The sequence below is a fragment of the Streptomyces sp. NPDC052701 genome, assembly GCF_040678355.1.
Classification (GTDB): Bacteria; Actinomycetota; Actinomycetes; order Streptomycetales; family Streptomycetaceae; genus Streptomyces.
On sequence record NZ_JBFATO010000023.1, the window covers coordinates 57672 to 99924 of the forward strand.

Sequence of the window (42253 nt, forward strand, 5' to 3'; positions counted from 1 at the left end):
GAGAGTTCCGAAAGAAGCTCCCACCGGTCGAACGAGGCAGACCAGAGACGAGGAATCAAGCCGTGAGCGACGTCCGTAACGTGATCATCATCGGCTCCGGGCCCGCCGGCTACACGGCGGCGCTCTACACCGCGCGCGCGTCGCTGAAGCCACTCGTGTTCGAGGGCGCCGTCACCGCCGGCGGTGCGCTGATGAACACCACCGAGGTGGAGAACTTCCCGGGCTTCCAGGACGGCATCATGGGCCCCGAGCTCATGGACAACATGCGCGCGCAGGCGGAGCGCTTCGGGGCCGAGCTGGTCCCCGACGACATCGTCGCCGTCGACCTGACCGGTGAGATCAAGACCGTCACCGACACCGCAGGGACAGTCCACCGGGCGAAGGCCGTCATCGTCGCCACCGGTTCGCAGCACCGCAAGCTCGGGCTGCCGAACGAGGACGCCCTCTCCGGGCGTGGTGTCTCCTGGTGCGCCACCTGCGACGGCTTCTTCTTCAAGGACCAGGACATCGCCGTCATCGGCGGCGGCGACACCGCGATGGAGGAGGCCACCTTCCTCTCCCGCTTCGCCAAGTCCGTGACGATCGTCCACCGCCGCGACACCCTGCGCGCCTCCAAGGCGATGCAGGAGCGTGCCTTCGCCGACCCGAAGATCACCTTCGTCTGGGACAGCGAGATCGCCGAGATCCAGGGCGAGCAGAAGCTCTCGGGTCTGAAGCTGCGCAACGTCAAGACCGGTGAGCTCTCCGACCTTCCGGTGACCGGCCTGTTCATCGCGATCGGCCACGACCCGCGCACCGAGCTCTTCAAGGGCCAGCTGGAGCTGGACGAGGAGGGCTACCTGAAGGTCGACGCACCTTCGACGCGGACGAACCTGACCGGTGTCTTCGGCGCCGGTGACGTGGTCGACCACACCTACCGCCAGGCGATCACCGCTGCCGGCACCGGGTGTGCCGCCGCCCTCGACGCCGAGCGTTTCCTCGCCGCCCTCGCGGACGAGGACAAGGCCGAGCCCGAGAAGACCGCTGTCTGACCCCCATCCACCCCACGCACAATCAGTTAAGGAGCCCGCCGTGGCCGGCACCCTGAAGAACGTGACCGACGACTCCTTCGAGCAGGACGTCCTCAAGAGCGACAAGCCCGTCCTGGTGGACTTCTGGGCCGCCTGGTGCGGTCCGTGCCGCCAGATCGCTCCGTCCCTCGAGGCGATCGCCGCCGAGTACGGTGACAAGATCGAGGTCGTCAAGCTGAACATCGACGAGAACCCGGGTACGGCCGCCAAGTACGGCGTGATGTCCATTCCGACCCTGAACGTCTACCAGCGTGGCGAGGTCGCCAAGACCATCGTCGGCGCCAAGCCGAAGGCCGCGATCGTGCGCGACCTCGAAGAGTTCATCGCTGAGTAAGACGTCTGAGGCGAGTCGCCGACGGCGCACGTTTCACGTGAAACACGAATGGGCCAACCCTCTGGGGTTGGCCCATTCTTCGTACCGGCACCTCATAGGGGCCGGAGCGCCGGTTCCTTCTGCACGGCGCCCAGCAGCCGGTCCAACGCCATCTCCACGTCTTCCTTCCAGGAGAGGGTCGTCCTCAGCTCCAGCCTCAGCCGGGGATAGGCGGGGTGCTGCCGGACCGTCTTGAAGCCCACGGCCAGGAGGTGGTCGGCGGGCAGCACGCAGGCAGGCTCTTTCCAGCGGGCGTCCCCGAAGGCCTCGATCGCCTTGAAGCCGCGCCTCAGCAGATCCTTGGCGACCGTCTGGACCATCACACGGCCCAGCCCCTGACCCTGGTAGCCCGGCATGATGAAGGCAGTCATCAGCTGTACCGCGTCGGGTGAGACAGGGCTGGTGGGAAATGCCGTGGAGCGGGGGACATAGGCGGGAGGGGCGTAGAGGACGAAGCCCACCGGCACGTCGTCGACATAGACCACCCGCCCGCAGGAGCCCCAGTCCAGCAGGACCGCGGAGATCCAGGCCTCTTTCTCCAGCGCCGACGTGCCTGCCTTTACCGCGGCCTCGCCACTGACTGGATCGAGTTCCCAGAAGACACACGTGCGACAGCGCTGGGGAAGGTCCTGAAGGTTGTCCAGCGTGAGCGGTACGAGCCGACGCCCCATGAAGGCTGTTCCTCGCTTCCTTCGCCCGCCGCATCACGGGCGGCTGTCAGAGCACTCCGTTCCCTGAGCAGGCTGCCGATGAACCCACCGAGCGCGCCCAATACCAAGCCCGCGCCCACCAATCGGGTGCGGCTCATCGTTCGCATGGGCCCCTGCCTCCCTCTCCGAGGTCCTGCCAGGTGAATGCGCCATACCCGAACGCATCGTATCCATGAAGCGATTCCATCGATACCGCCAGAAAGCAAAGGGCGGGCCGTGTTCCGGTACACACCGGACACGCCCCGCCCTCCTGATCACGCGGTCTTACCGCATGCCGATGGCTCAGGACTCCGTCTCCTCTGGGCCGCCCTCCTGAAGGCTCTTCTGCAGAACCGGTCCTTCGCCGGGGGCGAGGGTGCTCAGGATCCGCTCCAGGTCCTCCATGGAGGCGAACTCGACGGTGATCTTGCCCTTCTTCTGGCCCAGGTCCACCTTCACCCGGGTCTCGAAGCGGTCCGAGAGCCGCGTGGCGAGATCGGTCAGCGCCGGCGAGACACGAGCACCGGCCCGTGGCCCCTTGGGGCGCTGCGCCTTCTGCGGCCGCGACCCCATCAGGGTCACGATCTCCTCCACGGCCCGCACCGACAGGCCCTCGGCCACAATCCGGTGAGCCAGCCGGTCCTGCTCCTCCGAGTCCTCGACGGACAGCAGAGCTCGCGCATGTCCGGCGCTGAGCACCCCTGCGGCCACCCGGCGCTGCACCGCCGGCGAGAGCTTCAGCAGACGCAAGGTGTTGGAGACCTGCGGGCGGGACCGACCGATCCGGTCCGCCAGCTGGTCATGCGTGCAGTTGAAGTCCTTCAGTAGCTGGTCATAGGCGGCTGCCTCTTCGAGCGGATTCAGCTGAGCCCTGTGCAGGTTCTCCAGGAGCGCATCCAGGAGGAGCTTCTCGTCCTCCGTGGCCCGCACGATTGCCGGAATCGCCTCCAGGCCCGCCTCGCGGCAGGCCCGCCAACGGCGCTCACCCATGATGAGCTCGTAGCGCGCGGGACCCACCTGCCGCACGACGACCGGCTGGAGGAGGCCGACCTCCTTGATGGAGGTGACGAGTTCCTGAAGCGCGTCCTCATCGAAGACATCACGCGGCTGACGCGGGTTCGGCGTGATGGAATCGAGCGGGATCTCGGCGAAGTGGGCTCCGATGGGGGGCGCGGGCAGGGTCGGAGTGCCGTGCCCGGGCTGCTCCTCCGTTTCACGTGAAACAGGAGGCAGCGTGGCCACCTTCGCCGCGGCCACCCCACGGTCGGTCGTCAGCACCGGAACCGCGGTGGGAGATGCAGCGGCATTCCCCGTCGCGGCCGAAGCCACCGTCTTCTCTGTCGGAGCAGCAGGGATCAGTGCGCCGAGACCACGGCCCAACCCCCTCCGTCGCTCGCTCACTGAATGCCCTCCACCATGCTCGGGTCTTTCTGTTGTGCGCCGATGTGGGCGTGCGTCGCGTCGTAGCTGACGCCGACGCCCTTCAGCGCGATCTCGCGTGCCGCCTCCAGATAGGAGAGCGCACCGCTCGATCCTGGATCGTAGGTCAGCACCGTCTGTCCATAGCTGGGTGCCTCGGAGATGCGGACGGAGCGGGGAATGCTCGTCCGCAGCACTTCGTCGCCGAAGTGGGTGCGCACCTCTTCCGCCACCTGGGACGCAAGGCGCGTCCGGCCGTCGTACATGGTGAGCAGGATGGTCGACACATGCAGGGTGGGGTTGAGGTGCCCCCGCACCAGGTCGACGTTGCGCAGCAGCTGGCCCAGGCCCTCCAGCGCGTAGTACTCGCACTGGATCGGGATGAGGACCTCCTGACCCGCCACCAGCGCGTTGACGGTCAGCAGACCGAGCGAGGGCGGGCAGTCGATGAGGATGTAGTCGAGCGGCTGCTCGTACGCCTGGATCGCCCGCTGCAGCCGGCTCTCACGCGCCACCAGGGACACCAGCTCGATCTCCGCGCCGGCGAGGTCGATCGTGGCGGGGGCGCAGAAGAGACCCTCGACATCGGGGACCGGCTGGACGACCTCCGCGAGCGGCCTGCTCTCCACCAGTACGTCGTAGATCGAGGGGACTTCGGCGTGATGGTCGATACCCAGCGCGGTGGACGCATTGCCCTGCGGGTCGAGGTCGATCACCAGGACGCGGCCGCCGTGCAGAGCGAGCGATGCGGCCAGATTGACCGTGGTCGTCGTCTTGCCGACCCCGCCCTTCTGGTTGGCGACCACGATGATTCGGGTCTGTTCGGGCCGTGGCAGGCCCTCACCGGCGCGGCCAAGAGCCTCCACCGCCAGTTGGGCAGTACGACCGATGGGAGTGTCGTCCATCGGAGGCGGTGTTTCACGTGAAACATCCGCCCCCATCGACTCGGTACGGGGACCGGGGACCGGATCGGTCATCGGCCCCGCGATGTTGGCGTCGGACCGCAAGGATTCACTCTCCTCGACTTCAGGCTCGCAATGAACAGAGCCTCCCATGCCTTCGGGGTCATGAACCAGTGAGGCCTGGCGTTCTGTGGAGAAATCCACCTCTGTGGACAACTCCGTGCCCCTGGGGGCGTACGGAGTGTCATCGAGAACCGGACCTTCTCCCAGGGCGCCGAGGGGTTTGCGGTCGCGGGGTTCGGCCGCAGCGCGGCCGCGATGGATGATGCCGTGCAGCAGTGAGCGACGTTTCACGTGAAACACGATGCACAGCAGCCGCGACCGAACTGTCACGACACTCCGGCATGCGTAGGTTTGGCAGCTTGTGTGGAGTACGTCTCGTCGTCAGGACGGGTCCCCCGTACTGCCGCTCCAGGCCCTTCTGGTCATCCACGGCGGCGACGCGCCCGCCCGGTACGCGCCGCCTTCGCCCGCTTGGCCGCGAAGCGCACACCTCCAGGACTTTCCCCGACCTCGACCCGGACGACCGTGGACATCGGGTCCACGATCCCCTCACCGACATGCAGGATCGACGTCTCCACGGCGCCCAGCTTGCTCAGCGCCGTGGCCGCGCTCTTCAGCTCCTCCTCGGCGGCGTCGCCCTTGAGCGCGAGCATTTCGCCGTACGGCCGCAGCAGCGGAATGCCCCAGGTGGCGAGACGATCGAGCGGGGCGACGGCGCGCGCGGTCACCACGTGAACCGGCTGGATCTTCCCCATGACCTCCTCGGCCCGGCCGCGCACGACCGTCACATGGTCGAGACCCAGCAGTTCCACGACCTCCGTCAGGAAGTTGGTGCGCCGCAGCAGCGGCTCCAGCAAGGTGATCTTCAGGTCCTCCCGGACCAGGGCCAGGGGGATTCCGGGCAAGCCGGCACCCGAGCCGACGTCGCAGACCGTCACCCCCTCGGGCACGACTTCCGAGAGGACCGCGCAGTTCAGCAGGTGCCGCTCCCACAGCCGGGGCACCTCGCGCGGGCCGATCAGGCCTCGCTGCACGCCCGCCTCGGCGAGCAGCTCGGCGTAGCGGACCGCATCGGCGAACCGATCGCCGAACACCTCGCGTGCCTGCTCGGGCGCGGGGGGAAGCTCCGCTGCCTCCGTCACGGGGGACCGTCCTTCCGTACACCGGCGCACCGGGCGCCGACACCAGAACCACCAGAACTATCAGGCTGACAAAGTTCGGCCCCGTCTGCTCAACAGACGGGGCCGGGGAAACGTGGGGGCCGATCAGGCGGGAAGCACAACGACGAAGCGCTGCGGCTCCTCGCCCTCCGACTCGCTGCGCAGGCCCGCGGCCTTGACCGCGTCGTGCACGACCTTGCGCTCGAACGGCGTCATCGGCTCCAGACGCACGGGCTCGCCGCTGCTCCTGACCTCGGCGGCGGCCTTGGCGCCCAGCTCGAAGAGCTCGGCGCGCTTGCGGGCGCGGTAGCCCGCGATGTCCAGCATCAGGCGGCTGCGGTCCCCGGTCTCCCGGTGCACGGCCAGGCGCGTGAGCTCCTGGAGGGCTTCCAGCACCTCACCGTCACGGCCGACCAGCTTCTGCAGGTCGCGGCTGCCGGTGTCGCTGATGATCGACACGGAGGCGCGGTCCGCCTCGACGTCCATATCGATGTCGCCGTCGAGGTCGGCGATGTCGAGCAGACCCTCCAGGTAGTCCGCCGCGATCTCGCCCTCCTGCTCCAGGCGGGTCAGGGTGTCTGCACCCTCGGCAGCGGCGGAGGTGGTGCCTTCCGTCACGGGATGGACTCCTTCTTACTTCTTCGACGGGGACTTGGGCCGCTGCGGCCCCTTGCGCTGGCCGGACTGGGCCTTGCTGCGGGTGCCGGAGCCGGACTTGGCGGTGCCCCTCTGGGCGGCGCCGGCGGGCTTGGCGTCCTCGGGCTCGTCGGATTTGGTCAGCGATGTCTTCGGCTCCGGCTCACCGGCCGCCTTCAGGGCGGCCTGGCGCTGGGCCTTGGTCTGCCGCTTGGGCTGCTGGCGCCTGGGGGCGGCGGTCGTGGTCGGCGTACCGTCCTCGGTCTGGGTGGCGGCCGCTGCCTCGCCCTTGATCACGGTGCCGTCGGACTGGGCGGCCAGGCCGGCCTTGTTCAGACCGTTGATGAACTTGCGCTCGTACTCGTTGCGGTCACGGCCCTTGGCGACGATGGCCTTGATGATGACCTTGTCCCGGCGCCGGCTGACCTTGCCGCGGTGCGTGATGTGCTTGTGCAGGCGCTCCAGGTAGGCGGCCTGAGCCTTGGAACCCGGGGTCGGGTTGTTGTGGATGACGTACATCTGCTGGCCCATGGTCCACACGTTGGTGGTCAGCCAGTAGACGAGGACACCGACCGGGAAGTTGATGCCGAAGACGGCGAAGATGACGGGGAAGACGTACATCAGCATCTTCTGCTGCTGCATGAACGGCGTCTTCACCGTCGTGTCGACGTTCTTCGTCATCAGCTGGCGCTGTGTGTAGAACTGCGACAGCGACATCAGGACGATCATGATCGCGGTGACGATCCGCACGTCGGTCAGCGAGGACTGCAGGGCCTCGACCTTGGACGCGCTGTCCGTGAACTTCGCCGCGAGCGGGGCGCCGAAGATGTGCGCCTTCTGCGCGCTCTCCAGCAGGCTCTTGTTGATCACGCCGATGGTGTCGTTCGACGCGATGCTGTTGAGCACGTGGTACAGGGCGAAGAAGAACGGGGACTGCGCCAGGATGGGAAGGCACGAGGAGAGCGGGTTGGTACCCGTCTCCTTGTACAGCTTCATCATCTCTTCCGACTGGCGCTGCCGGTCGTTCTTGTAGCGCTCCTGGATCTTCTTCATCTCGGGCTGGAGCGTCTGCATGGCCCGGGTCGCCTTGATCTGCTTCACGAAGAGCGGGATCAGGCAGATGCGGATCAGGATCACCAGGGACACGATGGACAGGCCCCAGGCCCACCCGGTGTCAGGGCCGAAGACGGCGCCGTACACCTTGTGGAACTGGACGATGACCCAGGAGACAGGTGTTGTGATGAAGCTGAAGAGGCTGGCAATCGTGTCCACTAATCATGCTCCTTGGGCATGGGACGAGGTCTCTGCGGCCGGGCTCGAAGGACTCGACGGACTTGTGGGAGAAGCCTGTCCCTCGATGGCCGGTTCGCCGGCGGAGGGCCCGCCCTTGCGTGCACGCCAGGCGTCACGCAGCATTTCGTGCCACCGCGGACGCTTGCGCGGGGGTACATGGTCCACACCGCCCGGCGACCACGGATTGCACCGCAGGAGGCGCCAGGCCGTGAGTGCCGTGCCCTTGATCGCACCGTGTCGGTCGATGGCCGTGTAGCCGTAGCGGGAGCACGACGGGTAGTACTTGCATACCGGCCCGAGCAGCGGACTGATCGTCCACTGGTACAGCTTGATCAGAGCCAGCAGCGGGTACTTCATCGCGCACCCCCTCCCAGGAGACGCCGGAGGGCGGCGTCCAGGTCTTGGGCCAGCTGTGCGTGGTCGGCGTCACCCGCTCCGGGCAGCGCTCGTACGACTACCAGGCTACCGGGGGGAAACAGGTCGACTCGGTCGCGCATGAGATGGCGCAGTCTGCGCTTCACCTTGTTGCGCACGACCGCGCCGCCCACGGCTTTGCTCACGACGAAACCCGCACGCGTCGGGGGAGCGCTCTCCCCAGGCGCGTGCGGGTCCGTGGCACCGCTGCGAAGGTGGACGACGAGGTTCGGGCGGCCTGCCCTGCGACCCCGTCGCACCGCGGTCGCGAAATCCTCGCGCCGCCTCAGCCGGTTCTCGGTGGGCAGCACGACGTCATGACCTGACCGGGATCAGGCGGACAGACGGGCGCGACCCTTGCTACGGCGGGACGCGAGAATCGCGCGGCCGGCACGGGTGCGCATACGCAGCCGGAAGCCGTGGGTCTTCGCGCGACGACGGTTGTTCGGCTGGAAGGTGCGCTTGCTCACTCGAGGGCTCCAGAAAGAAATCGGGGTTGGCGGGGTGCCGTCCTGGCTGTCACCGTGCGCCCACGAGTAGCTCGCGTTACGCCCGAGTGCACCGCTTTCCGATCACCTTGACGCGATCTGTGCCCATCGGAGGCAGGCGGCAGCAGCCATCGACAACTCGACCTGGTTACGGTACGCGGGGCTGCGCCATTCGGTCAAACCGGGGACTCAGGGGAGACACTTGTCCACAGCCTGGGGACAAAAACTTGAACCGCACCCGTCGCCCTGACTACCGTGACTGAACTCCGATTCGTTCCCTTGTCCCCTCACCAGCCGATTAGTTCCCGACTCGACCACCCCGAGTCGCATCCCGACCCGTCCCCGAACCACACGTTCGAGGGACCTGCGAGAGAGCGTGCCCTGTGGCTGACGTACCTGCCGATCTTGCCGCAGTGTGGCCACGCGTACTGGAGCAGCTTCTCGGTGAGGGCCGTGGCCAGGGTGTGGAGGCGAAGGACGAGCACTGGATCCGGCGCTGCCAGCCGCTCGCGCTGGTCGCCGACACCGCTCTGCTCGCCGTTCCCAACGAGTTCGCGAAGGGCGTGCTCGAGGGCCGCCTCGCGCCGATCGTCAGCGAGACGCTGAGCCGGGAGTGCGGCCGTCCGATCCGCATCGCGATCACGGTCGACGACTCCGCCGGCGACCCCCCGGCCCCGCAGGCGCCCTCCATGCGCCCCCAGCCGCGCTACGAGGAGCCCGAGCCGTCCGCCGGCCAGGGCAGGGACGGCTACGACCAGGGCCGGGAGAGCTACGAGCACGGCCGCGACGGATACGAGGGATACGGTCGCCACCGTGCCGACCAGCTGTCCGGCGGGGAGCAGCTGCCGCCCTCCCGCGCGGACCAGCTCCCGACCGCCCGGCCCGCCTACCCCTCGGAGTACCAGCGCCCCGAGCCCGGTTCCTGGCCGCGCCCGTCGCAGGACGAGTACGGCTGGCAGCAGCAGCGGCTCGGCTTCCCGGAGCGGGACCCGTACGCCTCGCCGTCCCAGGACGCGTACGGCTCCCAGGACGGCTACGGCGCACAGGACAAGTACGGCTCGCCGTCCCAGGACGGCTACGGCCCCCAGGACTCGTACGGCTCGCAGGACTACCGCGCGCAGCCGATGGAGCGCCCGTCGTACGACCAGGCGCGCCCCGACTACGACGCGTCACGCCCCGACTACGACCAGCGCGACCCGGTCCGCCGCGAGCTGCCGGACCCGCCGGCCGGCTCCGGTCACGTGCACCGCGGCGGCCCGGTCGGGCCGAACCTGCCCACCACCGGCGCGCCCGGCCCGCTGGCCGCGCAGCCCGCGCCGGCCACCGGCCCCGGCGAGCCCACCGCACGGCTGAATCCGAAGTACCTCTTCGACACGTTCGTGATCGGCGCGTCGAACCGGTTCGCGCACGCGGCCGCCGTCGCCGTCGCCGAGGCGCCCGCGAAGGCGTACAACCCGCTCTTCATCTACGGGGAGTCCGGGCTGGGCAAGACGCACCTGCTGCACGCGATCGGGCACTACGCGCGCAGCCTCTACCCGGGCACGCGCGTGCGGTACGTGAGCTCGGAGGAGTTCACCAACGAGTTCATCAACTCCATCCGCGACGGCAAGGGCGACAGCTTCCGCAAGCGGTACCGCGAGATGGACATCCTGCTCGTCGACGACATCCAGTTCCTGGCGGACAAGGAGTCGACGCAGGAGGAGTTCTTCCACACCTTCAACACGCTGCACAACGCCAACAAGCAGATCGTGCTGTCCAGCGACCGGCCGCCCAAGCAGCTGGTCACGCTGGAGGACCGGCTGAGGAACCGTTTCGAGTGGGGCCTCATCACCGACGTCCAGCCGCCCGAACTGGAGACGCGCATCGCGATCCTGCGCAAGAAGGCGGTGCAGGAGCAGCTCAACGCCCCGCCGGAGGTGCTGGAGTTCATCGCCTCGCGGATCTCGCGCAACATCCGTGAGCTGGAGGGCGCGCTGATCCGTGTGACGGCGTTCGCGTCGCTCAATCGGCAGCCGGTGGATCTGGGCCTGACGGAGATCGTCCTCAAGGACCTGATCCCCGGCGGCGACGACTCGGCGCCGGAGATCACCTCGACGGCCATCATGAGCGCGACCGCGGACTACTTCGGGCTGACGGTCGAGGACCTGTGCGGCACCTCGCGCGGCCGCGCGCTGGTGACCGCGCGGCAGATCGCCATGTACCTGTGCCGGGAGCTGACGGACCTGTCGCTGCCGAAGATCGGCGCGCTGTTCGGCGGCCGCGACCACACGACGGTCATGCACGCCGACCGCAAGATCCGCAATCTGATGGCCGAGCGGCGCTCCATCTACAACCAGGTCACCGAGCTGACCAACCGCATCAAGAACGGCTGACAGCCGCAGGCGTGCGTCTCGTGGGGCGTCCGGGGACCGGTTTCCCGGGCGCCCCACGTCCCGTTCCCGGGCTCCCCGCGCCGTGTGCGGCCTCCCACGCGCGCGCGCCGCTGTTCGAATACCTGCCGGGTCACGGGTGCTCTCCACAGATTCGACGACTTTTTCCCGTCCACATCCTGGGGACCGGGAAGTTGTCCCGATCTTGTCCACAGCGGCAGTTGGTGCGGACCCATCAGGCCAGGTCAACCGCTTGTGGATCCGTGGAGGAACGATCTCCACAGGCTGTGGACAACAATGCGGTCCACAGCCTGTGGACCGAGTTTTCCACCGGCGGCCCACAGGCTGGGGGCGGTTGTCCCCAGTGATCCCCAGCTTCTCCACACGGCTGTCCACTGTTCGGCAACCCGGCGCGCGCCCTCACCGCATCGAGTGAAAGGCGTCACATCGGGGCATCGGATTGGGCTGTGGGAAACGTGGGTAAAGCTGGGGACGGCCCTGGGGAGAACTCGCCTGGCCCTGTGCACGGGGTGTGCAGAACTTTCCGTTCTCCACAGAGACCCCTGGTTGTCCACCGCCGCCGCCCACAGGACCCGTGGACAAAATCACCGTGCTGAGCTGGGCAAACAGGGTTATCCACGGTATCCACAGGCCCTACTACTACGTCCGACTAGAGAGAGCGCGGAATTCGTTTCGAAGCGGGTCCTGTGCACAACTCGCGCTCTCGTGCCCGGCCGCCCCCGTCGCGACTTGACCCCGAGGGGCACCTACTGTCAGTGCCGTGCGTCAGACTGGTTCCCGGTGTCCTTCCCTCCACAGGGGCCGACGACACCGAGTCAGACGACGAAGGCGAAGCAGGGCGAGAACGCCGGCAACAGCAGGAGGCGGCTTACGGTGAAGATCCGGGTGGAACGCGACGTACTCGCGGAGGCAGTGGCCTGGGCGGCGCGCAGCCTCCCGGCCCGTCCGCCGGCGCCGGTCCTCGCCGGCCTGCTGCTGAAGGCCGAGGAGGGCCAGCTGAGCCTGTCCAGCTTCGACTACGAGGTCTCCGCGCGCGTGTCCGTGGAGGCCGAGGTCGAGGAGGAGGGCACGGTCCTGGTCTCCGGCCGTCTCCTCGCCGACATCTCCCGAGCCCTCCCCAACCGGCCGGTGGAGATTTCCACAGACGGTGTACGGGCGACGGTGGTCTGCGGCTCCTCGCGGTTCACCCTCCACACCCTGCCTGTGGAGGAGTACCCGGCGCTGCCGCAGATGCCGAACGCGACGGGCACGGTCCCGGGCGAGGTCTTCTCCTCGGCCGTGCAGCAGGTCGCCATCGCCGCGGGCCGCGACGACACGCTCCCGGTGCTGACCGGTGTCCGCATCGAGATCGAGGGCGACACGGTCACGCTGGCCTCCACCGACCGCTACCGCTTCGCGGTCCGCGAGTTCCTGTGGAAGCCGGAGAACCCGGACGCCTCCGCGGTCGCCCTGGTGCCCGCCAAGACGCTCCTGGACACCGCCAAGTCGCTCGGCGCCGGTGACACCGTGACGCTGGCGCTGTCCGGCTCCGGCGCGGGCGAGGGCCTGATCGGTTTCGAGGGCGCCGGCCGCCGTACGACGACCCGTCTGCTGGAGGGCGACCTCCCGAAGTACCGCACGCTGTTCCCGACGGAGTTCAACAGCATCGCCGTCATCGAGACCGCCCCCTTCGTGGAGGCCGTCAAGCGTGTGTCCCTGGTCGCCGAGCGGAACACCCCGGTGCGGCTCAGCTTCGAGCAGGGCGTGCTGATCCTGGAGGCGGGCTCCAGCGACGATGCACAGGCTGTGGAAAGGGTCGACGCCCAGCTGGACGGCGACGACATCTCCATCGCCTTCAACCCGACCTTCCTGCTGGACGGCCTGAGCGCGATCGACTCCCCGGTGGCCCAGCTGTCCTTCACGACGTCGACGAAGCCGGCGCTGCTGAGCGGCAGGCCGGCGGTGGACGCCGAGGCGGACGAGGCTTACAAGTACCTGATCATGCCTGTCCGCCTGAGTGGCTGAGTGGCTGAGCCCGCGCACCGGCCCGCGGCGTGAGGCCTGTGGAAGCTGTGCGGCCCTCATTTCCGGGACCGCGGTGCGCCGGCGCGGCCCGGTGGCCGGGTACCGCCGGCGGTTGTCCACAGGGTGGGGACGAAGGCGCAGGTGAGGGCGTACGAGTGAGCGCGTATGCCCACAGCTGTGCATGAGCGTCCGGGTTTAGGCTCGGACGGAGTACGTCGTGTCCCGGTGCGCAGGTGCCGGGCACGGACGTCCCGCCACGCCACGTCGCACACCTAAGGAACACAACTGATGGAGCTCGGTCTCGTCGGCCTCGGCAAGATGGGCGGCAACATGCGCGAGCGGATCCGCCGCGCGGGCCACACCGTCATCGGATACGACCGCAACCCGGACCTCGCCGACGTCCACAGCCTGGAAGAGCTCGTGGGCAAGCTGAAGGGTCCGCGCGTCATATGGGTGATGGTCCCGGCAGGCGCCCCCACCCAGTCCACGATCGACGAGCTCGCCGAGCTGCTGGAGCCCGGTGACGTCGTCGTGGACGGCGGCAACAGCCGCTGGACCGACGACGAGAAGCACGCCGAGGAGCTGGCCGCCAAGGGCATCGGCTTCGTCGACTGCGGCGTCTCCGGCGGCGTGTGGGGCCTGGAGAACGGCTACGCGCTGATGTACGGCGGTGACGCCGAGAACGTCGCCAAGGTGCAGCCGATCTTCGACGCCCTCAAGCCGGAGGGCGAGTTCGGCTCGGTGCACGCCGGCAAGGTCGGCGCGGGCCACTTCGCGAAGATGGTCCACAACGGCATCGAGTACGCGATGATGCAGGCCTACGCCGAGGGCTGGGAGCTGCTGGAGAAGGTCGACTCCGTGGAGAACGTCCGCGAGGTCTTCCGCTCCTGGCAGGAGGGCACGGTCATCCGCTCCTGGCTGCTCGACCTCGCGGTGAACGCCCTCGACGAGGACGAGCACCTGGACGGGCTCCGGGGTTATGCGCAGGACTCCGGTGAGGGACGCTGGACCGTGGAGGCCGCGATCGACAACGCGGTGCCGCTGCCGGCGATCACCGCGTCGCTGTTCGCGCGGTTCGCCTCCCGCCAGGAGGACTCCCCGCAGATGAAGATGATCGCGGCGCTGCGCAACCAGTTCGGCGGCCACGCGGTCGAGAAGAAGTAGGCAACACCCGAAGGTCTGGAGGTCGGCGAAACGACCATGCACGTCACGCATCTGTCGCTGGCCGACTTCCGCTCCTATCCCCGGGTCGAGGTCCCGCTCGACCCGGGGGTGACGGCCTTCGTCGGCCCCAACGGGCAGGGCAAGACGAACCTGGTCGAGGCGGTCGGCTACCTCGCCACCCTCGGCAGTCACCGGGTCTCCTCCGACGCCCCCCTGGTCCGCATGGGCGCCGACCGCGCGATCGTCCGGGCGCAGGTCCGCCAGGGCGAGAGGCAGCAGCTGGTCGAGCTGGAGCTGAACCCGGGCCGCGCCAACCGCGCCCGCATCAACAGGTCCTCGCAGGTCAGGCCCCGCGACATCCTCGGCATCGTCCGCACGGTCCTCTTCGCGCCCGAGGACCTCGCCCTGGTCAAGGGCGACCCCGGCGAGCGGCGGCGCTTCCTCGACGAGCTGATCACCGCCCGCTCCCCGCGCATGGCCGGGGTCCGTTCCGACTACGACCGGGTCCTCAAGCAGCGCAACACCCTGCTGAAGTCGGCCGCGCTGGCCCGCCGGCACGGCGGACGGGGCATGGACCTGTCCACCCTGGACGTGTGGGACCAGCACCTCGCGCGCGCGGGCGCCGAGCTGCTCGCCCAGCGCCTGGACCTGATCGCGGCGATCCAGCCGCTGGCCGACAAGGCCTACGAGCAGCTGGCCCCCGGCGGCGGCCCGGTCTCCCTGGAGTACAGGCCGTCGGCGCCGGGCGAGGCGCACACCCGCGAGGACCTCTACGAGCAGCTGACGGCCGCGCTCGCCGACGCCCGCAAGCAGGAGATCGAGCGGGGCGTCACCCTCGTGGGGCCCCACCGGGACGACCTCCTGCTCAAGCTCGGCCAGCTGCCCGCCAAGGGCTACGCCTCGCACGGCGAGTCCTGGTCCTACGCGCTGGCGCTGCGCCTGGCCTCGTACGACCTGCTGAGCGCCGAGGGCAACGAGCCGGTGCTCGTCCTCGACGACGTCTTCGCCGAGCTGGACACCCGTCGCCGTGAGCGGCTGGCCGAGCTGGTCGCACCCGGTGAGCAGGTCCTGGTGACCGCCGCGGTCGACGACGACGTACCGCACGTGCTGTCGGGGGCGCGGTTCGCGGTGTCCGGGGGGACGGTGGAGCGCGTATGAGCGAGAACGCGCCCGAGCGGGGGCCCGCGACCCCGCCACGGACCGCCCCGGACGACCGGAGCGCACCGGGCGCCCCCCGGAGGACCACCGAGCCCTCCGGCGTGGACCTCGCGCGCGTGGCGCTGCGCGCGGCGAAGGAGGCGGCACGCGCGCGGGGTGACGCGGCGCGGCAGAAGAAGCAGGCGCGGCGTGGCGGCCTGCGCTCCGGCGCGCGCGCCGACGGCCGCGACCCCATGGCGCTCGGTGCCGCCATCAACCGGCTCATCACCGAACGCGGCTGGGAGGCCCCGGCCGCGGTGGGCGGCGTCATGGGCCGCTGGCCGCAGATCGTCGGCGAGGACGTGGCCAAGCACTGCGTGCCGGAGAAGTACGACGAGGACGAGCGGGTCCTGAGCGTGCGCTGCGACTCCACGGCCTGGGCGACGAACCTGCGCCTGCTCGCGCCCACGCTGGTGGCCCGCCTCAACGAGGACCTCGGGCACGGCACGGTCCGGCTGATCAAGGTCAACGGCCCGGGCGGTCCCGTCCGCCGCTACGGCCCGCTGCGCGCCCCGGGCAGCACGGGGCCCGGCGACACCTACGGGTGAGGCGCGCCGGGCCCGTGCCGGAGCCTCGTCCCCACCCGTGGACAAAGGGTGAGCGACATCACATCGGCGGGCGTCGGCGGTTCTTCCGGACCGCCGGCGCCCGCCTTGTCGTACACCCGCACACGGTTGCGAATCGGGACCCTGCTGCCAAGTAGCAAAGGGTTGACACCCGAAAGCGCTGGGTGCCGCTGTGAGCCTCTTGGGGCCCCCATCCGTATATCGGGAGTCGGCCGAGGACGGTTGAGGGCGGCACATGCGGACTCAGGTACCGGCAAACCCCCATCACTGTCGGCGCTACCGGTAGACTGGAAGACAATCCCGCCCCGACCGTGGGGACCGTCCGGGAAAAGCTGAGCAACGCTGATCAAGGCTTACCAACGCAACATGCCGCAGCCGCTCCGGCAACCCGCCGACGAGCCCGGCTCGTGCTGTGCCAGAAAGGGCGCTTCGTGGCCGATTCCGGCAACCCCAACGAGAACATCCCGTCCACCGACGCCGGCGAGAACGGCGCGGTGACCTCGTCGAACGGCGAGGTCACCGCCTCGTACGACGCCAGTGCCATCACCGTCCTCGAGGGTCTGGACGCGGTCCGCAAGCGACCCGGCATGTACATCGGCTCGACCGGTGAGCGAGGACTGCACCACCTCGTGTACGAGGTCGTCGACAACTCCGTCGACGAGGCGCTTGCCGGCCACGCGGACACCATCGACGTGACGATCCTCGCCGACGGCGGCGTGCGCGTCGTCGACAACGGCCGCGGCATCCCCGTGGGCATCGTGCCCTCCGAGGGCAAGCCGGCCGTCGAGGTCGTGCTGACCGTGCTGCACGCGGGCGGCAAGTTCGGCGGCGGCGGTTACGCGGTCTCCGGCGGTCTGCACGGCGTGGGCGTGTCCGTCGTGAACGCCCTGTCCAGCAAGGTGTCCGTCGAGGTCAAGACCGACGGTCACCGCTGGACGCAGGACTACAAGATGGGCGTGCCGACGGCGCCGCTGGCCAAGCACGAGGCCACCGAGGAGACCGGCACCTCGGTCACCTTCTGGGCCGACGCGGACATCTTCGAGACGACGGAGTACTCCTTCGAGACGCTGTCGCGGCGTTTCCAGGAGATGGCGTTCCTCAACAAGGGCCTGACGATCAGGCTCACCGACGAGCGCGAGTCGGCGAAGGCCACGGCCGGGGCGGACGAGGCGGGCGCCGACGAGAAGGACGAGGCGAAGTCCGTCACCTACCACTACGAGGGCGGCATCGTCGACTTCGTGAAGTACCTCAACACCCGCAAGGGCGAGGTCGTCCACCCCACGATCATCGACCTGGAGGCCGAGGACAAGGACAAGAGCCTGTCCCTCGAGGTCGCGATGCAGTGGAACAGCGGCTACAGCGAGGGCGTGTACTCCTTCGCGAACATCATCCACACCCACGAGGGCGGCACGCACGAAGAGGGCTTCCGCGCCGCGCTGACGTCCCTGATCAACAAGTACGCGCGCGACAAGAAGCTGCTGCGCGAGAAGGACGACAACCTCACGGGCGACGACATCCGCGAGGGCCTGACCGCGATCATCTCGGTCAAGCTCAGCGAGCCGCAGTTCGAGGGCCAGACCAAGACCAAGCTGGGCAACACCGAGGCGAAGACCTTCGTGCAGAAGGCCGTCTACGAGCACCTGGCCGACTGGCTGGACCGCAACCCGAACGAGGCCGCGGACATCGTCCGCAAGGGCATCGCGGCGGCCACCGCGCGCGTGGCGGCCCGCAAGGCCCGCGATCTGACCCGCCGCAAGGGCCTGCTGGAGACCGCGTCCCTGCCGGGCAAGCTGGCCGACTGCCAGTCCAACGACCCGGCCAAGTGCGAGATCTTCATCGTCGAGGGCGACTCCGCCGGCGGCTCGGCCAAGTCCGGCCGCAACCCGCAGTACCAGGCGATCCTCCCGATCCGCGGCAAGATCCTCAACGTCGAGAAGGCGCGCATCGACCGCATCCTGCAGAACCAGGAGATCCAGGCGATGATCTCCGCGTTCGGCACGGGCGTGCACGAGGACTTCGACATCTCCAAGCTCCGCTATCACAAGATCATCCTGATGGCGGACGCCGACGTCGACGGCCAGCACATCAACACCCTGCTGCTGACCTTCCTGTTCCGCTTCATGCGGCCGCTGGTCGAGGCCGGGCACGTGTACCTCTCCCGTCCGCCGCTCTACAAGATCAAGTGGGGCAAGGACGACTTCGAGTACGCGTACTCCGACCGCGAGCGCGACGCCCTGATCGAGATGGGCCGCCAGGCCGGCAAGCGCATCCGGGAGGACTCGGTCCAGCGCTTCAAGGGTCTCGGCGAGATGAACGCCGAGGAGCTGCGCATCACGACCATGGACCAGGAGCACCGCGTCCTCGGCCAGGTCACCCTCGACGACGCCGCCCAGGCCGACGACCTGTTCTCGGTCCTGATGGGCGAGGACGTCGAGGCCCGCCGCGCGTTCATCCAGCGCAACGCCAAGGACGTCCGCTTCCTCGACATCTGAGTCGGTCTCAGCTGACCGCACCAGGAAGGACCTTCACCAGCAATGACCGACGAGAACACTCCCGTCACGCCTGACGAGGGACAGACCCTGCGCGTCGAGCCCGTCGGGCTCGAGACGGAGATGCAGCGCTCGTACCTCGACTACGCGATGTCCGTCATCGTCTCGCGTGCGCTGCCCGACGTCCGCGACGGCCTCAAGCCCGTCCACCGCCGCGTGCTGTACGCGATGTACGACGGCGGCTACCGCCCCGAGCGCGGCTTCTACAAGTGCGCCCGCGTCGTCGGCGACGTCATGGGCAACTACCACCCGCACGGCGACTCCTCCATCTACGACGCCCTGGTCCGCCTCGCCCAGCCCTGGTCGATGCGCATGCCGCTCGTCGACTCCAACGGCAACTTCGGTTCCCCGGGCAACGACCCGGCCGCGGCCATGCGGTACACCGAGTGCAAGATGGCGCCGCTGTCGATGGAGATGGTCCGCGACATCGACGAGGAGACCGTCGACTTCACGGACAACTACGACGGCCGCTCCCAGGAGCCGACCGTCCTGCCCGCCCGCTTCCCGAACCTGCTGATCAACGGGTCGGCCGGCATCGCGGTCGGCATGGCGACCAACATCCCGCCGCACAACCTGCGCGAGGTCGCCGAGGGCGCCCAGTGGTACCTGCAGAACCCCGAGGCCTCGCACGAGGAGCTGCTCGACGCCCTCATCGAGCGCATCAAGGGCCCCGACTTCCCGACCGGCGCGCTGGTCGTCGGCCGCAAGGGCATCGAGGAGGCGTACCGCACCGGCCGCGGCTCCATCACCATGCGCGCGGTCGTCGAGGTCGAGGAGATCCAGAACCGCCAGTGCCTGGTGGTCACGGAGCTCCCCTACCAGGTCAACCCGGACAACCTCGCGCAGAAGATCGCCGACCTGGTGAAGGACGGCAAGATCGGCGGCATCGCGGACGTCCGCGACGAGACGTCCTCGCGCACCGGCCAGCGCCTGGTCATCGTCCTGAAGCGGGACGCGGTCGCCAAGGTGGTGCTGAACAACCTCTACAAGCACACCGACCTGCAGACGAACTTCGGCGCCAACATGCTGGCGCTGGTCGACGGTGTGCCCCGGACCCTCTCCCTGGACGCGTTCATCCGCCACTGGGTGACGCACCAGATCGAGGTCATCGTCCGCCGGACCCGCTTCCGCCTGCGCAAGGCCGAGGAGCGCGCCCACATCCTGCGCGGCCTGCTCAAGGCCCTGGACGCCATCGACGAGGTCATCGCGCTGATCCGGCGCAGTGACACGGCGGAGATCGCGCGCGGGGGCCTGATGAGCCTCCTGGAGATCGACGAGATCCAGGCCAACGCCATCCTGGAGATGCAGCTGCGCCGCCTGGCCGCCCTGGAGCGCCAGAAGATCGTCCAGGAGCACGACGAGCTCCAGGCGAAGATCAACGAGTACAACGAGATCCTCGCCTCGCCCGCCCGCCAGCGCGGCATCGTCAGCGACGAGCTGGCCGCGCTCGTCGAGAAGTACGGCGACGACCGCAAGACCAAGCTGATCCCGTACGAGGGCGACATGTCCATCGAGGACCTGATCGCCGAAGAGGACATCGTCGTCACGGTCACCCGCGGCGGTTACATCAAGCGCACCAAGACCGACGACTACCGGGCGCAGAAGCGCGGCGGCAAGGGCGTGCGCGGCGCGAAGCTGAAGGAAGACGACATCGTCGACCACTTCTTCGTGTCCACCACCCACCACTGGCTGCTGTTCTTCACCAACAAGGGCCGCGTCTACCGGGTGAAGGCGTACGAGCTCCCGGACGCCGGCCGGGACGCGCGCGGCCAGCACGTCGCCAACCTGCTCGCCTTCCAGCCGGACGAGGCGATCGCCGAGATCCTCGCGATCCGCGACTACGACGCGGCTCCGTACCTGGTCCTGGCCACCAAGGCGGGCCTGGTGAAGAAGACGCCTCTGAAGGATTACGATTCGCCGCGCTCCGGCGGTGTCATCGCGATCAACCTGCGTGAGACGGCGGACGGCGCCGACGATGAACTGATCGGGGCCGAACTCGTCTCGTCCGACGACGATCTGCTGCTGATCAGCAAGAAGGCGCAATCGATCCGGTTCACCGCCTCGGACGAAACCCTGCGTCCCATGGGCCGCGCGACCTCGGGCGTCAAGGGCATGAGTTTCCGCGAGGGCGACGAGCTCCTCTCGATGAATGTCGTCCGACCCGGTACGTTCGTGTTCACTGCCACCGACGGCGGGTACGCGAAGCGGACCGCGGTCGACGAGTACCGCGTCCAGGGTCGCGGCGGCCTCGGTATCAAGGCCGCCAAGATCGTCGAGGACCGCGGTTCGCTCGTCGGCGCGCTGGTGGTCGAGGAGACCGACGAGATCCTCGCCATCACGCTGTCCGGCGGTGTGATCCGTACGCGGGTCAACGAGATCAGGGAGACGGGCCGTGACACCATGGGCGTCCAACTGATCAATCTGGGCAAGCGCGATGCCGTGGTCGGCATCGCACGCAACGCCGAGGCGGGACGCGAGGCGGAGGAGGTCGACGGTGACGTGGCCGTCGACGAGACCGCCGAGGACGTCGCGGCCACCGGCACGGACGAGGGTGAGGCGCCCTCGACCGAGTAGCACGAGGAGTGAGTCAGCGTGAGCGGAGCCACGGGCGCCGGATCGACCGGTACCTCCACGGGTGCGGAGGCGGGCGGCGGCGGCCGTGGCTCCGCCGCGCATGCGAGCGATCCGCACACGACCAATCTGCAGGCGATCAGGTCGCCCGCGAAGGACTCGTCCTCTTCCGAGACCCGTGGCCCCCAGGGGGGAACTGTGACGGACACCCGAGGCCCGCAGACGCAGCCGTCGGCGGCCGGAGCGGGCCCGGGCACCCCGCAGGTGCCCCAGGAAGCGGCCGCGCAGCCGGCCTCGCCGCTGCCGGGTGAGCGCCGGTCGCAGCAGCCCTCCGGTCCGTACCACCCGCCGCAGGCCTACCCGGCGCAGGGCGCCGCGGCCGGCGCCGTACGCCGGCCGCGCACGGGCGCGCGCACCGCGCCCCGCGTCCGCAAGGCCCGCCTGCGCGTCGCCAAGGCCGACCCGTGGTCGGTGATGAAGGTCAGCTTCCTGCTCTCCATCGCGCTGGGCATCTGCACGATCGTGGCATCGGCGGTGCTGTGGATGGTCATGGACGCGATGGGCGTCTTCTCCACGGTCGGCGGCACGATCTCCGAGGCCACCGGCTCGAACGAATCGAACGGCTTCGACCTGCAGGCCTTCCTGTCGCTCCCCAACGTCCTGCTCTTCGCGACGATCATCGCGGTCATCGACGTCGTCCTGGCGACGGCCCTCGCGACGCTCGGCGCGTTCATCTACAACCTGTCGGCCGGCTTCGTCGGGGGCGTGGAGCTGACGCTGGCGGAGGACGAGTGAGGGGGTCCGTTCCGGAGCCCTCGGTTCCCGAGGGCTCCCGGCTCCCCCGACCGGCCTGCGACAACCGATTTTGGGACTGCCCGCCTCGTGCGCTAATCTTCAGGAGTCAGCGCGCGGGACACACACCGCAGAGCGCGGCGGGGCTATAGCTCAGTTGGTTAGAGCGCATCCCTGATAAGGATGAGGCCACAGGTTCAAATCCTGTTAGCCCCACCAGCGTAAAGACCCCCAGTCGATATCGGCTGGGGGTCTTTGACATCCATGGCTGACATCAACCGATGAGTGGATCTTCCAGAAGCTCAGCGAGCATGCCCACCGCTTCGCGCTCGCTGTCGCCGACCACGTGCGTGTAGACGTCCATGGTCATGCTGATCTGACTGTGCCGGAGAATCGCCTGGGCGACCTTGGGGTGCACCTTCAGGAAGGCGAGCAGGGTCCCGCAGGTGTGCCGGGCGAGGCGGACTGTGATCCGGCGCACACCGGCCCGTTTGGCGAGCCGATCGAAGGTACGGGAGAAGCCCACCGGGTCGATCATGCCGCCGTGCTCGGAGGAGAAGATCAGGTCATGGTCCGGCTCCTGCGCCCAGTGCTCACCGGCGATCTTCCGCTCCAGCTCCTGGAGCTCCCGGCGCTCCTCGAGGACCCGAGCGCAGAACTCCGGGAGCGGGAGCACGGCCTGTGAGGACTCCGTCTTGAGGTCCTTGAGGACCAGGCCCACGCCCTTGACCCGCTGCACCTGCTTGACCGGGGTGAATTGGCCGGCCTCGAAGTCGATGTCCTGCCAGCGCAGCCCGAGCACCTCGCTGCGGCGGAGGCCGAGGACCAGGACGAGGACGCAGGCCGCGTAGAGCCGGTGGGCACGCACCGAGCGCAGGAAGGCGATGGCTTCCCGAGCGTTCCACGCCGTGCCCCTGTCCCTGCTGACCTTGGGCATGTCGACCAGCAGGGCGACGTTCCGAGTGACCAGCTCCTCGCGCATGGCCCGGTTGAGGGCGTTGCGGAGCACGCGCAGGACCTCGAAGCGGGCCGAGGCGCCGACCTTCTCCCGCGCCAGCGTGGCCATGAAGGCCCGGATCTGCGCCGGGGTGAGCTTGACCAGCGGCTTCTTGCCGAGATGCGGCAGCAGGTACAGCCGCACCTTGGACTCGTACTTCACATACGTGTTGTGCTCGCGCTCCGGAGCGACGATGTGCTCCAGCCAGTAAGCCAGCCATTCCCCGAGCGTCCAGGACCGGGACGGCACGGGGACGCCGTTGCGCTCCTGGTCCTGGAGCTTGCCCAGCTTCTCGTTGGCTTCGTCCCACGTTCGGCCGTAGACGTACTTGCGCACTCGGTTGCCGTCCGTGTCGGTCACATAGGCGGCGCCCTGGTAGCGACCATCGGACCGCTTGGTGATCGTGCCACCGCCGTTGGGCCGACGCTTCGCCATCACGCAGCCTCCCCGATCTGGCCGGCGATGAAGTCGCGGACCGCGTGATCCGGGATACGGCGGCATCCGTCGACCTTGATGGACACGAGGCGGCGCGTACGGATCAGGTCGTAGACCTTGGTTCGGCCCACCTTCAGCCGCGCCATGACCTCGGGCACGGTCAGCAGCTCCGGGGTGGCGGTGGTCATGTTGCGGCTCCTTCCAGGTCGAGCAGGGCGGGTAGTTCCTCGCGGGCGACCTCACGGTTGTGCCGGATGTCGCGGCGGATGTTGGCGGCGAGCCAGGATTCGCCGGGGGTGTGGCCGTGGCCGGCGTAGGTCCAGTGGGCGAGGGTGAGCGTGGTTGCTTCCTCGTCGTCGGGGTCGGGCAGGCCGAGGGCGGCGCGTTGCTGGGCGGCGCGGTAGTCGGCGCGGACCTGGCGGAGAGCGCCGAGAGTGGTGGAGTAGTGGCGGGACTTGGTGGAGAAGTGACCGCGGAAGCCGAGCATGTGTGCCCAGTCGCGCAGCTTCCGGTCCGGGTAGAGCACGTGCAGGTCGAGGCATGCGGCGATGAGCCGGGCCGGGTGGTCGGGGACGCCGAGCAGGACGGGAGCTTCCTTGTTGCCGATGCGGCGGTCGACGGTGCCGGTGGTCTCAGCCGCTTTGGTGGCGTACTTGGCGACGTAGGAGGCGACGGCCTGTTCGGTGATTTCCTCGCCGTCGCCGAAGGCCCGGATGGTGTGGACGTCGAGCTGGGTGCCCCAACGCAGGACGCGGGCCGGTTGGTCGCCGGCGGCGGGCACGTCGACTTCCACGCGGGTGGCGGCGGCCCGGATCGCGTCGGTGAGCAGGTCGACGGTGGCCCAGGCCGGCGGCGGGTCGTCAGGCCCGCCGGGGCCGTCGAAGCGGATCACGGCATGGAAGTGGACGACGCCGCGCTTCTGGTACTCGGCGACCTTGCCGAAGGACACGCGGGAGGCTTCCCGGGCAGCCTTCTGCGTGAGCCCGACCCGCTTGGCGATCTCGCGGCGCAGGTAGATCGTGAAGTAGCGCCACAGCTCTGAGGCGTGGTTGTTCCACAGCACCGCGCCCGCGTAGTCGTACGTCTCCGGGGCGAGCGGGGTGCCCAGCTCGGGGGCGTCCTCGCAGTGACGGACGCCGCAGCGGCAGGGCCGGTTACCGGGCCGGTTGTGGACCGGGCCGAACGAGGGCGCGGTGAGGGTGGCGAACACCCGCGGGTGATCCCGGATGGTCTCCGGGGTGCCTTTGACCGGGTCGCCGACGAGGCCGGCGCGGATGAGGTGGTAGGTGTCGCCCGCGTAGGTCCAGGCGCAGGCGGGGCAGCGGGAGGCCCGCCGGTTGCCACAGGCCACACGGAGGACGCCGCCGGGTTCGGTGTCGGTGGAGTACCGGTGCAGGACGTGGCGGGTTTCCTTGTCCCGGACGACGACGGAGCCTTGCAGGCGGATCGGGTCGGTGCAGCCGCCGGTACGGCGGATCTGGTCCTGGATGCGGTCGAAGCCGGTGGACCCGGCCAGCCTCAGCACGTCGGCGAGGGTGGCCGGGGCCAGGCCCGCCACGGTGGCGGCGTCGGTCACGCGGTCACCTTCCGATCCGGACGACGCTGGCGGGAGCGGTGTGGCCGGTGCCCTTGCAGGTGGGGCAGGTGACGTGGAGGGTGGCGCGGGTGCCGTCGCGGTGGCGGGTGCCGGTGGTGATGGCGACGACGGGGAAGCCGTCGCAGGCGCGGCAGACGCGCGGGGTCCGGGCGTGCTGGGGCATCATGAGGTTTCCCTTTCGGGTCCGTTGGATCTGGAATGGGTGCAGGCGCCCGGAGCGGCGGAAGTTTGGCGACCGAGGCCGCTCCGGGGGCCGTTCAGTTGTGGACGTTGCGCCTTCCGTGGCCCTTGGCCGCGTACATGCCGGCGTCGGCGTGGGACAGGGCGTCGGTGAGTGCGGCGACCGGCAGGTCGGTGCGGTGGCAGAAGCCGACGGAGGCGGAGACCGGCAGCAGGCGCCCGTCATGGGCCACGGGCCGGGCGAGGGCCGTTTGCAGCGCGGTCGTGCCGGGGGTGTGGGCGGGGTCGGTGACGATGGCGGCGAACTCGTCTCCGCCGAGGCGGGCGGCGATGCCGTGGCGTCCGCACCAGTCGCGCAGTCGGCGGGCGGTCGCGGCGAGGACGGCGTCACCGGCTGCGTGGCCGTGCGTGTCGTTGGTGGCCTTGAAGTCGTCCAGGTCGATCAGGACGACCAGCGCGGCCGGGTGCCGGGTGAGCAGGTGTTCGGCGCGGGCGGTCCATCCGGCGCGGGTGTGCAGTCCGGTCAGCGGGTCGCGGCGGGCGGTGGCCAGACGGCGCAGGAGCAGTCCGCCGTGGACGGCCCAGCCGAGGGCCGGTAATGCGGCAGCGATCACGGTTTCCATGGCTCACCGTCCCTTGTGCAGGTCGTTGACGAGCAGGCGCAGGACGACGGCGACCAGGGCGATGGACACGCCGGTGATGGCGACCGCGAGGAGCATGGAGACCAGGACCGCGCCGACGACCAGGACCACGGCGCCACCGCCGGCGGCGAGGGCGAGTGCGCTGCCGGGGGTGAGCTGAACCGTGGGCCGGGCCGAGACCGGGGCCGGGGCGACAGGTGCCGGCGGCGGGGCCGGGGTGCCCGGGGTGATGATGGTCGGCTCGACGGCGACCGCGGGCGGGGTGGCCCTGCCGGTGGGCTGGGGCATGGACGGGAGCTTGGGCCGGAACATGAGCAGGTCTCCTTACTTGACGACGGTGGTGAGGGCGGGGGCCAGGATGCTGTCGGCGAGGAGGTAGCCGCCCAGGAGGAGCACGGCCACGAGCCACCACGGCGGGCGGATGAGCTTGACTCCGAGGAAGCCGACGGCGAGCAGGGCGAGCCAGAGCGGAACGTCCATGACGCGGGGTCCTCCTATGCCTTGCAGCGGTGGGTACGGGCGGCGAGTTCGGCGCCGGCGCGGTCTCGGTAGTCGGCGGAGAAGCCGCAGCCGGGGGCGGTGCAGGCGGCGGTGTGCCGGTCACGGCCCCGGCCGTCGTAGTACGTGGCGACCTGCACGGGGCCGATGCGGACGCGGTCGCGGAAGCGGCGGTAGACGGCCATGGGGTCAGCCCTCCTGTCGGAGGCTGGGGCCGGGGAACTCAGCGAGGATGCGGGCGGCGGTGTCGGCATCCGGGGTGCGGTCGGCGGCTTCCTCGGCGAGCAGCCGGGCCAGGGCGGGGCGGCCGGTGACGGCCATCTCACGGGCGGCGCCGATGAAGTCGGCGGGGCGGTCGAAAGACCGGGACATGAGGCGAACTCCTTTCCGATCAGGTGAGTTGGAGTTGTGCGGCGATGGCGTCGACCATCGGGGCGGGCAGACCGAGCCGGGCCGACAGGGCGTCAGCGGGCATCGGTGTGCCGGTCGAGGCACGGTGTGCGTCGGCGATCTTCCGGGCGTGGTCGAGCAGCGCAGCCGGGACGACCGGCGCGGGGGTTGGGACGGGCGGCGGTGGGGCTGGTGCGAGTTCCGGCGCGGATGGCGCGGGCGAGGCGGGGTCGGGGTCGTCGGTGCGGTGCATCTCGACTTCCGGCGCGGCCGGTTCGTCGTCCACGGGCTGTACGGGGGTGGCCGGTTCGGCGGGGGTGTGGACCAGGAGGGTTCCGCCGAGGAAGGCCAGCGCGGGCCAGCCGGCGACGAGGATGCGCAGCCAGGCGGGCACCTGGTCGAGGTCGAGGAGCCCGGCGGTCGCGACGTTCGCGCCGAGCGAGGCAGCCAGGGCGATGACGAACCAAGTCCAGGCCGAGCGGTCCCGCCGGGCGGTGCGCAGTCGGCGCCAGGCGGCGACCAGGAGCAGGTCGACCGAGACCGGGTAGGCCCAGGCTTTCCAGCCGGTCTGTCCGGCGGCGGCGGCGAGGTCGTGCAGGTGGGCGAAGGACAGCGCACCGGCGATGACGGCTTGAACGAGTACGGCGTCCAGGCGGATCGAGCGGAGCATGGGGCACCTCCCTTCGAGGGGGTGTCGGGCCGGGGGGCGGGCGGGAAGCAGGTGTCCGGTCGCCCGCCCCGGGCGGTGTCAGTCGGTGACCGGGCGGGGCTTGACCAGCGACGGACCGGTCTCCGGCGCCTCGGCGGGCACGTAAGGGCGGAACGGTTCGAGGGCGGGAAGGTCTGGGACCAGGTGGGCGAACTTCCGGCAGACCGCGACGACATCCGCGCGGGAGGTGTTCGGGGTGCGGATCTTCGACCAGCCGCCCGTGGAGTCCGCCGCTACAGCCGTGCCGGGGCGTTCCATCGGGATCAGGCTCGCGACCGGCACCGCGTCCGGGGCGACGTCGGCCAGGCCCATTTCCGCGGTCTGCTTGTCGTTGACGCGGTGCACCACGCGACCGGTGAGCTGAGCGCGGAGCATGGTGGCGCCTTTGCCTAGGTCGGAGCCGAAGCGCTGCCCGCAGATCTCCAGGTAGACCCCGACCGCGCGGGCCATCTGCGCCAGCCGGATCAACGCGGTCACGATCTTCTCGCGGCGTTCCTCATCCTTCTTCGAGGAGATCAGGAACAGTTCCGCCACCTCGTCCACCAGGACCACGACCGGCACCGGCCGCACATCCTCGGGCAGCTCCCAGACGTCGGAAGCACCGTGGTTGCTGAGCAGGTCGAAGCGGTCTTCCATCTCCGCGACCAGCACCGCCAGCAGCGAGGCCGCGTCGTCTGGGGTGGTGACCAGCGCCGACAGCCGGGGCGCGAACGCCCGCTGTTCAACACCGCGCTTGCAGTCGATGCCGACCAGCGCCACCGGCAGTTGCGCCAGTCCTTTGATCAGGTTGCGCAGGTACATCGACTTGCCGGAGTGGTTCGCGCCCAGGGTGAGCGCCATGGGGGCCTTGCGGTAGTCCCGCTCGAAGGCGGTCCCGTCCTCACGCAGCGCCACCGGCACCACCAGGTCATGCGGGGCAGCCTTGCGCGGCATGCGCACCCGGCGCAGCACGTCATAGCCGGTCATGCGCAGTTCCACGAACCCGGGCTTGGTCTCCACCACGGTCACGGAGTGCACGCCCCAGGCATGCCGCAGCCGCTCCGAGGAGGCGACCACGTCGGCGGGCTCCAACCCGGCCGGCAGCCGCAGCGTGACCCGCAGGCCGGTCGAGGTGGGACGCACCCGGCGGATCTTCGGTGGGACCGGCTGCACCTCACGGCGAGCGACATTGCGGGTCATGAACGCCCGCAGGCCGGACGGCTGCACCGTCAACCCGCACACGTCCATCGTGGACCGGTAGGAGAAGGTGAACCGGCTCCAGGCGAGCGGCATCCCGACCAGCGACCAGTACACCCGCGGAGCCCGCACCTTGGCGTAACCGAGACCGCCAACACCCGCTAACGCCCCCGTGGCCTCCAGCCACATCGTCAGGTCGGCCATGGTCAGGCCGCCGCCGTGATCGCGACCGCGCGGAACGAGATCCCGTGCCGCTTCTGGCCGTTGAACTCGTTCTCCCAGTCCCGCGCCTTCAGCCCGACGACCCGGACCGGCATGCCCGGCATCAGGCCCTCCGGGATACCCGTCTCGGGGACGGTCACCTGGTAGAGGTTGCCCTCACCCTCGTCCGAGACCAGCAGGCCCACGGTCGACAGGCCTGCACCGGTCTCCCGGTCCAAGGCCCGCTCCCCGGTCTTCTTGTTCGCCATCTTCGGTTCCGGCGCCGTCGCCACGAACACCACGGCGGTCGAGAGGTCGATCTTGAAGGACGGCATCAGTACTCCCAGCGTTGATGTCGGAGCAGCCCGATAGGGCCGCGTAATGCCCGCTGTCCTAGGACTGCGAATCGCTGAGAGAGATAGTGCACCGCAGTCCTAGGACTGTCAACAGTCCTAGGACTATGTTTCACTGGACCTTGTCGAGAGGGGTTCGAGATGGCGCCCAAGTGGCGGGAGCTGGCAGACAAGCTGGCCGAGCAGATCAGAAGGGGTGATTACGCCCCCGGCCAGCGACTGCCGCACATCAGAGAGCTTGTCGAGGCAGGCGAAGGCTCCAAGGCCACCGTGCATGCCGCCTACAAGGCGCTGGAAGCCGAAGGTCTGGTCACCTCGTCGCGCGGCCACGGCACGGTCGTGCGCCAGCAAGTCCCCCTCAAGCGCTTGGGCATCGCCCGGTACGACAAGGCCAAGTGGCGGGACGGCGACGAGGTCGCCTTCATCGCGGACCGCGTGGCTTCGGGGCGGGGGTACCGCCGGAACGAGCAGACCCAGACGGTCAGTCGCGTCGTGGCGCCACCGGAGGCGGCAGCCGCACACGGGCTACCGGAAGGCGCCGAGGTCTACGCCCGCGCGCGACTAGTCAAGGAAGGGGACCAGCCGACCCACACGCTGACCAGCTACTACCGGCCCGAGCACGTGGAAGGTACGCGACTGGTGGACCCCACGCCGGGGCCCGCCGGCCGCGGCGGTGGATTTCGCGTGCTGTACGACGCGGGTTACGAGATCGATCACATGAAGGAGCGACTGTTCGCCCGTGCCGCCACACCGGACGAGGTGAAGCAGCTCCAGCTGCCGCCGGGCGAACCGGTCGTCGAGCTGCATCGGACGACCTACACGGCCGACGGCACCGTCGTGGAGTTCGCCATCGGGGTACACGCGGCATCGCGCTTCGCATGGGAGTACGACTTCAAGGTGCCCGACTCGGCGAAGGACAGGGAAGGTCAGCAGTGATCTCGACGCAGGATTGGGCAGACGCCCGGCGCGTGTGGGAGTACCACCAGATGGGCCACTCACCTCGGCCGTGCTCGGTTGCCATCGGACTCGGCAGCCACGACCTGGGCGTGGCCGACACGGCAGTGGACCTGTACAAGCGCGGCATGGCCCCGCTGCTCCTGTTCACCGGTGCCACCAGCCCTACGACGCGGGAGCGCATGCCCCGCGGTGAAGCCGTCCACTACCGGGAACGGGCACTGGAGCTCGGCGTCCCCAGTACGGCCGTTCTCGTGGAGCCGCGAGCCCGCAACACGGGCGAGAACATCCGCTTCTCGCGAGAGCTGTTGGAAGAGAGGGGGATCGAGGTGTCCTCGGTACTCCTGATCAGCAAGCCGTATGAGGAGCGGCGGGCGTATGCCACCGCGCGCAAGCTCTGGCCCGAAGTCGAGGTCGTCAGCGCTTCCACTCCTATGACGCTCGACCAGTACGTCGACTCCATCGGTGACGCCCGTCTGGTGATCGACATGCTGGTCGGTGCGCTTCAACGACTGATGATCTACCCCGAGCAGGGATTCATGATCAGCCAACCGGTACCCGCCGACGTGCGCGAGGCATACGAGCGCCTGCGCCAAGCCGGATTCACGAGCCGACTCCTGACCACCGACGCGCCTTCGGCTTGACCCGGGCAAGAGCAAGAGCTGTTACAGGTTTCTCTACCTCATCAAGCCCCGGCTGCGCTCCGCTCCGCCGGGCGCGCTCCCGGCTCCGCTGCGCGCTGCGCTCCTGCCTTCGGCCCGCTCCGCGCACGCTGCGCCAACGCGCGCCCACGTGTGGGTAGGGCCGGTGGCCATGAGTCGATCACCGCAGAGTGCGGCTACGGTCAAGACAGTGCCTCCGGCGGGGGATCGGCCGGCACCGGGATGGAGGGGGCGCCGCTTCCGGCTGCGGGTCCGTTGTGGCGTGCGCGGGGGCTCCCATCCCGTCCACCGTCGACCCAGGCGAAGCCGAGCAGACGCGGCCCATGGCGTCCAGGTCGTTCGTACAGTGGCGCGCTCCACCTGGACGCCATGGACCACGCCTGCTCCACGGTGTGTGGGTCGACGGCGGACGGGATGGGAGCTGGGGAGAGTGGTGGGTTGAGGTCTGCGCGGAGGTGACGGGCAAAACTCCTGGTGAGCGCGGGACACACTCCGAACAATGAGGGCATGACGTTGACGATTTGGGTCGATGACTGGCAGATCCAGTGCTGCGGGGAGAGCTTCGCGCCGGGAGATGTCGTCTCGTGGCACCTGCTGGAGGTCGACCCCGAGGACTACGCCGACCTTGTTGGTAGCGATCGTGCTGCAGAGATCGACTTTTGTGAGGAGCATCATGGCCGGGAAGGTGAGCACGCTCCGACCCGGTTGAGGGTGCTGACTATCGCAGAAGTGCACTGCCGGTACGAAGTCCCCTCAGGCAGCACGTCGAACGTGCGGCATCCGGTGCCAGGCACAGCGGAAGTGGTGCCGGTCCAAGAAGCTGACGGATGGGCTGCGACTCGCCCGCACGTCGAGTTCGCTGGATACCTGGTGACGGCCGAGCGGACCGAACTGTCAAGGGCGCCTAGGTCGTCTGACATCAGCGGCTGACACCAACACGGGCGTACGTCGCCGATCAACGCCGAACCCTAGCGGCAGCAGGACCAGGGTTGAGGGATGCTCATCAGGGTCGAGAGGTCCACTCGATCGACCTGATAAGGATGAGGCCACAGGTTCAAATCCTGTTAGCCCCACCAGCACGAAGACCCCCGGTCGATCAGGACCGGGGGTCTTCGGCGTTCACGGCCGGCATCAGCCGTCCGGGACCGTACCGGCGCGGTCGGCGGGGCCGAGGGGGAGCCGGAGGCTCAAGCCGGGACGGGGCACCGCCGGGCGCCTCTCCCGGGCCGGCTGCGGGAACCGGGGGCCCAGGAGCGGGGAACGGGCTTCACGACGCCCCCGGCGGGGATCGGCCGACCCCGACGTGTCCGGGACCGGCCCCAGGGGCCGGGACGGCGAGCGCGCCGGCGGGGCGTCCGGCACGGCGAAGGCCCGGCGGCTCTGTCGAGCGGCCGGGCCTTCGGGGTCTGTGGGCGGTGCTGTACGCAAGTTCGCCGTGACGAGGTGATGACGGGGGAGAAGGGGCGAAGGGGTGAAGGGGCCGCGCGCTGTCGGCGCCCCCCGCCGTCAGCGCTGCAGGGGTGCGGCGTGCGTGGGGGAGCCGGACGTGTCCGACGCGTCCGACGGGCCGGACGGGGGTGCCGCGGGGTCGCACGGGGCGGTGTCCGGGGCGGCGGCCTCGGTCACGTCCGCCGGGGAGCGGTGGCGGCAGCTGGGGGAGGTGCCGTGGGCCTCGGCGTGGATGCGCTGTTTCATCGTGGGGGGCAGGGCCCTGGCACGTGACCAGGACCAGAGGGGCGTCGCCGGAGCCGTCATGCGCGGGGTGCTGTCGCTGTTGCGGGCCGTCCCGGTCTGCGGTACGGCCGCGGAGGCCGACGTGGTGATCAGTCCGAGCGCGGTGCACAGCGCGAGGAAGGCGGTGACGATGGCGGTCCACAGCTTCATGACCTTGGTGCGGGCCATGGCCCCTCACTTTCGGGTTGGGCGATTTGCGTACTTTCCTCATGATGTGTATGGAGGGCGGGAAGTGGTGGACCGACGCCCATGGCGCGTCGATGTTCAGATGAACACCACTCGGATGGGTGTAAACCGGAAGAAAAGTGATGAGGCGGGAGGAGGAGGGTCATAGTCGCCCTCCGTCGCGAGGTGATCACCCTCCGGTCGGGGCGGCACGTTCCGTTCCCGCCGCGGTCCGCCGGACGGGAGGTGAGGGCCGACGCAGGTCACCGATCGATATCGGTCGGTGTGTATAGTCGGGCGCCAGAGGTCCCCTACGTCAAGGAAAGACGAGGTCGCGCGGTGAAGAAGCTTCTCCTGGTCGCACTGGCCGCCATCGGCGGACTCCTCGTGTACCGCCAGATCCAGGCGGATCGCGCCGAGCAGGATCTGTGGACGGAGGCGACCGACTCCGTGCCCACGGGTTCGTGAGTAACCAGATCCGATTCTGAGCAGACCCCGGCCGCGTCGCGGTCGGGGTTTCGTGTGTCACGGGGCAGAAGGCGCGGGCCGTACGGGCACGGCGCGTCCGGGCGGGGGACGGTCCGGGCGTGTCGGGCGGTCGCACGGATCACGGCGATGACGGGGACGGGGCGGCCTCCGGCGGGGCAGGATGGGCCACGGTTCGACGGTCCGGACGGCGGCGAGGGGTGGCGCGTGGGAGGACGGCGGTGTACGGCGTGGTGGCGCGTGGGGACATGGCGCGGCCGTGCGCCGGTGGCCGTGCGTCTGGGGGCCGTGGCCGCGCTGCTGGGCGCGGTCGCCGGACTGCCCGCGCAGGGTGCCCGGGCCGCCGGAGCGGCCGTGGCGTCGGCGGCGCCGGCCTCCTACGCCTTCGCCGAGGACGCCGAGCGGATCGACGGCGCGGACAGCACCGCGGGTGCCGTGCGGCTGGAGCCCGGCACGGTCTACCGAAGCTCCCTCCCGAGGAGCGGCAAGGCCTTCTACCGCCTCGAACTCGACGGCACCACCAACGCGTACGTCTCCGCCACCGCCGTCCCGCCCCCCGGCAGCGCGGTCTCCGCCATCGACGGCATCAGGGTGTCCGTACGGAACGACGACGGCCGTTCCTGCTCCCCCCTCGCGACCGAGCGGTTCGGCGCCGACGGCAGTCCGCGCCCGGTCACGGCGTGGGGTGCGCGGGAGATCTCGCCCGCCAGGAGCCTGTGCCAGCGGGCCGGTACGTACTACGTGTCCGTCGAGCGCGTCGGACGCGCCGGTGAGGGTCCCGCGCCGCAGGCCTGGGACCTGGAACTCGCCGCCGTGACCGAGCCGCGCCTGGAGAGGGCCGGCGCGTCCGCCGCACCCGAGGCGTGGAACTCCGCCTCGCCCCGGCCCTTGAGCGGCGAGGCGGGACGCCGCCGGGGCGGCGCGGGCTTCTCCCGGGCGACCCCCCTCGGCCAGGGGATCTGGCAGGACGACATCCGCCCCGGCCGGACGCTCTTCTACAAGGTGCCGGTCGACTGGGGCCAGCAGCTGTACGTCACCGCCGAGTTGAGCGGCCCGGGGCCGGACGCCACCGGGTTCGTCGCCGGCGCCCTGGACCTCTCCCTCCACAACCCCGCACGCGGGCGTGTCGAGGACGTGGACATCGGCTACGACGGCAGGCAGAAGTCGGGCAGCCTCCCTCCCCTGCCGCCGGCCGGGTACGCCAACCGTTACGCCGCCGCCGGCAAGGTCCGCGCGATGCGGTTCGCCGGCTCCTACTACCTCGTCGCCCACCTCGCGCAGAAGGTGGCCGGCACCTTCGGGGACGGGCCGCTCGAGCTGACGCTGCGCGTGCGGGTGAGCGGCACGCCGCAGGCCGGGCCCGGATACGCGGGGGAGTCCGTGCCGCGGGACGTCTTCGAGGTCACCGGACGGGACCGGGAGGCGGCGGCCGAGGGCGCGTCCGCCGGGAGCGACACCGCGATGAGGGCGCTCGCCTTCGGCGGCATCGGCACCGGGAGCGTGCTGCTCGTGGGGCTCGGGGTGTGGACGGCGGTGGCCCGGCGCGGGGCCTCGTCGTGAGGTCCGCTGCCGCGCGGGGCCGGCGTCCGGTGGTTCCGGTGCCGGCGGCTCCGGTGCCGGCGGTTCAGAGACGGGTCAGCGCCCAGAAGCCCACGGCGTAGCAGGCCAGGGCCAGCAGCAGCACCGGGACCGCCACCCTGGCCGGCGGGCCGGGGCGGCGCCGGCGCCGGTCCGCGCGGTGCCGCGCGACCGCCTGCGCGGGGGGCGGCACCCGCGGAACCTGGGCGGTGTACGAAGCGGTGGAGGCGTCGGCGCGCCGCTGCGGCGCCGGGTACGGGGCCTGGCCGGGGTGGGCCGGCGGATACGGATGCCGGTGCGGTTCGGGGGAGCGCAGGTGATGGGTGGGGTCGAAGGGGGAGGCGGGGGCGGGGTGGTGCTCCGCGTTTCGCGAGGGCTGGGGCTGGGACGGGGGCGGGGGTTGCGAGGGGGCCTGGTGTGCCGGTGGCGGCGGCAGGTGGAAGCTGCCGGTGTCCGACATGGCGGACGGCGGGGGCACGGGGACGGGCGGTGTGGCCGACGGGCCGGTGCCGGAGGCGGGGCCCTGCGCGGACACCGGCGCGTCCGCCCCCGCCGACGGCCCCGAGTCCTTTGCGCCCGTGCTGGACGGGGACGGCACGGGCTCCTCGCCGACCCGGGAGGGTATGTCCTCGGCCGGGCTTTTCGGGGGCGGGGAGGACACGGAGACGTCGGACACCTGCGAACCGTCGGATGCCGACGAGGCACCGGACACCTGCGAACCGTCGGATGCCGACGAGGCACCGGACACCTGTGGGACCGCGGAGGCAGCCGATGCCCGCGTAGCCCCGGAACCGGTTCCGGCTCCGGCGGAAGCCGCTCTCGGGTCCAGTCCCCGCGCCGGCTTCAGCGGGCCCTCGGGGCCGAACCCCGGTGGAAGCGGTCCGAGTTGGTCGAAGATCTCGATCAGCTCGTCGTCGGGGCCGGGCTCCGGCAGGAGTTCCGCGGCCGCGGCGAGCGCCTTGCGCGCCCCCGTCGCCGTGCGGAACCGCGCCTGCGGGTCCGGCTGCAGCAGCGAGGCCACGACCTGCCACAGCGGCTCGGGAACGCCCTTGGGCGCCCCTGGTGTCCCGTGCTCGGCGAAGTGCTGGACGAGTGCCTTGCTGTCCGGCTTGGCGCCCTCCAGCAGGTACAGCGCGACCAGCCCCACGGCGAACAGGTCGGCGGGGAAGTCCGGCTCCGCGCCCATCATCTGCTCGGGCGCGAGGTAGCCCGGTGTCCCCACCACGAGGTTGGTCTCCGTCAGGCGGGGCTCGCCCAGCCGCATCGCGATGCCGAAGTCGGACAGCCGCAGCCGCGGCCGGCCCGTACCGGTGGCCTCCAGCAGCACGTTGGCGGGCTTGACGTCGCGGTGCACGACGCCCTCCGCGTGCACCGCGGCCAGCCCCGACAGGAGCTGGTCGAGCAGGGTGCAGACGAAGGCCGGCGGCAGGGGGCCGTAGTCCCCCACCAGGTGCACCAGCGAGCCGCCTCTGACCAGGTCCATGGTGAACAGGACCTTGTCGTCGTCGGCGGCCCAGCTGGTGGGGGCGAGCACATGGGGGTGGTCGATGCGCAGGGCCTGTTCGCGGACGAAGCGCAGCAGCGAGTGGGCGTCGCTCTGCAGCAGGACCTTGGCGGCCACGTAGCGGCGGCGGCGGTGGTCCCAGGTGCGCCAGACGGCGCCGACGCCTCCGCGTCCGATCGGGTCGACCAGTTCGTACCGGCCGGCGAAGACCTCACCCATGGCTGTGCGTCGCTCCTCCCCCTGCGGTCCCCCCGTTGCTTCCCCCGGACGAGCGGGACGACTCCCCTCGCGCCTCCCCGACGCCGATCCGTCCCGGGTGCCGGACGCCTCCCCCGGCGTCGGTCCGCCCCGGTGCCCGGGTACTCCCCCTCGTGTCCGCCCCCGGACGGCGGCGCGGTTCCCGCACGTCACGTCCGCACCCGGCGGCCGGGCCCCCTCCGGCGACCGGGTGGTGCGATCAGTTCTGGTGGGACTGGTAGTGCGCGACGGCGTCCGAGGTGCGGCCGGCGCCGTACACCCGGAGGAACTCCGCCAGTTCGGGGTGGGTGGGGGCGAGGGTGTCCGCGGCCTCGATGATGTCGCCCGCGGCCGCCACCGAGCGCAGCAGCGACTGGATCTCGCGGACCACCCGCTTGACGGTGGGGGCGCCCGAACTGCTCGTCGTGTGCGTGGTGTTGCTGAGCACCGAGCCCCCCTGCGACTTCTTGATCTCCTCCATGCGCTCGGTCGCCTCGGCGGCGCTGACGCTGCCGTCCGCGACCTGCGCGGCCAGGTCCTGCAGCAGCTGCACCCGCTGCACCACGGCCGGATTGCCGATCTTCGCCCGCTGGCCGCTCATCAGCTGCGACAGCATCGGTGCGGACAGCCCCAGCACCCCCGCGAGACGAGCCTGGTTGAGACCGAGGTCGTCTATGAGCTTACGGAACAGCGCCCCCAACGGCTCCCCGTACCAGTTCCGCTGCAGTTCCCGCGCTCTTGCGGTGGCTTCCTGCTGTGCGGCGTCCATTGCGTCTCCCCATCGCTTCCCCGAGTACGGTGGTTCGCTGTAGCGAACCACGCGGAGCATCTTACGGAGAGTGGTCGGTGACCGGGACCCCCAATCTTTTTGCGGAATCCCGGGGGTGACCCGGTACTCTGTTCTCCGGCGCCCGCCGGGATGCGGCTCTTCCGGGCGGACGTTCCTCTCCCGGGGCCTTAGCTCAGTTGGTAGAGCGCTGTCTTTGCATGGCAGATGTCAGGGGTTCGACTCCCCTAGGCTCCACCCAATGTGACCCCTTCACCTGCGGAAACGTGGCTGGAGGGGTCTTTTGCGCCGCTGTCCGCACCGGTCACGCAAAGGTGCCGGGGCCCCCGATGCCGCGCTCCAGATCCGCGACGAGGCGGCTGATGCGTTCCTCGTCGCGGCGGTAGTGGGTCCACTTGCCGACGCGGGTGGAGCGGACCAGGCCCGCGCGTTCGAGCGTGGCCATGTAGGCGGAGACGGTGGACTGGGCGAGGCCCGTCTTGGCCTGGATGTGGCTGACGCAGACGCCCACGGCACGCGGGTCGGTGACGGCCGCGTCGACGGGGAAGTGGAGCTCGGGCTCGCGCAGCCACTGGAGCACCTGGAGCCGTACGGGGTTGGCGAGTGCCTTGAGGGGGTCGAGCAGGGGCTCGAGCCCGTCGGCCGCGGGCCTGTCCTGTGTCGTCATGGGCCGGCCTTCCGGGGCGTATGCGGTTCCGGTGCTGGTCCATCGAGGATAGGCGATGTATCCGACCGGGCCGGGGGAAGGCGCCCGGACGCCGTCCGGCGACCCCGGCGACCTCGGCGACCTTGGTGGCCCCGGCGGCCCCGCCCCGGAATCCCTCCTCCGGGGGCGTTTCACGTGAAACGGCACGGTGACCGGGCACGCGCCGCACGGCGGGCCGGGAGACTTCGGTCTCCCGTCCCGCCGTGCGGTGGTGAGGAAGCGGCCGTCAGGGGCGCTCGTCGCGCTTGGCGGCCTCCTCCTCGGCCTCCTTCGCCTCGACCTCGGGGTCCAGCCCGGCCTGGCCGCTGCCGTCCACGGACGACAGCTGGCCGGACTCCGGCACCTCCGTCGCCGCCGGCGGCTCGACCAGCCAGTCGGGGTTGGCCTGCTTGTCCCACCACTTCCAGGCGGCGACGGCGCCACCCGCGACGAGGCCGAGCACCAGCAGCTTCTTCGTGGTCCGGCCGGCCTTCGCCCGCCGCTCGTGCTTGCGGACCAGCTTCTGGATCTCCTTCGGCGTGACCTGGCCGCGCAGCGCGGCCAGCGCGGCCACGCTCCGTGCGGTGGCCTCGTCCCTGACGGGACCGGCCGCGGCCACCGCCTGCTCCAGCTTCGGCTTGGAGTACTCGGCCGCCAGCCGGGCGGCCTTGCGGGTGCGGACGGCGGCTTCCTGGGCGGCCTGGTCGACCTTCGGCGGCACGTGCGCCCGTGCCTGTTCCAGGTAAGGCTGCACATGGGTGCCGTACTGGACGCGGGCCTGCCCGGCGGCCTGCGTCACCATGGGCGCCAGCCGTACGCGTGCCTCGTGCGCGTAGTGCGCGGCCCTTTCCTTGGCCGTGTCGGCGTAGGGCGCCACCACTTCCGCGGCGTGCAGCACGCTGTCCTTCGCCGAACCGGTCGCGGCGCGCACGCTGTCGATGCGGGTCACGGGTTCCTCCTCCTCGGTGGCGTACGGTATTTCGACTTTCCACCCTTTTACGGATCATGCCTGCCGGTACACCACCCGGCATGTACGGGCGGGCATCCGGGTCACGGAATCCGGCCCCGGAACCTCCTCGACCGCATGCGGATCAGGAGCCGGGGGAGAGCGGATCGTGTACGAGAGCGGATGAATACGTGGCAACGGGAACTTGTCGTCGACAATGCCACGGATCGACGCCCGGCGCTCCCGTCCGGGCCCGCTCGACCGGTTGTGCGCACCCGTCCGGCCCGGTTGTGCGCAGGTGAACGGAGGCCGGGCGACGCGGGGGCCGGTCCGTGCGAGGATCAGGGAGTCACGGAAAGACAACGGAAGGCAGATCGTGGCTGAGCAGCTCTACGCCACCCTGAAGACCAACCACGGCGACATCGAGGTCCGGCTCTTCCCGGACCACGCGCCGATCACGGTCAAGAACTTCGTCGAGCTCGCCAAGGGCGAGCGGGAGTGGACCCACCCGGCGACCGGCCAGAAGTCCACCGACAAGCTCTACGACGGTACGGTCTTCCACCGGGTGATCAGCGGCTTCATGATCCAGGGCGGTGACCCGCTGGGCAACGGCACCGGCGGTCCCGGCTACCAGTTCGAGGACGAGTTCCACCCGGACCTGCGCTTCGACAAGCCCTACCTGCTGGCGATGGCCAACGCCGGCCCCGGCACGAACGGCTCGCAGTTCTTCATCACCGTCTCCCCGACGGCGTGGTTGAACCGCAAGCACACCATTTTCGGTGAGGTCACCGACGCGGCCAGCCAGAAGGTCGTGGACTCGATCGCGAGCACCCAGACCAACCCGCGCACCGACCGCCCGGTCAACGACGTCGTCATCGAGACGGTCGAGATCGAGACCCGGAAGGGCTGAGCGACGACCCACCGGGCCGAGCGCGACAACCCGCAGAGGGAACCAAACGCCCCGCTCGTCCGTAAGGATGGGCGGGGCGGTGCGTTTCCCGTGTACGGTGCCCGCGCGTTGCACGCGGCGCCCCGCCCACCACGACCGAGGGGATCCCATGGACGACCAGGCTGCCGGCAGCCCGCAGAACGCCCACAGCGTCCCCGCCTGCTACCGCCACCCGGACCGCGAGACGGGCGTCCGCTGCACCCGCTGCGAGCGGCCGATCTGCCCCGAGTGCATGGTCGACGCCTCCGTCGGCTTCCAGTGCCCTGAATGTGTCCGCGGCGGCACCGGGCACGCGCCGGGTGCCGCCGTGCCCCGCACCCTCGCAGGCGGTGCCGTCACCGCCGATCCCCGTCTGGTGACCAAGATCCTCCTGGTGGTCAACCTGGCGGTGTTCATCGCCGTTCAGGTCCAGCGCCCGCTTCTGGGCGACCTCTACCTCGTCAGCGCGTGGCCGCCGGCGCCCTTCATGCCCACCGAGGGCGTCGCGGGGGGCGAGTGGTACCGCATGGTGACCTCGGTGTTCACGCACGACGCGCCCTGGCACATCGGGTTCAACATGCTGAGCCTGTGGTGGCTCGGCGGTCCCCTCGAAGCGGTTCTGGGCCGGGCCCGCTATCTCGCGCTCTACCTCGTCTCCGGCCTGGCGGGCAGCGCGCTGGCCTATCTGCTGGCCTCTCCGACGACGGCCACGCTGGGGGCCTCCGGTGCCATCTTCGGCCTGTTCGGCGCCACCGCCGTGCTGGTGCGACGGCTCAACGACGACATGCGGCCGATCATCGCGCTGCTGGTGATCAACCTGGTCTTCACCTTCAGCCCGGGCTTCAACATCTCCTGGCAGGCCCACATCGGCGGTCTCGTCGCCGGCGTCGTCGTCGGCTACGCGATGGTCCACGCCCCGCGCGAGCGGCGGGCACTGATCCAGTACGGCACCTGCGCCCTGGTCCTGGCCGTGATCGTCCTCGTGACCGTGGTGAGAACGGCTCAGCTCACCTGAGCACCCGGTTGTCCACAGCGTGTGCCGGATCTGGTGCACACGGTGTCGGAACCGGTGTGCCCCTCGTCACTGAGCCGTATTGGTGCAGGTCAGAGCAGGGGGCGAACATATTTTCGATTGCCCGGGTCTCCGTCGTGCCGGTGTCGGCGGCCGATGGTTATCCACAGATCATCATTTCTTTTCCCCATGTGGAAAACTGCTGTGGATAACCCGGTGCGCAGCTCTGGGCAAAGCTGCGTTCACCTCGGGGCGAGCCCTACTTCCACTGGGTGGAGACGCCGAACCCGGCGGCGATGAAGCCGAAGCCCACCACGATGTTCCAGTTGCCCAGCGCGTCGACGGGCAGCGAGCCGTCGGTGACGTAGAACACGACGATCCATGCCAGGCCGATGAGGAACAGGGCCAGCATGACGGGCGCGACCCAGGCGCGGCTGTTCAGCTTCAGGGCGGTCGCCTGCTTCGCCGCGGGCGGCGTGTAGTCGGCCTTCTTGCGGATACGTGACTTCGGCACGAGGGTCTCTCCTGTCGATGCGCTGCGTGACCGCGCAGGGAACTGGGTCGGGCTCGGGGCAGCGTACAAGGGGACTCTTAGTGCTCCCCCGGGCGTCCGTTAGCGTAGTGCTTCCGTGGCGCCGAAGGAGATAAGGGTACGTTGAGCAATTCTGCCGACTTCCCCGGGACGGGTTCCACCCCTGCCCGCCGACGCCGTGTCCGGCCCGTGCGGGTGCTCACCGCGGGCGTCTTCGCCCTCGCCGGCCTCCTCTTCTTCACCAGCTTCAACACGGCCAGGGGCACCGACATCCGCACGGACGCCTCCTTGCTGAAGCTGTCCGACCTCATCCACGAGCGCAGCCGCGAGAACGGCGAGCTGGAGGAGTCCAACGCGGCCCTGCGCGAGGACGTCGAGACGCTCGCCGAACGCGACGACGGCAGCACCAAGGCCGAGGACGACCGGCTCGCGGACCTGGAGAAGCGCGCGGGCACGCAGAAGCTGACGGGCGAGGCCATCACGGTCACGCTCGACGACGCCCCGCCCGACGCCACCGCCAGGCTCCCCGGCTATCCCGAGCCGCAGCCCGACTACCTCGTCATCCACCAGCAGGACCTCCAGGCCGTGGTCAACGCGCTGTGGCAGGGCGGCGCCCAGGGCATCAAGGTCATGGACCAGCGGCTGATCTCCACCAGCGCGGTGCGCTGCGTGGGCAACACCCTCATCCTGCAGGGCCGCGTCTACTCGCCGCCGTACAAGATCACGGCGGTCGGCGATCCCGGGAAGCTCAGGCGGGCGCTCACGGCCTCGCCGGCGATCCAGAACTACATGGTGTACGTCAACGTCTACGGGCTCGGCTGGAAGGTCGAGGACAACGGGACGGTGACGCTGCCGGGCTACTCGGGCACGGTCGACCTGCACCACGCGAAGCCCGCCGAGTAGCACGTCCGGCCGCACGCCGGCAGGCCCTGCCTCGTGTGATCGAGATGATCGGCCCCGTGCCGCGTAAGTCGGGGTGTACGCGTCCGGGCCGCTCCGCGACGCCGGCCGGGTGCGGACCGGAACGGGGACACGGTCACCGGCCGGGCGTCCGCCCGGCTTACCCGATCGCTGGCCGTGCCCGTGTTGTACGCCTCCGCCCTGCGGCTGCTGCGGCGGGTGCCCG

General features: G+C 70.0%; 45 protein-coding genes and 2 tRNA genes. 20 read left to right on the forward strand and 27 right to left on the reverse strand.

Annotated features, from left to right (window positions below; translation table 11 throughout):
• Nucleotides 1-62 precede the first annotated feature (62 nt).
• Entirely contained in the window at nucleotides 63-1031 is a 969-nt protein-coding gene (gene trxB, locus AB0L29_RS24150; protein WP_365829831.1) for a thioredoxin-disulfide reductase, read from the forward strand.
• Nucleotides 1032-1071: 40 nt separating this feature from the next.
• Nucleotides 1072-1404 carry a thioredoxin gene (gene trxA / locus AB0L29_RS24155; RefSeq protein ID WP_365669621.1) on the forward strand — a complete coding sequence of 111 codons (333 nt, stop codon included), beginning with the start codon at nucleotides 1072-1074 and terminating at the stop codon, nucleotides 1402-1404.
• A 92-nt stretch (nucleotides 1405-1496) separates the two neighbouring features.
• Here trxA and AB0L29_RS24160 read toward each other — a convergent pair whose 3' ends face one another.
• The 9 genes from AB0L29_RS24160 to rpmH form a co-directional block, all read right to left on the reverse strand.
• The gene (locus AB0L29_RS24160; RefSeq protein WP_365829832.1) at nucleotides 1497-2114 is read right to left on the reverse strand and encodes a GNAT family N-acetyltransferase; all 618 of its coding nucleotides are present in this window, start codon (nucleotides 2112-2114) and stop codon (nucleotides 1497-1499) included.
• A 321-nt stretch (nucleotides 2115-2435) separates the two neighbouring features.
• Nucleotides 2436-3533, reverse strand: coding sequence for a ParB/RepB/Spo0J family partition protein (locus AB0L29_RS24165; RefSeq protein ID WP_365829833.1), 1098 nt, complete (start codon nucleotides 3531-3533; stop codon nucleotides 2436-2438).
• Nucleotides 3530-4606 carry a ParA family protein gene (locus AB0L29_RS24170; protein WP_365829892.1) on the reverse strand — a complete coding sequence of 359 codons (1077 nt, stop codon included), beginning with the start codon at nucleotides 4604-4606 and terminating at the stop codon, nucleotides 3530-3532. Before AB0L29_RS24170 ends, AB0L29_RS24165 begins: the two co-directional genes overlap by 4 nt.
• Before the next feature lie 332 nt (nucleotides 4607-4938).
• On the reverse strand, nucleotides 4939-5658 hold the full coding sequence (gene rsmG, locus AB0L29_RS24175) for a 16S rRNA (guanine(527)-N(7))-methyltransferase RsmG (RefSeq protein ID WP_365829834.1): 720 nt from the start codon (nucleotides 5656-5658) through the stop codon (nucleotides 4939-4941).
• A 123-nt stretch (nucleotides 5659-5781) separates the two neighbouring features.
• Nucleotides 5782-6294 carry a R3H domain-containing nucleic acid-binding protein gene (locus AB0L29_RS24180; RefSeq protein WP_365829835.1) on the reverse strand — a complete coding sequence of 171 codons (513 nt, stop codon included), beginning with the start codon at nucleotides 6292-6294 and terminating at the stop codon, nucleotides 5782-5784.
• Between the two features lie 15 nt (nucleotides 6295-6309).
• Nucleotides 6310-7584: a membrane protein insertase YidC gene (gene yidC / locus AB0L29_RS24185; RefSeq protein ID WP_365829836.1), complete on the reverse strand. Its 1275-nt coding sequence runs from the start codon at nucleotides 7582-7584 to the stop codon at nucleotides 6310-6312.
• A gap of 3 nt (nucleotides 7585-7587) precedes the next feature.
• Nucleotides 7588-7962 (reverse strand): membrane protein insertion efficiency factor YidD, encoded by a 375-nt coding sequence (gene yidD, locus AB0L29_RS24190; RefSeq protein WP_365829837.1) that lies wholly within the window; start codon nucleotides 7960-7962, stop codon nucleotides 7588-7590.
• Nucleotides 7959-8330 (reverse strand): ribonuclease P protein component, encoded by a 372-nt coding sequence (gene rnpA, locus AB0L29_RS24195; RefSeq protein ID WP_365829838.1) that lies wholly within the window; start codon nucleotides 8328-8330, stop codon nucleotides 7959-7961. The genes yidD and rnpA overlap by 4 nt, the downstream gene beginning before the upstream one ends.
• Before the next feature lie 21 nt (nucleotides 8331-8351).
• Complete coding sequence (gene rpmH, locus AB0L29_RS24200) at nucleotides 8352-8489, reverse strand: 50S ribosomal protein L34 (protein ID WP_003956500.1); 138 nt, start codon at nucleotides 8487-8489, stop codon at nucleotides 8352-8354.
• A gap of 401 nt (nucleotides 8490-8890) precedes the next feature.
• Here rpmH and dnaA point away from each other — a divergent pair, with 401 nt between their 5' ends.
• From dnaA to AB0L29_RS24245, 9 genes are all read left to right on the forward strand, one after another.
• Nucleotides 8891-10879, forward strand: a complete 1989-nt coding sequence (gene dnaA / locus AB0L29_RS24205) for a chromosomal replication initiator protein DnaA (protein WP_365829839.1) — start codon at nucleotides 8891-8893, stop codon at nucleotides 10877-10879.
• Nucleotides 10880-11770: 891 nt separating this feature from the next.
• On the forward strand, nucleotides 11771-12901 hold the full coding sequence (gene dnaN / locus AB0L29_RS24210; protein ID WP_365829840.1) for a DNA polymerase III subunit beta: 1131 nt from the start codon (nucleotides 11771-11773) through the stop codon (nucleotides 12899-12901).
• Nucleotides 12902-13189: 288 nt separating this feature from the next.
• A complete protein-coding gene (gene gnd, locus AB0L29_RS24215) occupies nucleotides 13190-14065 on the forward strand; it encodes a phosphogluconate dehydrogenase (NAD(+)-dependent, decarboxylating) (protein WP_365829841.1) in 876 nt (291 codons plus the stop codon).
• Nucleotides 14066-14101: 36 nt separating this feature from the next.
• The gene (gene recF, locus AB0L29_RS24220) at nucleotides 14102-15223 is read left to right on the forward strand and encodes a DNA replication/repair protein RecF (RefSeq protein ID WP_365829842.1); all 1122 of its coding nucleotides are present in this window, start codon (nucleotides 14102-14104) and stop codon (nucleotides 15221-15223) included.
• Entirely contained in the window at nucleotides 15220-15810 is a 591-nt protein-coding gene (locus tag AB0L29_RS24225; protein WP_365829843.1) for a DciA family protein, read from the forward strand. The genes recF and AB0L29_RS24225 overlap by 4 nt, the downstream gene beginning before the upstream one ends.
• A 449-nt stretch (nucleotides 15811-16259) precedes the next feature.
• Nucleotides 16260-18320: a DNA topoisomerase (ATP-hydrolyzing) subunit B gene (gene gyrB, locus AB0L29_RS24230; protein WP_365829844.1), complete on the forward strand. Its 2061-nt coding sequence runs from the start codon at nucleotides 16260-16262 to the stop codon at nucleotides 18318-18320.
• A 42-nt stretch (nucleotides 18321-18362) separates the two neighbouring features.
• Nucleotides 18363-20951, forward strand: a complete 2589-nt coding sequence (gyrA, locus tag AB0L29_RS24235) for a DNA gyrase subunit A (protein WP_365829845.1) — start codon at nucleotides 18363-18365, stop codon at nucleotides 20949-20951.
• A gap of 18 nt (nucleotides 20952-20969) precedes the next feature.
• Complete coding sequence (locus AB0L29_RS24240; RefSeq protein WP_365829846.1) at nucleotides 20970-21743, forward strand: DUF3566 domain-containing protein; 774 nt, start codon at nucleotides 20970-20972, stop codon at nucleotides 21741-21743.
• Nucleotides 21744-21882: 139 nt separating this feature from the next.
• Nucleotides 21883-21959: transfer RNA gene (locus AB0L29_RS24245), tRNA-Ile, on the forward strand.
• Between the two features lie 55 nt (nucleotides 21960-22014).
• On the opposite strand, the gene AB0L29_RS24250 is transcribed toward AB0L29_RS24245, so the two are convergent.
• The 12 genes from AB0L29_RS24250 to AB0L29_RS24305 all read right to left on the reverse strand — a co-directional run bounded on the left by AB0L29_RS24250 (nucleotide 22015) and on the right by AB0L29_RS24305 (nucleotide 28899).
• Nucleotides 22015-23172 carry a site-specific integrase gene (locus tag AB0L29_RS24250; protein ID WP_365829847.1) on the reverse strand — a complete coding sequence of 386 codons (1158 nt, stop codon included), beginning with the start codon at nucleotides 23170-23172 and terminating at the stop codon, nucleotides 22015-22017.
• Nucleotides 23172-23360, reverse strand: a complete 189-nt coding sequence (locus AB0L29_RS24255) for a helix-turn-helix domain-containing protein (RefSeq protein ID WP_365829848.1) — start codon at nucleotides 23358-23360, stop codon at nucleotides 23172-23174. The genes AB0L29_RS24250 and AB0L29_RS24255 overlap by 1 nt, the downstream gene beginning before the upstream one ends.
• On the reverse strand, nucleotides 23357-24748 hold the full coding sequence (repSA, locus tag AB0L29_RS24260; protein WP_365829849.1) for a replication initiator protein RepSA: 1392 nt from the start codon (nucleotides 24746-24748) through the stop codon (nucleotides 23357-23359). Before repSA ends, AB0L29_RS24255 begins: the two co-directional genes overlap by 4 nt.
• 4 nt (nucleotides 24749-24752) lie before the next feature.
• Nucleotides 24753-24932, reverse strand: coding sequence for a hypothetical protein (locus AB0L29_RS24265; RefSeq protein WP_365829893.1), 180 nt, complete (start codon nucleotides 24930-24932; stop codon nucleotides 24753-24755).
• A gap of 94 nt (nucleotides 24933-25026) precedes the next feature.
• Nucleotides 25027-25572: a GGDEF domain-containing protein gene (locus tag AB0L29_RS24270; RefSeq protein WP_365829850.1), complete on the reverse strand. Its 546-nt coding sequence runs from the start codon at nucleotides 25570-25572 to the stop codon at nucleotides 25027-25029.
• Between the two features lie 3 nt (nucleotides 25573-25575).
• Nucleotides 25576-25902 carry a SpdD-like protein gene (locus tag AB0L29_RS24275; RefSeq protein WP_365829851.1) on the reverse strand — a complete coding sequence of 109 codons (327 nt, stop codon included), beginning with the start codon at nucleotides 25900-25902 and terminating at the stop codon, nucleotides 25576-25578.
• Between the two features lie 12 nt (nucleotides 25903-25914).
• Nucleotides 25915-26070, reverse strand: a complete 156-nt coding sequence (locus tag AB0L29_RS24280; protein WP_365829852.1) for a hypothetical protein — start codon at nucleotides 26068-26070, stop codon at nucleotides 25915-25917.
• 14 nt (nucleotides 26071-26084) lie between these two features.
• Complete coding sequence (locus tag AB0L29_RS24285; RefSeq protein ID WP_030820282.1) at nucleotides 26085-26273, reverse strand: mobile element transfer protein; 189 nt, start codon at nucleotides 26271-26273, stop codon at nucleotides 26085-26087.
• A 4-nt stretch (nucleotides 26274-26277) separates the two neighbouring features.
• Entirely contained in the window at nucleotides 26278-26460 is a 183-nt protein-coding gene (locus AB0L29_RS24290) for a hypothetical protein (protein ID WP_365829853.1), read from the reverse strand.
• Nucleotides 26461-26479: 19 nt separating this feature from the next.
• On the reverse strand, nucleotides 26480-27148 hold the full coding sequence (locus AB0L29_RS24295) for a DUF2637 domain-containing protein (protein ID WP_365829854.1): 669 nt from the start codon (nucleotides 27146-27148) through the stop codon (nucleotides 26480-26482).
• A 78-nt stretch (nucleotides 27149-27226) separates the two neighbouring features.
• A complete protein-coding gene (locus AB0L29_RS24300; protein WP_365829855.1) occupies nucleotides 27227-28567 on the reverse strand; it encodes an FtsK/SpoIIIE domain-containing protein in 1341 nt (446 codons plus the stop codon).
• A 2-nt stretch (nucleotides 28568-28569) separates the two neighbouring features.
• A complete protein-coding gene (locus tag AB0L29_RS24305) occupies nucleotides 28570-28899 on the reverse strand; it encodes a hypothetical protein (RefSeq protein WP_365829857.1) in 330 nt (109 codons plus the stop codon).
• Between the two features lie 159 nt (nucleotides 28900-29058).
• On the opposite strand from AB0L29_RS24305, the gene AB0L29_RS24310 reads away from it, so the two are divergent.
• The 3 genes from AB0L29_RS24310 to AB0L29_RS24320 all read left to right on the forward strand — a co-directional run bounded on the left by AB0L29_RS24310 (nucleotide 29059) and on the right by AB0L29_RS24320 (nucleotide 31463).
• Nucleotides 29059-29853 carry a GntR family transcriptional regulator gene (locus AB0L29_RS24310; protein WP_365829858.1) on the forward strand — a complete coding sequence of 265 codons (795 nt, stop codon included), beginning with the start codon at nucleotides 29059-29061 and terminating at the stop codon, nucleotides 29851-29853.
• The gene (locus AB0L29_RS24315) at nucleotides 29850-30515 is read left to right on the forward strand and encodes a YdcF family protein (RefSeq protein ID WP_365829859.1); all 666 of its coding nucleotides are present in this window, start codon (nucleotides 29850-29852) and stop codon (nucleotides 30513-30515) included. Before AB0L29_RS24310 ends, AB0L29_RS24315 begins: the two co-directional genes overlap by 4 nt.
• 525 nt (nucleotides 30516-31040) lie before the next feature.
• Nucleotides 31041-31463 (forward strand): DUF6578 domain-containing protein, encoded by a 423-nt coding sequence (locus tag AB0L29_RS24320; protein WP_365829860.1) that lies wholly within the window; start codon nucleotides 31041-31043, stop codon nucleotides 31461-31463.
• A 576-nt stretch (nucleotides 31464-32039) separates the two neighbouring features.
• Here the strand turns inward: AB0L29_RS24320 and AB0L29_RS24325 are convergent.
• The gene (locus tag AB0L29_RS24325; RefSeq protein WP_365829861.1) at nucleotides 32040-32435 is read right to left on the reverse strand and encodes a DUF6344 domain-containing protein; all 396 of its coding nucleotides are present in this window, start codon (nucleotides 32433-32435) and stop codon (nucleotides 32040-32042) included.
• A gap of 336 nt (nucleotides 32436-32771) precedes the next feature.
• On the opposite strand from AB0L29_RS24325, the gene AB0L29_RS24330 reads away from it, so the two are divergent.
• Together AB0L29_RS24330 and AB0L29_RS24335 are read left to right on the forward strand one after the other, a co-directional pair.
• Nucleotides 32772-32900 (forward strand): DLW-39 family protein, encoded by a 129-nt coding sequence (locus AB0L29_RS24330; RefSeq protein WP_003999697.1) that lies wholly within the window; start codon nucleotides 32772-32774, stop codon nucleotides 32898-32900.
• Between the two features lie 285 nt (nucleotides 32901-33185).
• Entirely contained in the window at nucleotides 33186-34478 is a 1293-nt protein-coding gene (locus tag AB0L29_RS24335) for a hypothetical protein (RefSeq protein ID WP_365829862.1), read from the forward strand.
• Nucleotides 34479-34542: 64 nt separating this feature from the next.
• Here the strand turns inward: AB0L29_RS24335 and AB0L29_RS24340 are convergent, their stop codons facing one another.
• Nucleotides 34543-36219 (reverse strand): protein kinase, encoded by a 1677-nt coding sequence (locus AB0L29_RS24340; RefSeq protein ID WP_365829863.1) that lies wholly within the window; start codon nucleotides 36217-36219, stop codon nucleotides 34543-34545.
• 238 nt (nucleotides 36220-36457) lie between these two features.
• Nucleotides 36458-37006: a DNA-binding protein gene (locus AB0L29_RS24345; RefSeq protein ID WP_365829864.1), complete on the reverse strand. Its 549-nt coding sequence runs from the start codon at nucleotides 37004-37006 to the stop codon at nucleotides 36458-36460.
• A 182-nt stretch (nucleotides 37007-37188) separates the two neighbouring features.
• Here AB0L29_RS24345 and AB0L29_RS24350 point away from each other — a divergent pair.
• A tRNA-Ala gene (locus AB0L29_RS24350) sits at nucleotides 37189-37261 on the forward strand.
• A gap of 67 nt (nucleotides 37262-37328) precedes the next feature.
• Here AB0L29_RS24350 and AB0L29_RS24355 read toward each other — a convergent pair.
• Both AB0L29_RS24355 and AB0L29_RS24360 read right to left on the reverse strand, forming a co-directional pair.
• Nucleotides 37329-37691, reverse strand: coding sequence for a metalloregulator ArsR/SmtB family transcription factor (locus tag AB0L29_RS24355; RefSeq protein WP_365829865.1), 363 nt, complete (start codon nucleotides 37689-37691; stop codon nucleotides 37329-37331).
• Between the two features lie 265 nt (nucleotides 37692-37956).
• Nucleotides 37957-38658, reverse strand: a complete 702-nt coding sequence (locus AB0L29_RS24360) for a DUF5324 family protein (RefSeq protein ID WP_365829866.1) — start codon at nucleotides 38656-38658, stop codon at nucleotides 37957-37959.
• A 373-nt stretch (nucleotides 38659-39031) separates the two neighbouring features.
• On the opposite strand from AB0L29_RS24360, the gene AB0L29_RS24365 reads away from it, so the two are divergent.
• Together AB0L29_RS24365 and AB0L29_RS24370 are read left to right on the forward strand one after the other, a co-directional pair.
• Nucleotides 39032-39565, forward strand: a complete 534-nt coding sequence (locus tag AB0L29_RS24365; RefSeq protein WP_365829867.1) for a peptidylprolyl isomerase — start codon at nucleotides 39032-39034, stop codon at nucleotides 39563-39565.
• A gap of 148 nt (nucleotides 39566-39713) precedes the next feature.
• The gene (locus tag AB0L29_RS24370) at nucleotides 39714-40598 is read left to right on the forward strand and encodes a rhomboid family intramembrane serine protease (protein WP_365829868.1); all 885 of its coding nucleotides are present in this window, start codon (nucleotides 39714-39716) and stop codon (nucleotides 40596-40598) included.
• A gap of 256 nt (nucleotides 40599-40854) precedes the next feature.
• Here AB0L29_RS24370 and crgA read toward each other — a convergent pair whose 3' ends face one another.
• A complete protein-coding gene (crgA, locus tag AB0L29_RS24375) occupies nucleotides 40855-41109 on the reverse strand; it encodes a cell division protein CrgA (RefSeq protein WP_365829869.1) in 255 nt (84 codons plus the stop codon).
• Between the two features lie 141 nt (nucleotides 41110-41250).
• Between crgA and AB0L29_RS24380 the strand changes: the two genes are divergently transcribed.
• Complete coding sequence (locus AB0L29_RS24380) at nucleotides 41251-42030, forward strand: DUF881 domain-containing protein (protein WP_365829870.1); 780 nt, start codon at nucleotides 41251-41253, stop codon at nucleotides 42028-42030.
• Nucleotides 42031-42253 lie beyond the last annotated feature (223 nt).

Bases quoted from the DNA above. Each gene is read 5' to 3' on its own strand.
- AB0L29_RS24300 (WP_365829855.1), bottom strand. From the start codon at position 28,567: ATGGCCGACCTGACGATGTGGCTGGAGGCCACGGGGGCGTTAGCGGGT.
- AB0L29_RS24280 (WP_365829852.1), bottom strand. From the start codon at position 26,070: ATGGACGTTCCGCTCTGGCTCGCCCTGCTCGCCGTCGGCTTCCTCGGA.
- AB0L29_RS24225 (WP_365829843.1), top strand. From the start codon at position 15,220: ATGAGCGAGAACGCGCCCGAGCGGGGGCCCGCGACCCCGCCACGGACC.
- AB0L29_RS24285 (WP_030820282.1), bottom strand. From the start codon at position 26,273: ATGGCCGTCTACCGCCGCTTCCGCGACCGCGTCCGCATCGGCCCCGTG.
- AB0L29_RS24355 (WP_365829865.1), bottom strand. From the start codon at position 37,691: ATGACGACACAGGACAGGCCCGCGGCCGACGGGCTCGAGCCCCTGCTC.
- AB0L29_RS24325 (WP_365829861.1), bottom strand. From the start codon at position 32,435: ATGGCCCGCACCAAGGTCATGAAGCTGTGGACCGCCATCGTCACCGCC.
- gyrA (WP_365829845.1), top strand. From the start codon at position 18,363: ATGACCGACGAGAACACTCCCGTCACGCCTGACGAGGGACAGACCCTG.
- AB0L29_RS24340 (WP_365829863.1), bottom strand. From the start codon at position 36,219: ATGGGTGAGGTCTTCGCCGGCCGGTACGAACTGGTCGACCCGATCGGA.
- AB0L29_RS24320 (WP_365829860.1), top strand. From the start codon at position 31,041: ATGACGTTGACGATTTGGGTCGATGACTGGCAGATCCAGTGCTGCGGG.
- AB0L29_RS24295 (WP_365829854.1), bottom strand. From the start codon at position 27,148: ATGCTCCGCTCGATCCGCCTGGACGCCGTACTCGTTCAAGCCGTCATC.
- AB0L29_RS24270 (WP_365829850.1), bottom strand. From the start codon at position 25,572: ATGGAAACCGTGATCGCTGCCGCATTACCGGCCCTCGGCTGGGCCGTC.
- AB0L29_RS24310 (WP_365829858.1), top strand. From the start codon at position 29,059: ATGGCGCCCAAGTGGCGGGAGCTGGCAGACAAGCTGGCCGAGCAGATC.
- AB0L29_RS24345 (WP_365829864.1), bottom strand. From the start codon at position 37,006: ATGGACGCCGCACAGCAGGAAGCCACCGCAAGAGCGCGGGAACTGCAG.
- recF (WP_365829842.1), top strand. From the start codon at position 14,102: ATGCACGTCACGCATCTGTCGCTGGCCGACTTCCGCTCCTATCCCCGG.
- yidD (WP_365829837.1), bottom strand. From the start codon at position 7,962: ATGAAGTACCCGCTGCTGGCTCTGATCAAGCTGTACCAGTGGACGATC.
- AB0L29_RS24265 (WP_365829893.1), bottom strand. From the start codon at position 24,932: ATGCCCCAGCACGCCCGGACCCCGCGCGTCTGCCGCGCCTGCGACGGC.
- AB0L29_RS24275 (WP_365829851.1), bottom strand. From the start codon at position 25,902: ATGTTCCGGCCCAAGCTCCCGTCCATGCCCCAGCCCACCGGCAGGGCC.
- AB0L29_RS24305 (WP_365829857.1), bottom strand. From the start codon at position 28,899: ATGCCGTCCTTCAAGATCGACCTCTCGACCGCCGTGGTGTTCGTGGCG.
- AB0L29_RS24370 (WP_365829868.1), top strand. From the start codon at position 39,714: ATGGACGACCAGGCTGCCGGCAGCCCGCAGAACGCCCACAGCGTCCCC.
- AB0L29_RS24290 (WP_365829853.1), bottom strand. From the start codon at position 26,460: ATGTCCCGGTCTTTCGACCGCCCCGCCGACTTCATCGGCGCCGCCCGT.
- gnd (WP_365829841.1), top strand. From the start codon at position 13,190: ATGGAGCTCGGTCTCGTCGGCCTCGGCAAGATGGGCGGCAACATGCGC.
- AB0L29_RS24255 (WP_365829848.1), bottom strand. From the start codon at position 23,360: ATGACCACCGCCACCCCGGAGCTGCTGACCGTGCCCGAGGTCATGGCG.
- AB0L29_RS24160 (WP_365829832.1), bottom strand. From the start codon at position 2,114: ATGGGGCGTCGGCTCGTACCGCTCACGCTGGACAACCTTCAGGACCTT.
- AB0L29_RS24170 (WP_365829892.1), bottom strand. From the start codon at position 4,606: ATGGGAGGCTCTGTTCATTGCGAGCCTGAAGTCGAGGAGAGTGAATCC.
- AB0L29_RS24250 (WP_365829847.1), bottom strand. From the start codon at position 23,172: ATGGCGAAGCGTCGGCCCAACGGCGGTGGCACGATCACCAAGCGGTCC.